The following is a 57,671-nucleotide window of genomic DNA, read 5'->3' on the forward strand; positions in this document are numbered from 1 at the left end:
AACAAGTGAAGCGGTGCTCAGAGATTACTTCGTAATAATTCAACTAAATGAATTACTGCTTGGTCACTCTAAGACTTGATATTTTTTGCCACCGAGGTGGCTGATATCGTCTTGTGAGTGCCCACACAGATTGTCTGATAAATTGTTAAAGAGCATGCCGCGGTTCGCAAGGAATCTTATGCGGCGCGGGAGGCGTATATTACGTTTTCCCGCTGAAGAGTCAAGAGATTATTCATTCGAACATTCTTCTTTTTCTCTTCCCGTCCGGGCGACTTGTCAGTCGTTGTTCCCGGTCAGTGGAGGCGCATTATAGGGAGTTCTCAGAAGGCCGCAACCCCTAATTTCACTTTTTTTACCAACCGTTCATTAATCCGTCAATTTCGTCCAAAATGGACAAATACCGGTCGTTTTTCGCTAAAAACACACCAGTTTCAAGCCAGAGGCTGGAGTAGACTCTCCGTCATAATTAAGAGAAAGACATTCAGGAATACCTTACATGCTACTTAATGCACATCAACAGGCGGCTCAACGTAACCTTTCTTACCTGCTGGCGGAGAAAATTGCACAACGCGTTTTGTCTGGGGAGTATCCGGAAGGGGCTATTCTTCCTGGCGAGAATGAGTTAGGAGAGATTTTTGGTGTCAGCCGGACGGCCGTACGTGAAGCAGTAAAAACGCTGGCGGCTAAGGGAATGCTTTTACCCCGTCCGCGTATTGGTACCCGGGTAATGCCACAATCAAGCTGGAACTTTCTCGATCAGGAATTACTGACCTGGTGGATGACCCGTGAAAACTTCGATCAGGTGATGGCGCATTTTATTGTTTTACGCAAAGCACTCGAACCTCAGGCTTGTGCGTTAGCCGCACTCGCTGCCAGTAAAGAGCAAAAGCATCAGCTCTCTCTATATATGTATGAAATGCGCCAGTTGCATAACAGCTTTGATCGGGAACACTGGATAACGGTAGATACGCAGTTTCACCAGCTAATCTATGAAGCGGGGAAAAATCCTTTTCTGACCTCTTTTGCGAATTTATTCAGTTCAGTGTATCAGAGCTATTTTCGGGCAATTACAGGCAATGAAGTGATTAAACTGGAACATCACCAGCGGCTGACGGATGCCATTCTGGCCGGTGATGCCAATGCCGCACTTCTGGAATGCCAGAGCCTGTTACTTGCTGATGAATGATCCCACAGACTGACGGACTACCAGCTCTGGGGTGAGCACTAAAATCTGAGGCTCTGAAGCCGGGTCTTGCAACCGATGCAGTAATGCATCAACCGCCAGTTCTCCCAGTGAGTCTTTAGGCTGATGGATTGTTGTCAGCGGCGGCATCATATATTGCGCCAGCTGGATATCATCGTACCCCATCACGGCTACATCATCGGGAACACGCAATCCACGCTGATAAAGTGCCTGATATACGCCAACAGCCATCGCATCGTTACTGGCGAAAACCGCATGCGGCGGTTCGGGCAGCGCCAGCAACTGCTGCATTGCGGCTAATCCGCCTTCAAATTCAAAATCACTACACACCTCATAACCAGGTAAAATCTTCAAACCGGCTTTTTCCATGGCCTGACGATATCCACTCAGCCGTTCCTGTGCGGTGTTTTTATCCAGCGGGCCGGTAATGCAGGCGATGCGATGATATCCCTGACGGATTAAAAACTCCGTCGCCATTTCGCCGCCCAGCAGTGCGTTATCCTGAATAATATCTATAGCGCCATCAAACGGTGACCAGTCCATCATCACAATCGGCAGTGACGGATAACGGCTGATAACGTCTTTCGAGGGTCGGTGGTTTTCGGTGCACATGATCAGCAGTCCGTCGACCCGCTTTTGCAACAGCGTTTCCAGGCTGCGATTCATACGTTCGGCGTCATTATCGGTATTACATAAAATGAGGCTGTAGCCGCGTTCATAACAACTACGCTCCACCCCACGCACCACTTCCGAATAGAAAGGGTTACTGCTGGCGGTCAGTAACATGCCGAGGGTGCGTGTCTGGTTCAGCTTAAGGCTGCGGGCCAAGGCGGAAGGCGCGTAATTGAGTTGTTCAACGGCAGCATTCACTTTCTCAGCGATGGATTCACTGACAAAACGATTCTTGTTGATCACATGGGAAACGGTAGAGGTTGAAACGCCCGCGAGGCGGGCGACATCTTTCATGGTGGCCAATCAGGCCTCCTGTTGTGCGAGGAAATCGTCTATTTCTTTGCGCCACGGGACGGAAGGTTGTGCGCCAGGACGCGTCACGGCAATCGCTGCGGCGGCGTGTGCGAATCGTACTGCGCTGTCCATCGGTTTGCCTTCCAGCAGGGCTGTGACTAACGCGCCGTTAAAGGTATCACCTGCTGCTATCGTATCGACGGCTTTTACACGGAACCCCGCCACTAACTTTCCTTCTCCGTTCTGGCTGAGCCAGACGCCTTTACTGCCCAGCGTAATGATGACAGTCGTGATGCCTTTGTCATGCAAAGCGTTTGCGGCGCGAGCGGCATCTTCATTACTGTCGACTTTAATTCCCGTCAGCTTTTCAGCTTCAGTTTCGTTCGGGGTGATTATATCCACCCGTGCCAGCAATTCATCGGGCAATTCACAGGCCGGAGCCGGATTAAGGATCACCTGCGTACCGTTGTCTTTAGCGATCTTCGATGCCGCGATCACCGTTTCAAGCGGAGATTCAAGTTGCATTAATAAAGCAGAAGCACCAATGACCTGCTGTTTATAGCGATCAAGATATTCAGGTGTAACAGCTTTATTTGCCCCCGCATCTATGCCAATAACATTCTCACCTTCCGCATTCACGAAAATCAGCGCTACGCCAGTGGTGGTGTCTTTAATGGCTTCGATGGGGTGCGTATCAATATGGTCACTGGCCAGCTGTTTGCGAACTCGCTCGCCAATATCGTCATCTCCCACACAGGCAATAAAAGAAATATCAGCGCCACTGCGACCGGCTGCAACAGCCTGATTCGCCCCTTTACCGCCAAAGGCTACGGTGTATTGCTTACCGATAACCGTTTCGCCCGGTTGCGGGAAGTGGTTGATATTCAGAATGTGGTCAGCGTTGATACTGCCGAGTACCACCAGTTTGCCGGTTTTCATGTGGAGATCCCTGAGTCAAATAGCGCCTCCATCAGGAGGCGCAGTTACAGCATCGATAAAAAGAGTATTACGGCTGAGCAACCAGTTTCAAATCAACAGGGATAACAGCCGGCACTTTCTCGCCTTTGAGTACTTTATCTGCAGTCTGAACGCCGATCACACCGATTTGTTCAGGACGCTGTGCCACAGTCGCGCCCATTTTGCCGCTGTTAACGGCTTTGATACCGTCGTCGGTGCCATCAAAGCCAACGACCAGCACATCCGTTTTACCGGCAGTCTGCAGGGCGCGCAATGCACCGAGCGCCATTTCGTCATTCTGAGCGAACACGGCCTGCACGTCCTGATGCGCAGTCAGCAGATTCTGCATGACGTTCAGGCCCTTGGTGCGGTCGAAGTCAGCAGGCTGGCTGGCGAGGATCTGGAAATGGTGTTTTTCAGCGGCCTGAGCGAAACCTTTACCGCGTTCACGGGCAACAGACGTCCCGGCGATACCTTCGAGTTCAATGACTTTAGCGTTTTCGCCCAGTTTTTTGGCGATGTAATCACCGGCCATTTTCCCCCCGAAGGCGTTATCAGACGCGACGTGGCTGGCGACAACACCCTTAGTAGCCTGACGGTCAAGGGTGATCACCGGAATTTTCGCCTGGTTTGCCATCGCAACGGCATTGCCTACCGCATCAGAATCCGTCGGGTTGATCAGCATCAGCTTGGTGCCACGAACCGTCAGGTCCTGTACGTTTGCCAGCTCTTTCGCCGGGTTGTTCTGAGAATCAAGAACCACCAGGTTATAACCCAGTTTGTCCGCTTCTTTTTGCGCGCCGTCTTTCATGGAGACGAAGAACGGATTGTTCAGCGTGGAAACGACCAGCGCAATGGTGTCTTTCGCCAGAACGTTAGCACTGAAAGAAGCGGTGATCGCTGCGGCGGAAACCCAGACAGCCAGTTTTTTCATATTCATGGTCATAAGTCCTGTAGGAGAGTTTATTTGTTGCTTTTGTTATCCACCAGAACCGCCAGCAGGATGACAACTGCTTTTACGATCATCTGGTAGTAGGAAGAAACACCTAATAAGTTCAAACCGTTATTCAGGAAGCCAAGGATCAATGCACCGATCAGCGTTCCAACAATGCGTCCTTTACCCCCGGACAGGCTGGTTCCCCCTAATACCACTGCGGCAATCGCATCCAGCTCATAACCCGTACCTGCGTTGGGCTGCGCAGAAGATAAGCGCGCCACTTCGATGATACTGGCCAGAGCGGCTAACAAACCACACAGGGAGTAGACGATAATTTTGACTTTATCGACGCTGATACCTGACAGACGCGTAGCGGATTCGTTACCGCCCAGCGCGTAGATATAACGCCCCAGCCGGGTGTGATGCAGCATGTACCATGCCGCAATAAACACCACAGCCATCAGCCAGACGGGTGTCGGGATACCCAGCGGGCGACCGATACCAAACCAGCCAAAAACATCAGCGACATCATTAAAGCCGGTACTGATCGGGCTGCCGTTGGTGTACACCATCGTAATACCACGCAGCAGCAACATCATGACCAGCGTAGCGATAAACGCCTGGACTTTCCCTTTGGCCACAATCATTCCGGTGACGCCACCCACAGCCGCACCTAACGCCAGCGCGGCGCCAACGGCAACAAACGCATTCACTTCCAGCCCGACAATCGAGGCGGCAACGGCGCCGGTCAGCGCCAGCAAAGAGCCGACGGATAAATCGATCCCGGACGTCAGGATCACCAGTGTCATGCCGACGGCCATAATGGCGTTAACGGACGTTTGCTGAAGGATGTTAAACAGGTTATTGACCGTAAAGAAATTCGGGCTCATGGAAGAGACCACGGCAATCAACACCAGCAGCGCAATCAGAGACTTTTGCTCCAACAACCACTCTTTACTGATCCAGCGCTTTTTGGCTGGCAATGTCTGAGAACTCATATCTGATTACTCCTGCGTCACGCCGTATTGCTTGCCGACAGCGGCAGCCATCAACACTTCCTGCGTAGCCTGTTCTATCGGGAATTCACCGCTTAAATGGCCTTCATGCATCACCAAAACCCGGTCACTCATACCGATCACTTCCGGCATTTCTGAGGAAACCAAAATGATACTCAGCCCTTCGCGCTTGAACTGGTTTATAAGCTGGTAAATCTCTTTCTTGGCACCAACGTCAACGCCGCGCGTCGGTTCATCGAGGATCAGGACTTTCGGCCGCGTCATTAATCCACGGGCAATTGCCACTTTTTGCTGATTACCGCCGGAAAGCAGGCCGATGGTCTGCATCATCGACGGCGTTTTGATATTGAAGAGGCGGATGAAATCGCCGACAGCCTGCTGTTCTTCCGCATGTTTAAGACGTCCGCCAGCGTGGCTGAAATAACGCAGCGCCGTCAGCGACATGTTTTCTTTCACTGACATGCCCAGAACTAAGCCATCGCGCTTGCGGTCTTCAGAGATATAAACAATGCCGTTTGCCAGCCCGTCCTGCGGTGAGTGTGTCACCACTTCGCGACCATCAAGCGCCACATAACCACTTTTACGCGGTAAGGCTCCGTAGAGAATTTTCATCAGTTCGGTACGGCCTGCGCCCATCAGACCGGAAATCCCCAGAATTTCGCCGCTGTACAGATCAAAGCTGACGTTATCCACGCCCGGCCCGCTGACATCGCGTACCTGCAAACGCAGCGCACCGCGTTCATGATTAATGCGCGGGTATTGCTCTTCGAGGCGACGGCCCACCATCATTTCAATCAGCGTGTCTTCTTCAAGCGAACTGACCGGCCGCTCTGCGATGAACTGCCCGTCACGGAACACCGTCACGTCGTCGCAGATTTCGAAAATTTCTTTCATGCGGTGGGAGATATACACCACACCGCAACCGGCGGCTTTCAGTTCCCGGATCACGTTAAATAAAGAAGCGGTTTCGGTATCGGTCAGGGCATCCGTCGGTTCATCCATAATGATGACTTTGGATTCAAAGCTCAGCACTTTGGCAATTTCGACCATCTGCTGGTCGCCGATGGATAAATCGCCTACCAGCCGGTCACTTTTGTAACGCAGATTCAGGCGCGCCAGCAGTTTATCGGCCTCGGCATACATCTTTTTCCAGTTGATGCGGCCAAAACCGTTCACAAACTCACGGCCCAGGAAGATATTTTCAGCAATCGTCAGTTGGGGGATCAGGTTCAATTCCTGATGAATGATACCAATCCCGGCTTCCTGAGAGGCTTTAGGGCCACTGAAAACCGCTTCCTTGCCAAGAAAATGCACTGAGCCGGCATCTTTCTGATAGATGCCGGTCAGCACTTTCATCATGGTGGACTTGCCCGCGCCGTTTTCTCCCACCAGCGCCATTACACGTCCCGGATAAACGCTGAGCGCCGCGCCGGAAAGTGCTTTTACGCCGGGAAAGGCTTTATCAATGCCTGTCAGTTGCAGCAAAGGTTGCATAAAGGCCTCAGAAGGTTACGCCAGCACACAGAATAACGTTCGCATAAGGCGAACATTCCCCGCTGCGGATCACAGCCCGACTTTTTTCGCTTTGTGCTTTGAATGACTCATGACTGACGTAATCCAAAGCAATGGTGTTTCCCTGGTGTTGTTCGAGTTGTGTCAATTGGGCGAGCAACGCTTCATGGAGTTGAGGATTTTTAGTGAGGATTTCCTCGGCGAGGATAGCCCGCTCAACCTGCATCTCATGTGTCACTACCTCTAAGACTTGTAAAAAGGTGGGAACTCCCTGGGTCAGGGCCAGATCGATGCGTTGGCAAGCTGCTGGCACAGGAAGTCCGGCATCGCCAATAACCAGCTGATCGGTGTGACCTAACCGGGCAATAACATGTGAGATTTCGGCATTTAACAGCGGTGACTTCTTCATTGTGAACTCCTACAGCGAAACGTTTCGCTCACCGATGAGTTTATAAAGATCCCCGGCCATCGCAACGGAGTTATGATGGAATTGTGATCAGCGTCGAAACGTTTCGCTGAATAATTAAGAAACCGCAGGGAAATTTGAGTTAGTCGTTTCAGAAAGGAGAACGCGAAAATAAAACAGGGCACCCGAAGGTGCCCTGCGAGCAGTAGAAATGAGGATCAGATTTCTACCTGCGTACCGAGTTCGATTACGCGGTTCGGCGGAATTTCAAACTGATCTGGCGCGCGTAAGGCGTTGCGGCTGAGCGCCATAAAGAGTTTGCCACGGAAGTAGAGATACCAGGGGCGCTTGGTCAGGATCAGTGATTCGTGCGACATAAAGAATGACGTTTCCATCATCCGGCACGGCAATCCTTCCAGACCGCAACGGTGGAACACTTCCTCCACGTTCGGCGTTTCTTTAAATCCGTAGCTGGCGACCACACGCCAGAACGTCGGCGAAAGCTGTTCGATGGTGACGCGCCGGACGTTATGTACATAAGGCGCATCTTCGGTGCGTAACGTCAGCAGTACCACACGCTCATGCAACACTTTGTTGTGTTTGAGATTGTGCAGCAACGCAAACGGAATGACGTTGATGGCGCGCGACATATACACAGCCGTACCCGGAACACGCACCGGCGGGGATTTCTCCAGAGAGGCGATCATCGCTTCCAGGGAATTCCCATGCTCGTTCATGCGGCGCATAAGGCGGAAGCGCTCGCTTTTCCAGGTCGTCATAACGATAAACATGCCCAAACCCAGCGTCAGCGGCAACCAACCGCCGGAGAACAGTTTAGTAGCGTTCGCCGCGAACAGCGGGATATCCATAAACAGCAGACCGATCAGCAAAAGCCCGACCAGGAAAGGTTTCCAGTGCCAGTTTTTGAGTGCCACCGTACAGGAAAGAATACTGGTCAGCACCATCGTACCGGTCACTGCGATACCGTATGCCGCTGCCAGATTGCTCGAATGCTCGAAGCTGGCGATAACGATAACCACCGCAAAGTACAGCAACCAGTTAATGGCCGGGATGTAAATCTGGCCTGCTTCCATTTCTGAAGTGTGGATGATGCGCATTGGCGGTAGATAGCCTAAACGCACAGCCTGACGCGTCAGGGAAAACACGCCGGAAATCACCGCCTGAGAGGCAATAATGGTCGCGAGTGTTGCCAGAACCAGTAACGGGATCAATGCCCAGTCAGGCGCCAGCAGAAAGAACGGGTTTTTAATCGACTCCGGGTCTTTCAGCAGCAATGCGCCCTGACCGAAGTAGTTCAGCACCAGAGAAGGCAGCACCACGGTGAACCAGGCCAGACGGATCGGGAATTTCCCGAAGTGGCCCATATCCGCATACAGCGCTTCCACACCGGTAATCGACAGAACGACCGCGCCAAGTGCCAGGAAGGAAAACGACTTATGCTCGATAAAGAAGTTAACCGCCCACATCGGGTTCATGGCGCGAAGTACTTCAGGGTTCTGCATGATGCTGTTCACGCCGAGAACAGCCAGCGTCAGGAACCACAACAACATCACCGGCGCAAACAGTTTGCCCACGATGCCGGTGCCGTGTTTCTGAATAATGAAAAGCAGCGTCAGGACAGTAATAGATAAGGGGACGATATAAGGATCGAGTGAAGGTGCTGCGATTTCCAAACCTTCCATCGCGGAAAGAACAGAAATAGCCGGAGTGATCACCACTTCACCATAGAAGAAACTTCCGCCGATCAGGCCGAGAATGACCAAAACGGCAGTGGTGCGTGCCGAGGTGTTTCTGCCCGCCAGAGACATCAGCGTCAGAATACCGCCTTCGCCTGCGTTGTCCGCCCGCATCACGTAAGTGAGGTACTTGAGCGAAACAATGAGGATTAACATCCAGAAAATCAGAGAGAGAAAACCAAAAACGACGCTGGGTTCAACGTTGAAACCATAGTGACCAGAAAAACACTCTCTTAAGGTGTAGAGAGGACTGGTACCAATGTCGCCATAGACCACACCAATGGCGGCCAGGGTTACTGCTGGGAGTGACCGTTTATGTTCAGTGCTCATATTTCGTTTCTTTTTTGCTCGAACATCCGTAAGCGATGAGTGCGCTCGATCTTATGATGCCCACTAAAAGGCGCACAGTATGCACGAATAAATTGGATTGCCTACCCTTAAATGTGCAGCTAAACCGGCGTTCATATGAACGGGGTCACATTTCTGATAATAGAAAATTTTTAGTAATCAACAAGCTATAACGACAAAAATAAACGTGGCATATCGCTATTAGCCAGTACACTATTCAACAACTCAATGGAAACCGGAAGAGACAGTATGGCGCAATCTCCCCTTCTGGCAGAACGGATCGCCCGTCTTGCTAACGCATTAGAACATGGCCTGTACGAGCGGCAGGATGCCATAAGACTTTGCCTGCTGGCAGCCCTGTGCGGCGAAAGCGTTTTTCTGCTCGGCCCGCCGGGTATTGCAAAAAGCCTGATTGCCCGGCGTCTGAAATTTGCGTTCCGACATGCGCGCGCTTTTGAATATCTTATGACGCGCTTTTCCACGCCGGAAGAAGTCTTTGGTCCGCTCTCGATTCAGGCCCTGAAAGATGAAGGCCGCTATCTGCGTCTGACCGAAGGTTACTTGCCGGAAGCTGAAATTGTCTTCCTTGATGAAATCTGGAAAGCAGGCCCGGCCATCCTCAATACATTGCTCACCGCCATCAACGAACGCCGCTTCCGTAATGGCGAACGAGAAGAACCTATTCCGATGCGTCTGCTGGTCAGTGCGTCCAACGAATTACCCGAAGCCGATGGTGGCCTCGAAGCGCTGTACGACCGCATGCTGATCCGTCTGTGGTTGGATAAAGTGCAGGATAAGCAAAATTTTCGCTCACTGCTGACCAGCCGGAACAATGAAAACGCCAATCCGGTGGCAGAGTCCCTGAGTATCAGCGATGAAGAATACCAACAATGGCAGCCGGAGATCGACAAAGTCAATCTTTCAGACAGCTGCTTTGAACTGATCTTCCAGCTGCGCCAGCGCCTTGATGCCCTGGATACGGCACCTTATGTCTCTGACCGTCGCTGGAAAAAAGCCCTGCGCCTGTTGCAGGCCTGCGCATTTTTCAGTGGCAGAAAAGCGATCACGCAGGTGGATCTGATCCTGCTGAAAGACTGTTTATGGCATGACCTTAATACTTATAACCTGCTGCAAACCCAGATTGAGCAACTGATCACCGAACAGGCTTATCAGCAGCAGACACTGCTGATGAAAATTCAGCAGCTGAATCAGCAATGGATGCAACATCAGCAGCAACAGAGTTCGCGTCAGTCAATCAAACTGAGTAAGAAGGCCGGCATTTTCAGCCGCAAGCCACAGTACAGCCTGCCTGAATCACTTAACACCACCAACCTGACCCTGTTATTGCAAACGCCTTTACACCTGCATGAAATAAAAGTCACACACCTGTTATTCGAACGCATCATCCTGGAAGAGTGGCTAAATAAAGGAGGCGTACTGAAAGCCAAACTCAACGGGATTGGTTTTGTACAAACCGTGGATCTGGAAATCGATGACAAACAACAACTTCTGGTGCTGGATGTCAGCCGTCAGAGCACGCCGCTGACGCTGCCGGGCCATGAGCATATTGCCGTTCCCGACGAAATGAAAAATACGCTGAGTGACCTGACCGCAAAACTGGCGCAGCAGAGACATGAATTCAGCCAGCAGCAAAACTGTCTGTTTGTTCCGGCAGAATGGATGGCAAAAATAGAAGCCAGCCTGCTTCAGGTGGCTGAACAGTTGCGTCATCAGCAACAGACATTCAGTGGTCACTGATCATGTTCAGTCTCGAGTCACTGGATCTTCTGCTGGCCATCAGCGAAGCCGAACTGATTGAAGAACTGCTCGTCGGCTTGCTGGCTGCGCCAGCGCTGACGGTGTTCTTCGAGAAATTTCCCCGTCTCAAGCGTGCCCTGACCAAAGATCTCCCAGAATGGAAATTGCGCCTTCGCCAGAGGATCCACGAAACGCCGGTTCCCCAAGAGCTGGCGAAAGAATTCTATCTTTATCAGCATTGCCAGCAGATCGACGCCACGGCTTTTCAGTCCGGACTGCCTTCCCTCATCGATGAACTGGAGCAACTCAGCTCTCCCTTTGCCACTGAAGCCCGCACCTTACAGGAGAATAATGAAACCTCACGGACGGCGAAAACCGGCAACAGCTTTCATACCTTGTTCCTCCAGCGCTGGCGCCTGAACCTGACCTTCCAAACGGTGAACGTTCATCATCAGTTACTCGAACAAGAACAGGAGCAGTTGCAGGAAGAATTGCTGCAACGACTGCAGCTCAGCAGCGAGCTCTCTCCTTTATTAGCGGAGAACGATACGGCAGCAGGCCGGTTGTGGGATATGAGTAAAGGGAAGCGTCTGCGGGGTGATATTCAGTCGCTGGCGCGTTTCGGCGCTTTTCTTCAGCAGCAGCCTGAGCTGATGCATCTGGCAGAACAACTGGGCCGCAGCCAGACGGTCAAAACCAGTCCGCATGAAGATGCAAAAATGGAAACTCACCGGCTGATGGTGCGCGAACCTGCAACGGTGCCGGAAGAAGTGAATGGCATTCATCAGAGCGATGATATTTTGCGCCTGATGCCGACGGAGCTGGTGACGCTGGGGCTGCCTGAGCTGGAATACGAATTTTACCGCCGTTTGCTGGAAAAGCGTCTGATGACATATCGCCTGCAAGGGGACGTCTGGCGCGAGAAAGTGGTCAAACGGCCTGTGGTCTATCAGCAACAGGAACCGCAACCGCGTGGACCTTTTGTCGTCTGCGTCGATACATCCGGTTCGATGGGGGGATTTAACGAACAGTGCGCCAAAGCGTTCTGTCTGGCGTTACTGAAAATCGCACTGGCTGATAACCGCCGATGTTACATCATGTTGTTTGCCAGTGAAGTGATCCATTATGAACTGACCTCCAACGGCGGCCTGGATCAGGCGCTGCGCTTTCTGGGGCAGCATTTTCGTGGTGGTACCGATCTGGCCGCCTGTCTGAATGCCACACTGGATAAACTCGCTTCTCCGCAGTGGGAGGATGCTGATGCAGTGGTGATCTCGGACTTTATCGCCCAGCGGTTGCCAGATGAAGTACAAAAGAAGGTCAGGGCGTTGCAACGGGAAAAACATCACCGCTTTCATGCCCTGGCAATGTCGCACTATGGCAAGCCCGGCATCCTGCGCATTTTCGATCATATCTGGCGCTTCGATACCGGTATGAAAAGCCGCGTACAGCGACGCTGGCAGAGAAATTAAGCCTAAAGAGAAAGATAATCATGACTGAAATTTATCAGCTCGACGAGCTGGATCGCGGGATCCTGAACGCCCTGATGGATAATGCCCGCACACCATATGCTGAACTGGCAAAAGTGTTCACCGTCAGCCCGGGGACGATCCACGTCCGCGTAGAAAAGATGAAACAAGCGGGCATCATTACCGGCGCGCATATTACCGTCAATCCTAAACAGCTGGGTTACGACGTATGCTGTTTTATTGGCATCATTTTGAAAAGTGCCAAGGATTATCCGTCGGCACTGAAAAAGCTCGAAAGTATAGAAGAAGTGGTCGAAGCCTATTACACCACCGGGCATTACAGCATTTTCATTAAGATCATGTGCCGCTCGATTGATTCCCTTCAGCACGTACTTATCAACAAGATCCAGACAATTGACGAGATCCAGTCGACCGAGACGCTGATCTCCCTGCAGAACCCCATCACACGTACCATCCAGCCCTGAACACTGATTTCTATACCCCTATTATCCACAGGTAGATCCCAGCTCATTCACAGCGTACAATAGCCTCCTTTTCCCGGGTGAGAGCATCATGTCTGACATTACCCTGATCAGTGGCAGTACGCTTGGCAGTGCCGAATATGTAGCAGAACACGTGGCTGAGAAACTGGAAGAAGCCGGTTTTTCCACTCAGATGTTCCATGGTCCGGAACTGTACGAAGTTCCGCAGGAAGGTATCTGGCTGATCGTGTGCTCGACACACGGTGCTGGTGAGCTGCCTGATAACCTGCAACCTTTTATGGAGCAGCTGGAAGATCAGCAACCCGATCTGTCAAAAGTACGCTTTGGCGCATTAGGTTTAGGCAGCAGTGAATATGACACCTTCTGTGGCGCGATCAGTTCTCTGGATCAAAAACTGACGTCATTAGGGGCAAAACGGATCGGTGATCGTCTTGAGATCGACGTGACTCAACACGAAATTCCTGAGGATCCGGCCGAGGTTTGGGTGATCAACTGGATTAATTTGATCAAATAAGTGTAAATTTCAGGCGATCAGATGTGGATAACTATGCTTAAAAGCAGGGTAAAACCCGTAGTTATCCCTCTAACAACTCCTGTACGCTTTTCATGCTGTGCATAACTCTCACTTCTGATCCCAGCTTATACTGTCCAGGATCACCGATCATTCACAGCATTCGATCCTTCTTAGCATACTGATCTTCATAAACAAAAAAGACTTATGCACAGAGGATCGCGATCCTAATAGAAGTATTAATAAGAGATCTTTAAATAAAAAAGATCTTCTTTTAATTAGTGAAGATCCCCGGGGACTTGTGGAAGCTCAAAACTTGAGTAGAATCCCTCCTCCCAACGCCATACAAAGAAAGTTCGCTTGAACGCCGAGGTGCAGTCGCATGTTTTATCCGGATCAATTTGACGTCATCATCATAGGTGGTGGTCATGCAGGTACTGAAGCCGCAATGGCTTCTGCACGCATGGGACGTCAGACCTTATTATTAACCCACAATATCGACACGCTGGGACAGATGTCGTGTAACCCGGCAATTGGCGGGATCGGGAAAGGACATCTGGTAAAAGAAGTCGACGCATTGGGCGGACTGATGGCTACGGCTATCGATCATGCGGGTATTCAGTTTAGGATACTAAACGCAAGCAAAGGCCCGGCAGTCAGGGCAACACGTGCTCAAGCTGACCGCGTTCTGTACCGTCAGGCCGTCCGTACCGCCCTGGAAAACCAGCCAAACCTGATGATCTTCCAGCAACCTGTTGAAGACCTGATCGTCGAAAACGATCGTGTGGTCGGTGCTGTGACCAAAATGGGGCTGAAATTCCGCGCTAAAGCGGTTGTACTGACTGTCGGCACCTTCCTGGACGGAAAGATCCACATAGGTCTGGAAAACTACAGCGGTGGCCGTGCAGGGGATCCTCCGGCGATCTCTTTGTCTCAACGTTTGCGTGAATTGCCTTTACGCGTTAACCGTCTTAAAACCGGTACACCTCCGCGTATTGATGCCCGGACCATTGATTTCAGTGTTCTGGCACAACAGCATGGTGATAATCCGGCACCGGTATTCTCGTTCATGGGCAATGTGTCGCAACATCCGCGCCAGATCCCGTGTTACATGACCTATACCAACGAAAAAACCCATGACGTGATCCGCAATAATCTGGATCGCAGCCCGATGTATGCCGGGATCATCGAAGGGATCGGCCCGCGTTACTGCCCGTCGATCGAAGATAAAGTCATGCGTTTTGCCGATCGCAATTCTCATCAGATCTTCCTTGAACCGGAAGGCCTGACCAGCAATGAAGTTTATCCAAACGGAATTTCCACCAGCCTGCCATTCGATGTGCAGATGCAGATCGTCCGGTCTATGCAGGGGATGGAAAATGCCGTTATTGTTCGTCCGGGTTATGCGATTGAATACGATTTCTTCGATCCGCGTGATTTGAAACCGACGCTGGAAAGTAAATTTATCGCCGGTCTGTTCTTTGCCGGACAAATCAACGGTACGACGGGTTACGAAGAAGCCGCTGCACAGGGCTTACTCGCTGGCATGAATGCTGCCCGTAGTGCCAGCGAAGAAGAGGGCTGGGCGCCACGTCGCGATCAAGCTTATCTCGGTGTGCTGGTTGATGACCTGTGTACGCTGGGCACCAAAGAACCGTACCGGATGTTTACATCACGCGCTGAATATCGACTGATGCTGCGCGAAGACAATGCCGATTTACGCCTGACAGAAAAAGGCCGTGAATTAGGTCTGGTTGACGATGCCCGCTGGGCGCGGTTCAACGAAAAACTGGAAATGATCGAACAGGAACGTCAGCGTCTGCGTGGTATCTGGGTGAACCCTCATCACGCGCAGGTTGAAGAGATTAATGCACATCTTTCTGCACCGCTTTCTAAAGAAGCCAGTGCAGAAGAACTGCTGCGTCGTCCTGAAATGACCTATGAGCTGATTACCCGTCTTTCTCCGTTCGCACCTTCTGTCCCGGATGTGCAGGCAGCAGAACAGGTTGAAATTCAGATCAAATATGAAGGCTATATCGCCCGTCAGCAGGAAGAGATCGAAAAACAGCAGCGTAACGAAAACACTGTGTTGCCTGTTGATCTTGATTACCGCCAGGTTAATGGTCTTTCCAATGAAGTGATCGCCAAGCTTAACGATCACAAGCCGACCTCCATTGGTCAGGCATCGCGGATCTCGGGTATTACGCCGGCAGCTATCTCGATCTTGCTGATCTGGCTTAAAAAACAAGGCTTACTGCGCCGTAGCGCATAACTCACCTCTCTTATGACCGCCCTTTGAAAACAAAGCGGCGGTCAGTTCTTACTTTTCCCATCTTTCTGAGTGTTTTATCATTTCTCAACCGGGCTGTTCCCGAATATCGACTCTTTCTGAGGATTCACTGTGCAAAAGAAACTGGACTCGCTGCTTGCTGCGGCAGGAATAGCGTTACCCGATCAGCAAAAACAGCAACTGATTGGCTATGTGGAACTGCTGCATAAGTGGAACAAAGCCTATAACCTGACGTCTGTCCGTGACCCGATGCAGATGCTGGTACGCCATATCATGGACAGCATCGTAGTAAATGAGCATCTGCAGGGCAGCCGTTTCATCGACGTAGGCACAGGCCCTGGTTTACCGGGAATTCCTCTTGCCATCGTTCGCCCTGATTCACACTTTACGCTGCTGGACAGCCTGGGTAAGCGCGTACGCTTCCTGCGTCAGGTTCAGCATGAACTGGGGCTGAAAAATATCGAACCGGTACAAAGTCGTGTGGAAGAGTTTGAGCCAGACCCGTTGTTTGATGGGGTGATCAGCCGTGCTTTTGCGTCCCTGCAGGATATGCTTTCCTGGTGCCATCACCTGCCACAAAAAGGGCAGGGGCGTTTTTACGCCTTAAAAGGGGTGAGCCCTGATGATGAAATGGCGCTATTGCCGGAAGGTATCACTTTGGAATCGGTCATAAAACTGCAGGTACCAGAACTTGACGGGGAACGGCATCTCGTCATTCTTAGCTCAAACTAAAGTTGCGTTTTATCAAAAAATATTTAAAAAGCGCATGTGTTATTGCAGTTAAAATGAGCAGGCTAATTATATAGCGGTGACAAACACTCAATCACCGCTTTTTTACAGACTGATAGCATTTCAGAGATGTTTTTATTTTAATCCGGACTGTAATAGTCACTTTTGAAATTGAACGGTCATCAACCGGCTGATATTGAACTTGTAATGAAAATGTTGTTATTTGTTGGGTTGTTGTGTCAATAAATCGTGGTTATTTTTAAAGAAGATTGTTTAACGAACAGTGTCTTATTAACAAATTGATTTATAAAGATTTTAAAAGGCCTGATTAGCTAAAGACATTCAAACAGTGCAGGGTATATAAAGTGTCATGAGTTAATTATGTGATCCAGTGCACGCTTCTTTGTCGGGTGATGAAATAACCGTATCAAACCAAAAAGGGCAAATTCAGCTATAGTTTGGTTGTCAAAATAGTCGTGAAGGGGAAAATTTAAATAATTGTTCACCTTTTCGCTACTTATCCATTGAATTCGTCCCTGTGCCCCGTATAATTTGCTCGGTTTTTGCTGCTTGACTCAAAACAGTAAAGGCAGTGATATACGGCATTCAGTCTACCTCCAGCTAGGTACTTGATACGGAGAGAACAAACGTCATGTCTGTATCCGGTATTTTACACAGTACAAATAGTGTGAAGGTTGCCAGAAAGCTGTTGATACTGCAGTTATTGACCTTTGTTCTGCTCAGTGCAGTATTTGGTTTTAAAAGCCTGGAATGGACCACATCGGCTCTTATGGGTGGGTTGGCCGCCTGGGTGCCAAATGTACTGTTCATGCTGTTTGCATGGCGCCATCAGGCGCAAACAACGGTCTCTGGACGGGTTGCCTGGTCCTTTGCAATCGGAGAAGCGCTGAAGGTGCTGGTTACGGTGATCTTAATGGTTATCGCACTTGGCCTGTTTAAGGCGGCTTTTGCTCCGTTGGGGTTGGCCTATTTATCGGTGTTGATGACTCAGATTTTGGCACCGGCCGTCATTAACAGTTACCGTACTTAACTACTAAAGGGTAAGAGGCATCATGTCTGCATCAGGAGAAATCTCTACTCCACAAGAGTATATCGGTCACCATCTGACTCAGCTTCAGATTGGGACGGGATTCTGGTCGATTAACATCGATTCGATGTTTTTCTCCGTGTTCCTCGGAGTACTCTTTCTGGTTATTTTCCATCGCGTAGCCAAAAACGCCACCAGCGGTGTCCCGGGTAAACTGCAAACCGCAGTTGAACTGGTCGTTGGTTTCGTCGACAGCAGCGTACGTGACATGTATCACGGCAAAAGCAAAGTGATTGCACCTCTCGCGCTGACCGTCTTCGTCTGGGTGTTTATGATGAACCTGATGGATTTGCTGCCAATCGATTTGTTGCCGACTATCGGTGAAAAATTGCTTGGTCTGCCAGCGTTGCGTGTGGTTCCTACGGCTGACGTGAACATCACGTTGTCCATGGCACTCGGCGTATTCATTCTGATTCTTTTCTATAGCATTAAGATGAAAGGCTTTGGCGGTTTCATTAAAGAACTGACAATGCAGCCATTCAATCATCCGGTTTTCATTCCGATTAACCTGATTCTTGAAGGTGTCAGCCTGCTGTCTAAACCAGTTTCACTGGGTCTGCGACTGTTTGGCAATATGTATGCGGGTGAGTTGATCTTCATCCTTATTGCTGGCCTGTTGCCGTGGTGGTCACAGTGGATTCTAAATGTGCCTTGGGCCATTTTCCACATCCTGATCATTACGCTGCAAGCCTTTATTTTCATGGTTCTGACGATTGTCTATCTCTCGATGGCATCTGAAAAACACTGATTTTCTTTCAACACTACTGCGTTTTAACTGAAACAAACTGGAGACTGTCATGGAAAACCTGAGTATGGATCTGCTGTACATGGCTGCCGCTGTGATGATGGGCCTGGCGGCAATCGGTGCTGCAATCGGTATCGGCATCTTGGGTGGTAAATTCTTGGAAGGTGCTGCACGTCAGCCTGACCTGATCCCTCTGTTGCGTACACAGTTCTTTATCGTTATGGGTCTGGTCGATGCAATCCCAATGATTGCGGTTGGTCTGGGTCTGTACGTGATGTTTGCTGTCGCCTAACACTGAGCTTGCTCACTGTTAATCGAACTACATCAAATAATTCACTTTGAAAGAGGCATTGTGCTGTGAATCTTAACGCAACAATCCTCGGCCAGGCTATCGCGTTCGTCCTGTTTGTCTGGTTCTGCATGAAGTACGTATGGCCGCCAATTATGGCTGCCATCGAAAAACGTCAGAAAGAAATTTCTGAAGGTTTATCTTCCGCAGAACGTGCCAAAAAAGAGCTGGACTTAGCGCAAGCCGATGCGACCGACCAACTGAAGAAAGCCAAAGCTGAAGCTCAGGTAATCATCGATCAGGCGAACAAGCGTAAAGCTCAAATCGTCGACGAAGCAAAAGCTGAAGCCGAGCAGGAACGTAACAAGATCGTGTCGCAAGCCAAGGCAGAGATCGACGCCGAACGCCAACGCGCCCGTGAAGAGTTGCGTAAGCAAGTCGGAATTTTGGCCATTGCTGGCGCCGAGAAGATTATCGAACGTTCCGTGGATGAAGCTGCTAACAGCGACATCGTTGATAAACTGGTCGCTGAACTGTAAGGAGGGAGGGGCTGATGTCTGAATTTGTAACTGTAGCTCGCCCCTACGCCAAAGCAGCTTTTGACTTTGCCGTTGAGCACCAAAGCTTAGACCGCTGGCAGTCCATGTTAGCGTTCACGGCTGAAGTCACGCGCAATGAACAAATTGAAGAACTGCTTTCCGGTGCTAGCGCGCCTGAAACTTTGTCTAAAACGTTTATTGCCGTATGTGGTGACGAACTCGACGACGCAGGCCAAAACCTGATTAAGGTAATGGCTGAAAATGGACGTTTACGCGTTCTTCCGCAAGTGCTGGAGCAGTTTATTGAACTGCGCGCCTCTCTCGAGGCTGTTGCTGAAGTTGAAGTGACCTCAGCAAATCCGCTTTCGGAAGAACAGCAGGCAAAAATTGCTGCTGCGATGGAAAAACGTCTGTCTCGCAAAGTTAAGCTGAATTGCAAAATTGACAAGTCTGTTCTTGCCGGTGTCGTAATCCGTGCAGGTGATATGGTGATTGATGGCAGCGTTCGCAGTCGTCTAGAACGCCTGGCAGACGTCTTGCAGTCTTAAGGGGACTGGAGCATGCAACTGAATTCCACCGAAATCAGCGAACTGATCAAGCAGCGCATTGCTCAGTTCAATGTGGTGAGCGAAGCTCACAATGAAGGTACTATCGTTTCCGTCAGTGACGGGATCATCCGTGTGCACGGCTTAGCCGATGTCATGCAAGGCGAAATGATTGCGCTGCCGGGTAACCGCTACGCTATCGCCCTGAACCTGGAGCGTGACTCTGTAGGTGCCGTTGTAATGGGCCCTTACGCTGACCTCGCCGAAGGTATGAAAGTAAAATGTACTGGCCGTATCCTGGAAGTTCCAGTTGGCCGTGGCCTGCTGGGCCGCGTGGTTAACACCCTGGGTGCGCCAATTGATGGTAAAGGTCCGGTAGAGCACGACGGCTTCTCAGCTGTTGAAGCAATCGCACCTGGCGTTATCGAACGTCAGTCGGTAGATGAACCTGTGCAGACAGGTTATAAGTCCGTTGATGCCATGATCCCAATTGGTCGTGGTCAACGTGAACTGGTCATCGGCGACCGTCAAACCGGTAAAACAGCTCTGGCGATCGATGCGATCATCAACCAGCGCGATTCCGGCATCAAATGTATCTATGTGGCTATCGGCCAGAAAGCGTCCACCATTTCTAACGTGGTTCGTAAACTGGAAGAGCACGGCGCACTGGCAAACACCATCGTTGTTGTTGCAACTGCGTCAGAATCTGCTGCACTGCAATACCTGGCACCGTATTCCGGTTGCGCAATGGGTGAATACTTCCGTGACCGCGGTGAAGACGCACTGATCGTTTATGATGACCTGTCTAAACAGGCTGTTGCTTACCGTCAGATTTCCCTGCTGCTTCGTCGTCCACCTGGTCGTGAAGCTTACCCAGGCGACGTTTTCTATCTTCACTCCCGTCTGCTGGAACGTGCTGCGCGTGTTAACGCCGAGTATGTTGAAGCATTCACCAAAGGTGAAGTGAAAGGCAAAACCGGTTCCCTGACTGCGCTTCCAATTATCGAAACGCAAGCGGGTGACGTTTCCGCGTTCGTTCCGACCAACGTAATCTCGATTACCGATGGTCAGATCTTCCTGGAATCTAACCTGTTCAACGCCGGTATTCGTCCTGCGGTTAACCCGGGTATTTCGGTATCCCGTGTTGGTGGTGCTGCTCAGACTAAGATCATGAAGAAACTGTCCGGTGGTATTCGTACCGCTCTGGCACAGTATCGTGAGCTGGCTGCGTTCTCGCAGTTCGCTTCTGATCTGGATGAGGCAACCCGTAAACAGCTGAACCACGGTCAGAAAGTGACTGAGCTGCTGAAACAGAAACAATACGCTCCGATGTCAATCGTTGCGCAGTCTCTGATCATCTTCGCAGCAGAACGTGGTTATCTGGAAGACGTTGAGTTGTCTAAAGTCGGTAGCTTCGAAGCTGCACTGTTGGCTTACGCTGACCGTGAGCACGGCGAGCTTCTGCAGCAAATCAACCAAACTGGTGCGTATAACGATGAGATCGAGGGTAAATTCAAAAATATCCTCGATACCTTCAAAGCAACCCAGTCCTGGTAACACCTCGCGGCCTTGCTGCCCTGCCTCTGGCAGATAAGCAGCAGGCCGTTTGGTAATGAGGAGAAGCAGAGATGGCCGGCGGAAAAGAGATACGTAGTAAGATCAGCAGCGTGCAAAACACGCAAAAGATCACTAAAGCGATGGAAATGGTCGCCGCCTCCAAAATGCGTAAAACGCAGGATCGCATGGCGGCCAGCCGTCCTTATGCAGAAACCATTCGTGAAGTGATTGGTCACCTTGCGCTTGGTAATCTGGAATACAAGCACCCGTACCTGGATGAGCGTGAAATTAAGCGTGTCGGGTATCTGGTGGTGTCTACCGACCGTGGTCTTTGTGGTGGTCTGAACATTAACCTGTTCAAAAAACTGCTGTCAGAGATGAAAGGCTGGTCCGAAAAAGGTGTTGAAGTTGATCTCGCACTGATCGGTTCCAAAGCAGCCTCTTTTTTCGGCTCCGTTGGGGGCAACGTTGTTGCTCAGGTGACTGGCATGGGGGATAACCCTTCCCTGTCAGAACTGATCGGGCCGGTGAAAGTGATGTTGCAGGCTTTCGACGAAGGTCGCTTAGACAAGTTATGCGTTGTTAGCAATAAATTCGTCAATACCATGTCTCAGGAACCACGTATCGTTCAGTTGTTGCCTCTGCCACCAGCAGAAGACGGCGAACTGGCGAAAAAATCCTGGGATTACCTGTATGAGCCGGACCCTAAAGCACTGTTGGATACTCTCCTGCGTCGCTATGTGGAGTCCCAGGTTTATCAGGGCGTCGTAGAAAACCTGGCCAGCGAACAGGCCGCGCGAATGGTAGCGATGAAAGCCGCAACCGATAACGGCGGCAGCCTGATCAAAGAGCTGCAGTTGGTATACAACAAAGCTCGTCAGGCCAGCATCACTCAGGAACTCACCGAGATCGTCGGGGGAGCCTCCGCGGTTTAAGCTAGGTTTACGAATTACGTAGAGGATTCAAGATGGCTACTGGAAAGATTATCCAGGTAATCGGCGCCGTGGTGGACGTCGAGTTCCCTCAGGATGCAGTACCGAACGTGTACAATGCTCTTGAGGTAGAAAACGGTACCTCCAAACTGGTGCTGGAAGTACAGCAACAGTTAGGCGGCGGCGTTGTTCGTTGTATCGCAATGGGTACCTCAGACGGCCTGCGTCGCGGTCTGAAAGTGAACAACCTGGAACACCCAATTGAAGTACCGGTGGGTAAAGCGACTCTGGGTCGTATCATGAACGTATTGGGTGAACCAATCGACATGAAAGGTGCGATCGGCGAAGAAGAACGTCGTGCGATCCACCGCGCTGCGCCTTCTTATGAAGAGCTGGCAAACTCCCAGGAACTGCTGGAAACCGGTATCAAAGTTATGGACCTGATGTGTCCGTTCGCTAAGGGCGGTAAAGTCGGTCTGTTCGGTGGTGCGGGTGTTGGTAAGACTGTAAACATGATGGAGCTGATCCGTAACATCGCGATCGAGCACTCCGGTTATTCTGTGTTTGCAGGTGTGGGTGAACGTACTCGTGAGGGTAACGACTTCTATCACGAAATGACCGACTCCAACGTTATCGACAAAGTTTCCCTGGTGTATGGTCAGATGAATGAGCCACCAGGTAACCGTCTGCGCGTTGCACTGACCGGTCTGACCATGGCGGAGAAATTCCGTGACGAAGGTCGTGACGTACTGCTGTTCGTTGACAACATTTACCGTTACACCCTGGCCGGTACCGAAGTGTCCGCACTTCTGGGCCGTATGCCATCAGCGGTAGGTTATCAGCCAACGCTGGCGGAAGAGATGGGCGCTCTGCAAGAACGTATCACCTCGACCAAAAGTGGTTCAATCACCTCCGTACAGGCCGTTTACGTTCCTGCGGATGACTTGACTGACCCATCTCCAGCTACCACCTTCGCTCACTTAGATGCGACCGTGGTTCTGAGCCGTCAGATCGCGTCACTGGGTATTTACCCGGCGGTTGACCCACTGGATTCCACCAGCCGTCAGCTGGATCCACTGGTTGTTGGTCAGGAGCACTACGATGTGGCTCGTGGCGTGCAGTCTATTCTGCAACGTTACCAGGAACTGAAAGACATCATCGCGATCCTGGGTATGGACGAGTTGTCAGAAGATGACAAACTGGTTGTATCCCGTGCGCGTAAAATTCAGCGCTTCCTGTCCCAGCCATTCTTCGTGGCCGAAGTCTTCACCGGTTCTCCGGGCAAGTTCGTATCGCTGAAAGATACCATTCGTGGTTTCAAAGGCATTATGGACGGCGACTACGATCACCTGCCGGAACAAGCGTTCTACATGGTTGGCACCATTGATGAAGCAGTGGAAAAAGCCAAGAAACTGTAACGCTAGCTTGTTGTGAGAGAGGATGACATGGCTGAAAAAGCTTACCATCTGGATGTTGTTAGTGCGGAAAAACGTATGTTTACCGGCATGGTACAAAAGATCCAGGTGACGGGTAGCGAAGGCGAACTGGGTATTTTCCCGGGGCATGCTCCGCTGCTCACCGCCATCAAGCCTGGCATGGTGCGCATTGTTAAAGAACACGGTGAAGAAGAGTATATCTATCTTTCCGGTGGCATCCTTGAGGTGCAACCGAATGCAACGACCGTGTTGGCTGATACTGCAATCCGTGGGCAAGACCTCGACGAAGCGCGCGCGCTTGAAGCTAAGCGCAAAGCGGAAGAACACATTAGTGGTTCTCACGGCGACGTTGATTACGCTCAGGCGTCAGCGGAACTGGCTAAGGCGATCGCGAAACTTCGCGTTATCGAACTGACCAGAAAAGCGATGTAACAACATCAGTTAGAAAAGCGACCTTCGGGTCGCTTTTTTTTTGCTTTTAATAAAGTGCATTTTCAGTGTTTTTCCCAAGGCTAATTTTCGCTTTTAATGGAATACTTGGGTGATTAACCGACACTTTACCCTCAGTTTTTTTGGTGTAGTCTATACAGCATACAACCCTTGCAGGCTGCGGCCTGCGGGCGGTTTTTGAAGCGAAATATGTAGTAATCCGCGCACTGAACGGGTTACTTTTGTCACTCAAATTGGATTTGTCAGGTTACCTATGTCGAACAGCGCACTGAGTGTGGTGATCCTTGCCGCGGGCAAGGGGACACGCATGTACTCCAACCTTCCGAAAGTTCTTCACCCATTGGCTGGCAAGCCAATGGTTCAGCACGTCATTGATGCGGCCACGCAAGTGGGTGCCCGGAACGTGCATCTGGTCTATGGCCACGGTGGCGATTTACTGAAGAAAAATCTGGCAGGCAGTGATCTGAACTGGGTATTGCAGGCAGAGCAACTGGGGACCGGTCATGCGATGCAGCAGGCGGCGCCGTTCTTTGCCGATGATGAAGATGTGCTGATGCTGTACGGCGATGTTCCGCTGATTTCCGTCGACACCCTGAACGAATTACTCAAAGCCAAGCCCGATGGCGGCATTGGTTTACTGACCGTCGTGCTGGATGACCCGACCGGTTATGGCCGTATCGTTCGTGAGAATGGCATTGTTACCGGCATTATTGAGCAGAAAGATGCCAGCGAAGAACAGCTGAAAATTCAGGAAATTAACACCGGTATCCTGGTCGCTAACGGCGCGTCATTCAAACGCTGGCTCGGGCAGCTGAATAACAACAATGCGCAGGGTGAATACTACATCACCGATATTATTGCGATGGCGCATGCGGAAGGACATCTGATCGCCACCGTTCATCCGGCGCGAAACAGCGAAGTGGATGGTGTGAATAACCGCCTGCAACTTTCCCGTCTTGAGCGCGTATATCAGAGTGAACAGGCAGAGCGTCTGTTGCTCGAAGGCGTGATGCTGATGGATCCAGCGCGGTTTGATCTGCGCGGTGAACTGTCTCACGGCATCGATGTACTGATCGACACCAATGTCATTATCGAAGGTCACGTGAAACTGGGTGATCGCGTCAAAATCGGTGCGGGCTGCGTGCTGAAAAATTGCGTGATTGGCGATGACTGTGAAGTCAGCCCTTACAGCGTGTTCGAAGATGCGGTGCTGGAAAGCGGTTGTACGGTCGGGCCTTTCGCCCGTCTGCGCCCCGGCGCTGAACTGGCTGAAGGCGCGCATGTCGGCAATTTCGTCGAAATCAAAAAAGCGCGTCTCGGCAAAGGCTCTAAAGCTGGTCATCTCTCCTACCTTGGTGATGCTGATATTGGGGATAACGTTAACATCGGCGCGGGTACCATCACCTGCAACTACGACGGCGTAAACAAGCATAAGACCATCATCGGTAACGATGTCTTTGTGGGGTCAGATTCTCAGCTGGTAGCGCCAGTCACTGTGGGTAATAACGTGACGATCGCCGCCGGTACAACGGTCACGCGCGACGTGCCGGACAATGGTTTACTGTTAAGCCGGGTGCCGCAGGTGCATAAACCTGACTGGCAGAAACCGGTGAAGAAAAAATAAGCTGTTCATAATAATCCCCAACTCTCTACAAGGCTCGGGGAACCGCAAGTACACCGGAAAACGGGGCTTGCGGATAAATCAGGTCAGGCATCAAAAAAGGTCCCGAAAAGACCTTCAATAGGAATAAAACTGATGTGTGGAATTGTAGGCGCAGTAGCGCAACGCGATATTGCTGAAATTCTGTTGGAAGGTTTACGCCGTCTCGAATACCGCGGTTATGACTCAGCCGGTCTGGCTGTCATTGATGCTGACGGGAAAATGGGGCGCTTGCGTCGTCTGGGTAAAGTCCAGATGCTGTCTGATGCACTCGATGAACATCCTTTGCATGGTGGCACCGGTATTGCTCACACGCGATGGGCAACCCATGGCGAACCTTCTGAAGCGAATGCTCACCCGCATGTGTCTGATTACATTGCTGTGGTGCATAACGGCATTATCGAAAACCACGAACCTCTGCGTGAATTGTTGATTGAACGCGGCTACCGTTTTGATTCTGAAACAGATACCGAAGTGATCGCGCATCTGGTGCATTGGGAACAACTCCAGGGCGGTACGCTGCTCGAAGTGGTCCAGCGCGTTATCCCGCAACTGCGTGGTGCCTACGGCACGGTGGTGATGGATCGCCGCGATCCGTCTGTTCTGGTCGCTGCCCGTTCCGGCAGCCCGCTGGTGATTGGTCGTGGTGTGGGTGAAAACTTCATTGCCTCCGATCAGCTGGCGCTGTTACCTGTGACCCGCCGCTTCCTGTTCCTGGAAGAAGGCGATGTTGCTGAAGTTAAGCGCCGTTCCGTCAGCGTATATGACAAAAATGGTCATGCCGTTGAGCGTGAAGAAATCGAATCCAAAGTGCAGTACGACGCCGGTGATAAAGGCGTTTACCGCCACTACATGCAAAAAGAAATCTACGAACAGCCGCTGGCCATTAAAAACACCCTGGAAGGCCGTTTCAGCCACGGCGAAGTGAATCTGAGCGAGCTGGGCGAAAAAGCGGACGAAATTCTGTCCCGTGTTCAGCACGTGCAGATTATCGCCTGCGGTACGTCATATAACTCCGGGATGGTGGCGCGTTACTGGTTTGAGTCACTGGCTGGCATGCCTTGTGATGTCGAGATCGCTTCGGAATTCCGCTATCGCAAATCTGCTGTTCGTCCGGGCAGCCTGATCATCACGCTGTCTCAGTCGGGTGAAACGGCTGATACGCTGGCAGCGCTGCGTCTGTCGAAAGAGCTGGGTTATCTTGGTTCGCTGGCAGTATGCAACGTGGCTGGTTCTTCTCTGGTGCGTGAATCCGATCTGGCGCTGATGACCAAAGCGGGCACCGAAATCGGTGTGGCCTCAACCAAAGCTTTCACCACGCAGCTGACCGTTCTGCTGATGCTGGTGGCGCGTATGGGCCGCCTGAAAGGGATGAGTCCGCAAGTTGAGCACGACATTGTTCACGCGCTTCAGGCGTTGCCTGCGCGCATCGAACAAATGCTGTCGCTGGATAAGACTATCGAAACACTGGCTGAAGGTTTCTCTGATAAACATCACGCCCTGTTCCTTGGCCGTGGCGATCAATATCCGATCGCGATGGAAGGTGCGCTGAAGCTGAAAGAGATTTCGTATATCCACGCTGAAGCCTATGCGGCAGGCGAGCTGAAACATGGCCCGCTGGCGCTGATTGATGCGGATATGCCGGTGATCGTGGTTGCGCCCAATAACGAATTGCTGGAAAAACTGAAGTCGAATATCGAAGAAGTGCGTGCACGTGGCGGTTTACTGTATGTCTTCGCCGATCAGGACGCGGGTTTTGTCGACAGTGACGGTATGAAGATTATTCAGCTGCCTCACGTTGAAGAAATCGTCGCTCCGATTTTCTACACCGTACCGCTCCAGTTGCTGTCCTACTACGTTGCGCTGATTAAAGGCACCGATGTTGACCAGCCACGTAATCTGGCGAAGTCTGTGACTGTCGAATAAGACTGTCCGGTTTCAGCCATGTTATCTCTAAGCGCCTCCCGGGGCGCTTTTCTCTTTCCAGAATGTTGTTCTCCGGCTCTCTCTTTGTCAGCAGCCGGTCACGATTCTCTTCTCTCAGGCTTCGTAACCCGCCCCGGATAAGGTATAGTTCGCGTTTTTCTGAAGGTACCCCGCTGAATGCTGACCAACTCCTCCATTCGTCTCAACAAATACATTAGCGAGAGCGGCATCTGCTCGCGCCGCGATGCTGATCGTTACATCGAACAGGGAAATGTTTTTATCAACGGCAGGCGTGCTGCGGTGGGTGCTCAGGTGTTTGCCGGCGATGTGGTGAAAGTGAATGGTCAGATTATTGAGCCGCGTGATGAAGAAGATCTGGTGCTTATTGCGCTGAACAAGCCCGTAGGCATTATCACCACGATGGAAGAGGGGGAGCGGGACAACATCCGCGATTTCGTTAACCACAGCAAACGCGTCTTCCCGATTGGCCGTCTGGACAAAGATTCGCAGGGCCTGATTTTACTGACCAATCACGGTGATCTGGTCAATAAAATCCTGCGTGCCGGTAACGACCACGAAAAAGAATATATCGTGACTGTCAATAAACCGATCACGGACGAGTTTATTGCCGGTATGGGCGCGGGTGTGCCGATGCTCGGCACCGTGACCAAGAAATGCAAAGTGAAGAAAGAAGCACCGATGGTGTTTCGCATTACGCTGGTGCAGGGACTTAACCGACAGATCCGCCGCATGACTAAGCATTTTGGTTTCGACGTCACTAAGCTTGAACGTGTGCGTATTATGAATATCAATCTGAAAGGATTACCGCTGGGCGAATGGCGTGATCTGACCGATGATGAACTGATCGAATTGTTTAAGCTGATTGAAAACTCTTCGTCTGAAGACAAACCGGCGAAAAAAGGGCCATCAAAACCTGCTCAGGCTAAAAAACCGGCTGTCACTAAAACGAAAAACAGCGAAAAACCTGAAGCAAATTCCGCATCCCGCAAGCGTTTTGCCCAGCCTGGCCGTAAGAAGAAGGGGCGTTAATTTACCCGCTTTTCATTATCCGCCGGTGTAATAACCGGCTTTTTCTGCTTAAAACTCCCGCATTTTGCCCGTATGGTTCGAATTGTGACCGGTGTCATAAAACTGTCATATAACGTACATTTTACTGTCACTAAACTGTCCTATTTTCCTCCTGTGCCAAACACTTTAATTAACGTCGACATCAGTCGGGAAGTTTAAAACCACCAGGAGTGGAACATGAAATTGATGCGTAACACCGTCGCCGGTCTTGTAGCAGCGACTTTCTCCCTCACAGCAATGTCTGCTTTCGCTGCCGCTAACCTGACTGGCGCTGGCGGTACCTTCCCAGCCCCTGTCTATGCTAAGTGGGCTGATGCATACCAGAAAGCAACCGGTACTCAGGTTAACTATCAGGGCATCGGTTCTTCCGGCGGCGTGAAACAAATCATCGCTAAAACCGTTGATTTCGGGGCATCTGATGCACCGATGAAAGAAGAAGATTTGAATAAAAACGGTCTGTTCCAGTTTCCTACTGTAATCGGCGGCGTGGTACTGGCTGTTAACATCCCGGGCATCAAATCCGGTCAGTTGACTCTGGATGGCGCAACGCTGGGTGATATTTACCTCGGTAAAATCAAAAAGTGGAACGATACGGCGATCACCAAGCTGAACCCGGGCGTGAAACTGCCAGACACTAACATCGCGGTGGTTCGCCGTGCTGACGGTTCCGGTACTTCCTTCGTATTCACCAGCTACCTGGCGAAAGTGAACAGCGAGTGGAAAGACAAAATCGGTGCAGGTTCTACTGTTAACTGGCCAACGGGTCTCGGCGGCAAGGGCAACGACGGCGTGGCCGCATTCGTACAGCGTCTGCCAGGTTCAATCGGTTACGTAGAATATGCTTATGCCAAGCAAAACAACCTGGCTTACACCAAGCTGGTAGATGCAGACGGCAAAGCCATCAGCCCGACAGAAGAATCCTTCAGTGCAGCCGCTAAAGGTGCAGACTGGAGCAAAACCTTCGCTCAGGACCTGACCAATCAGAAAGGTGATAATGCGTGGCCAATCAGCTCCACCACCTTCATCCTGATTTACAAAGACCAGCAAGATGCAGCGAAGGGTACCGAAGTGCTGAAGTTCTTCGACTGGGCTTACAAAAACGGTAACAAACTGACGACTGATTTGGATTACGCCGCACTGCCAGCTTCTGTTGTAGAACAGATCCGCGCAGCCTGGAAAACCAACATCAAAGACAGCAGCGGTAAAGCACTTTACTAGGATCTGACCTCGGGTCTGATATAGAGTACAAGTCTTCTGCTTCATTCCCTCTCCGGCCGGGGAGGGAATTAAATCTGAATTAAAAGAGAGTGGTATGGCTGAATACAAGCCGGCTATCAAGGCACCCAGCAAAAACGGTGACATCATCTTCGGCGCGCTGGTTAAACTGGCAGCGCTGATTGTGCTATTTATGTTGGGCGGCATTATCGTCTCGCTGTTTATTGCTTCCCTGCCGAGCATTGAAAAGTTCGGATTGTCCTTCCTGTGGACGAAAACCTGGGATGCACCGAACCAGCAATTTGGCGCACTGGTGCCGATTTACGGCACGGTCGTGACCTCCATTATTGCCCTGCTGATTGCTGTTCCCGTCAGCTTTGGTATCGCATTATTCCTTACCGAGCTGGCGCCGAACTGGATGAAACGCCCGCTGGGGATTGCTATTGAACTGCTGGCGGCGATCCCCAGTATTGTTTATGGCATGTGGGGGCTGTTCGTTTTCGCCCCGCTGTTTGCGCAGTATTTTCAGACGCCGTTGGGCGATGTACTTTCCGGTATCCCGATTGTTGGTGCCCTGTTCGCCGGTCCGGGTTTTGGTATCGGTATTCTGGCTGCAGGTGTCATCCTCGCCATTATGATCATCCCGTACATAGCTTCCGTCATGCGTGACGTGTTCGAGCAAACGCCGGTGATGATGAAAGAATCTGCTTACGGCATTGGTTGCACTACATGGGAAGTGATCTGGCGTATCGTGCTGCCGTTCACCAAAAATGGTGTGATCGGCGGCGTGATGTTAGGTCTGGGGCGCGCACTTGGCGAAACCATGGCGGTGACCTTCATTATCGGTAACACCTACCAGCTCGATAGCGCATCGCTGTACGCGCCGGGCAACAGCATTACCTCTGCACTGGCGAACGAATTCGCCGAAGCGGAAGCCGGGCTGCATACGTCTGCACTGATGGAACTGGGTCTGATCCTGTTTGTCATCACCTTTATTGTTTTGGCGCTGTCGAAAATGATGATCCTGCGTCTGGCTAAGAAAGAGGGCCGTTAAGATGACGACACTTGAAATGCAAAGTAATACTGCATTACTGGAATCGCGTCGCAAACGTCAGGCGTGGCGCCGTCAGAAGAACCGTCTGGCGCTGATGGTCTCCATGCTGACCATGGCGTTTGGTCTGTTCTGGCTGGTGTGGATCTTGTTCACCACGATCGTTAAAGGTGTTGACGGGATGTCGCTGGCGCTGTTCACAGAAAATACCCCGCCTCCGAATACGGCAGGCGGCGGTCTGGCTAACGCCATTGCAGGCAGCGGATTATTGATTTTGTGGGCAACGGTCATCGGTACGCCACTGGGCGTGATGGCGGGGATTTATCTGGCCGAATATGGACGTAAATCCTGGCTGGCTGAATTCATTCGTTTCATTAACGACATTCTGCTTTCCGCACCATCCATCGTTGTGGGCTTGTTTGTGTACACCATTATGGTGGCAAAAATGGGACACTTCTCCGGCTGGGCGGGCGTGCTTGCACTGGCATTGTTACAGATCCCGATTGTTATCCGTACCACGGAAAACATGCTGAAACTGGTGCCGGACAGCCTGCGTGAAGCGGCTTACGCACTGGGTACGCCGAAGTGGAAAATGATTTCGGCCATCACACTGAAAGCCTCAGTTTCCGGCATTATCACCGGGATCCTGCTGGCGATTGCCCGTATTGCCGGTGAAACCGCGCCGCTGTTGTTTACGTCGCTCTCCAACCAGTTCTGGAGCACCGACATGATGCAGCCGATTGCTAACCTGCCGGTCACCATCTTTAAGTTTGCGATGAGTCCGTTTGGCGAATGGCAACAACTGGCGTGGGCGGGTGTACTGCTGATTACCGTGTGTGTGCTGCTGCTGAACATTCTGGCGCGTGTGATTTTCGCCCCGAAAAAGCAATAAGCGAATTTATTATCGATGGCAGGTGATAGCGGCTGCCATCACTGTTTACCCGGCGTCGCCATGCGGCGCGCGAATAAGAGAGATGTCTGAGAATGACTGACGCATCCAACAGCAAAATTCAGGTTCGCGATCTGAACTTTTATTACGGCAAATTCCACGCGCTGAAAAATATTTCCCTGGATATTGCTAAGAACGAAGTCACGGCATTCATCGGCCCGTCAGGCTGTGGTAAATCCACGCTGCTGCGTACGTTTAACAAAATGTACCAGCTGTATCCGGAACAGCACGCTGAGGGTGAAATCCTGCTTGATGGCGAAAACATTCTGGTTGATAAGCAGGACATCGCGCTGCTGCGCGCCAAAGTCGGCATGGTCTTCCAGAAACCGACGCCATTCCCGATGTCGATTTACGACAACATCGCGTTTGGTGTCCGTCTGTTTGAAAAGCTGTCCCGCACGGATATGGACGAGCGTGTGCAATGGGCGCTGACCAAAGCTGCATTGTGGAATGAATCTAAAGACAAGTTGCACCAGAGTGGTTACAGCCTGTCCGGCGGCCAGCAACAGCGTTTGTGTATTGCACGTGGTATTGCGATCCGTCCTGACGTTCTGCTGCTCGATGAACCTTGCTCGGCGCTCGATCCGATTTCTACCGGCCGTATCGAAGAGCTGATCACCGAGTTAAAATCTGATTACACCGTGGTGATCGTGACCCACAACATGCAGCAGGCTGCGCGTTGTTCAGATCGCACTGCGTTTATGTATCTGGGCGAACTGATCGAATACAGCGACACTGACTCGCTGTTCACTTCACCAGCGCGCAAACAGACTGAAGATTACATTACTGGCCGCTACGGTTGAGGTACAAAGAATGGACAACCTGAACTTAAACAAACACATTTCTGGCCAGTTCAATGCTGAGCTTGAACATATCCGTACGCAGGTTCTGGCGATGGGCGGCCTGGTTGAGCAACAACTGACTGACGCCATCACGGCGATGCACAATCAGGATGCCGAACTGGCGCAACGCGTCATCAAAGGTGATGACAAAGTTAACCTGATGGAAGTGGCGATCGACGAAGCTTGTGTGCGCATCATTGCCAAGCGCCAGCCAACCGCCAGCGATTTACGTTTGGTGATGGCGATTATCAAAACCATTTCTGAACTCGAGCGTATCGGTGACGTGGCAGATAAAATCTGCCGCACGGCGCTGGAAAAATTCTCACATTTGCATCAGCCGTTGCTGGTCAGCCTGGAATCGCTGGGCCGCCATACCGTAGAGATGCTGCATGATGTGCTGGATGCGTTTGCGCGTATGGATCTTGACGAAGCGGTGCGTATTTACCGTGAAGATAAAAAAGTGGATCAGGAATATGAAGGCATTGTGCGCCAGCTGATGACCTACATGATGGAAGATCCACGCACGATTCCAAGCGTGCTGACCGCACTGTTCTGCGCCCGTTCTATCGAACGTATCGGTGACCGTTGCCAGAACATTTGCGAATTCATTTTCTACTTTGTGAAAGGTCAGGATTTCCGTCATGTGGGCGGCGATGCGCTGGATAAATTGCTGACAGACGGTAAAGATGTGCCGAAAGAATAAGGGTTTACTGACATCGCTCCACAAAAAAGGCCTCTGACGAGGCCTTTTTGCTTTCCGATCTATACCCGCGTCCGGTCAGCGCAATTATTTCATCACATAGCGCAGCGCGACCTGTACTGCCAACTGCCGGTAATGGGCGGTCTGTAAATCCACCTCATCCGGATTTTCAAACAAAGCGCCGAACGTATATTGGTTGGCGACCTGGTGCACACACAGGCTGCTGATGAGGCGGTGAACGTCGCGCGCCTGCGCATCTTCCTTAAACAGATGGCTTTGTTTGCCGCGTTCAAGGATATCTTCCAGCAGCGTTAATGCCGTTTTGTTGATCTCACGGATGCTGGTGGACTGGCGGATAAAGCGGCCGCGCAGCATGTTTTCTGTCGATACAATACGGATAAATTCCGGGTGTGAGACATGGAAATCGAAGCTGGCTTCTACCAGTTTGACGATCGCTTCCGCAGGTGGCAACGAAGATAAGTCCAGCTCCAGCTCGTGCTGGCGAATACCGCGATAAACGTGTTCCAGAACCAACATGTACAGGGCTTCTTTGGTCTTATAGTGGTAGACCACCATACGTTTCGTGGTGCTGGCATTGGAGGCGATATTTTCCATGCGCGCGCCCATCAGACCGGATTCAGCGAATTCAGCCAGAGCGCTGTCGAAAATGCGCTGCCTGAGTCCTATCGGATCATTTTTACGTCCCGGCGCCGGGGAACTTTGGCTGCTCAGCGTCTTATCCTCTTCATTAACCACATTCTCGCCACAGAGATTAACCATTGCTTAGCCCAGTTACAATCTGTGCGTTCATACAACTTCGCCGCACTTGACGAATGTGGCGTGAGGGTCCACTACTGTAAGTATCGAAGCCTGACTAAAAGGACACTATTTTGCCTGCAACCACCCGGTTACATTCTATTGCGACAGTTTCAGTACCAGGAACCTTGCCTGAAAAACTTACCGCCATTGCGGCTGCAGGATTTGATGGTGTGGAAATATTCGAAGACGATTTGCTTAAAAGTCCTGTCAAACCGGCGGCTATCCGTAACCTCGCCGATTCTCTCGGCCTGCGCATTTTCCTGCTGCAACCTTTCCGTGATTTCGAAGGGGTTCCGGCAGAGAAGCGGGTTGAAAAACTCGCCAGCGCACGCCGCCAGTTCGACCTGATGAGCGAGCTGGGCTGCGATCATTTACTGGTGTGCAGCAACACCGATCCGGAAAGTTCACCGGAGCGGGAGGTGCAGATTGCCGATCTCGCCGCGCTGGCGGAAATGGCGGAGCTGTATGACATCCGTATCGGCTATGAAGCGCTGGCATGGGGTAAACACGTCAACCGTTACCGCCAGGCGTGGGATCGCGTACGCGAGGTGAACAGTCCGGCGCTGGGCATTGTGCTCGACAGCTTTCATATTCTCGCCGTGGGCGACAATCTTGACCGTCTGGATGAAGTGCCGCTGGAAAAAATCAGTTTCCTGCAACTGGCCGATGTACCGTTCAAAGACATGAACGTGCAGCAGTGGAGCCGTAGTTACCGCTGTTATCCGGGGCAGGGCGATTTACCGCTGGTGGATTTTGTCAGCACGCTGAACCGTAAAGGTTTCACCGGCCCCTGGTCACTGGAAATCTTCAATGATAAAACCCTGCCGCTGGCTGATGGCCTGCGATCTCTGACGGAGCTGGAAAAGCGGATGCAGGCGTACGAAAAATCACTCAGCGAGTGATCTGATACCCCATCTGACGCCAGATCCCCGGCAGTTCGCGCATGTCGTGGAAAGTGGTCACCAGCGGGTGATCGAGCGCAGGGTTATGCGGGTCGGCGCAGTAGTAAAACACCGGGATGCCTGCGGTGATCCCGGCCTGTGCGCCTGCCACGGAATCTTCAACCAGAATGCAGTTTTCCACCGGCACGTTCATGACGTCGGCTGCTTTGTACAAGACGGCAGGATCGGGTTTCCAGCGCTGTAAATCATAGCCGCTGAATAACTTATCCCCCATAAAAGGCAGCAATCCGGTCAGGCCGAGAGAGTGCTGCATTTTGGTGACCGGGCCGTTTGAGACGACACACATCGGCACGGTGATTTGTTCCAGTAACTCGCGTGCGCCGTCAATAGGTTCAAGTTTGCTGTCGAAAAGACGGGCAACATGCTGGCGAAACACGACTTCCATTTCTTCTTTCGGCACGTCGATACCGTGCTCTTTATTGACGATCGCGACGATTTCGTAAAGTTTGACGCCTTTGTATTTCTTATACATTTCGTCGAATGAAACCGTCACACCAAAATGCGCGAACATTTCGACATAGGCTTCGCAGCACAACAATTCACTGTCCACCAGCGTACCGTCGCAATCAAAAAAGACACATTCAACCTGTGACATACTTTCTCCCTGTGAGCGTTTCATCTATTGGCGTGCATTATGGCACTGTACCCGAACGATAGATTTAATCCCATACATCCAGTGCTGGCGCTTTCGGGCTAAAATCCTTAGGATACCCCCCGATTGTTTTTCCCCCATTTTGGAACTCACCAATGAGCACACCACAGAGCAATGCGACTGCGGGTAAAGGTCTGGCTGAACGTCTGTTTAAACTGACGCAGCACGGCACCACCGTACGCACCGAAACTATCGCCGGTTTAACTACCTTCCTGACCATGGTCTATATCGTTTTCGTGAACCCGCAGATCCTGGGTGTTGCGGGGATGGATAAACAGGCCGTGTTCGTGACTACCTGTCTGATTGCCGCGTTCGGCAGCATCCTGATGGGCGTGATCGCCAACCTGCCGGTCGCTCTGGCACCGGCGATGGGCCTGAATGCGTTCTTCGCGTTTGTGGTCGTCGGCGCAATGGGCGTTTCCTGGCAGGTCGGTATGGGCGCGATATTCTGGGGTGCTGTGGGTTTGCTGCTGCTGACTATTTTCCGCATCCGTTACTGGATGATTGCCAATATTCCGGTCAGCCTGCGTGTGGGCATTACCGCCGGTATCGGGCTGTTTATCGGCATGATGGGGCTGAAAAACGCCGGCATTATTGTCCCGAACCCTGACACCATCGTGACCATCGGTAATCTGACCTCGCACAACGTGCTGCTCGGTGTGCTGGGGTTCTTCATTATTGCCGTTCTGGCGTCGCGTAACTTCCACGCCTCGGTGCTGGTGTCGATTATTGTCACGACAGTCATTGGCCTGATGATTGGTGATGTGCATTACACCGGTTTCTGGTCGATGCCGCCGAGCATCACCACGGTTGTCGGTCAGGTGGATTTGAAAGGCGCGCTGAATATCGGTCTGGCGGGCGTCATTTTCTCCTTCATGCTGGTGAACCTGTTTGACTCCTCCGGCACGCTGATTGGTGTGACCGACAAAGCCGGTCTGGCGGATGCGCAGGGCAAGTTCCCGCAGATGAAACAGGCGCTGTACGTTGACAGCGTGTCTTCCGTGGCGGGGGCATTTATCGGTACGTCTTCTGTGGGCGCTTATATTGAAAGCACCTCCGGCGTATCTGTCGGCGGCCGTACCGGTCTGACGGCGGTGGTGACCGGTTTACTGTTCCTGCTGGTGATCTTCATTTCTCCGCTGGCGGGCATGGTGCCGGAATACGCGGCAGCCGGTGCGCTGATTTATGTCGGCGTGCTGATGACCTCCAGTCTGGCGCGTGTTTCCTGGGATGACCTGACCGAAGCGGTTCCGGCGTTCGTGACCGCGGTAATGATGCCGTTCAGCTTCTCGATCACCGAAGGTATCGCGCTGGGCTTCATCTCTTACGTGGTGATGAAACTGGGCACTGGCCGCTGGAAAGAAATCAGCCCGTGTGTGGTGGTCGTAGCCCTGCTGTTTGTGCTGAAAATCGCGTTTGTCGACGGGCATTAATCCGCTGACATCTGCTTAACGCCTGTAAAAAAACAGCCCGCATTGCGGGCTGTTTGCATTTCTGATGACCGGAATTATTGGCTGACGCGGCGCGTATAGTCGGCAAATGCCGTCAGCTGGCCGCGCAGGAAATCGAGCGTCCCCTGGTCGATGACTTCGCCGATTTGCTCATCCACTTTATTCTGGATCACACCACCCATAAATTCGGGTTTATTCATCACCATCGCATCCAGGAACACCAGAATCTGACGCAGATGATACTGACAACGTGCCCCGCCGACCGGACCCATTGAACTGGTCTGGATCAGCACGGGCTTACCGGCCAGTGGCTGATTCGGCAGGCGGGAAATCCAGTCGATCGCATTTTTCAGGCCGCCCGGAACGGAGTAGTTATACTCCGGCGTGACGATAATGACGCCATCCGCCTGACGGATTTGTTCCGCAATCGCTTCAACATCCGCCGGAAAGCCTTCTTCCTGCTGAATATCTGCATCATAGAGCGGCAGTGTACCGATGGAAGGCAACGCCTCAATGCTGATGCCCTCTGGTGCCACTTTTGGCAATGTGCGGGCGACCATTCCGTTGTAAGACGCTTTACGAAGACTGCCTAACAGTGTGACAAACTTCAGTGGTTGAGCTGACATGGGTAACTCCTGTTATGGATGACTTTGCGAAAGGAACTGCCTGTAACCATAAACGAAAAACGGCACGACGGGCGTAAACAAAAGTGAAGTTTTATTTAGCGGGTGGCAGGCTGATGAATTTCATGAAGTGTGGTGATTCAGATTGCTGGTCTGTGGCCAGGGTTTGTGTGCGGGTGAAGCCGTTTTCAGGTTCGTAACGCCAGCACTGCAAACGGATAATCGAGGGTGACTGCGCACATGACCAGATAATGGAACCTTCAATGTCGCTCATCACCTGCGCCTCGGGCGTTACGGTAGACCGTAAACGACCAGAAGCGGGATTCAGGCTGAGCGTAAGCGGACTCTGATCGTTCAGGCCGGACATTTTCAGCATGCTCTGGCGGATACACCACAGTTGCAGAGAGGATTCCACCGGATCGGATTGCATAGCAATCCAGGTTTTCTCCACCGCAGAAAGCTGTAATTGCTGTTGCTGATTCACCAGCGCACTGCGGGCATGAATGATTTCGAGATCGAGGCCGACTTTCCCTTCGCTGCTGATTAAAACACCGACGGTACTTCCTGCATACGCCAGACTGAAATCAGGCAAATCAGGGGATTCAAAACTCGGACGACCGCTGGGTAACGTGATGACGCTGGGAAGTTCCGCGATTCCATAGAGATAGAAAATCATTTCTGCCAGCAGAACGCGGCCGTTTAAGAAACGCTTGCGCTGTTTTTCGGAAAGGTGTTTTGCAAATAATACGATCTCTTGCGGCAACCGGTGTGTATCCGGTTCTGCATCCGTCATTGCCCATCTTGCAAAATGGCACGCCATTGTTCACTCCATGATTAATGGTTCGACCGCAGTTTCTCAATTGTTCTAAAGAATAACATTAAGAGAAATCATTAAAAACCGCTTAAACCCCGCAGTGCCACACACATTCTTCCCTTTTCATACAGTTTTTCATAAACATAAAGTGAAAGTAATCACAGTCTTAATCTCTTATTGGGAAAGAATCTCACTGGAATGATGTTCTGGATTTTTACTCATAAGATTCTTACACCAGATATATCTACTACAGCCACATAAAGAAACGCCAGAAAATGCCGTTACTAATTAAGCAGCGATCTCGCTGCTTTGCCTGCGAGTACCCAAAAATGTTAAAAACGACGCAATCCCGCTTTATCGCATTGATCAGCTTGTTTTTTATTGTGCTGATCATCGTTACGCTTATCGTGATCCAGGTGTATATCGCTCCCCAGCTGAAACAGACAGAAAGTAATCTGGTTGCTAATCAGGTGGATGATGTCGCGGTGGCAATTAATGACCGCCTGAATAAAGTTGAGTCACAGGTTCGCACCATTACCCAGACTGTTGCACAAATGGACAGCGACAGTATCGATCGTTTACTTCCGGCACTGGTTGATCAGTACGGTGACTCTGCCGTGTTTGGTGGCGGGATCTGGCCTCTGCCGAACCAACGCGATCCGGCCAAAATCAAATTCAGCACCTTCTTTGCCCGTAATAATAATAATCAACTGACGGTCAATACTTTCTGGAACAGCGCCGAATCCCCAAACTATTTCGATCAGTCGTGGTATCTGGCGGCATCAAAAGGTGAAAAGGGTCAGTGTGTCTGGGCGCCTGCTTATTTCGATGACGCCAGCACCCAGCCGCGGACTAACTGTGCGATGCCGATTTACAAAGATGATAAGCAATGGGGCGTCGCCACCATTGACGTCACACTGGGGTTCTTTAACCAGCTGGTGACAGAGATGGAGAAAAAGGTTCACGCCAGGATTTATATCGTGGAAAAAGACGGCACCATCGTCGGTACCAGTCATTCCACGGATGAAAAACTGCCGAAACTGGCCTCACTGGGCGAAACTTCTCCGCTGGCGATGCAGATCCGCAAAAGTCTGGATCAGATCAACGGGCAGGCGAGTCTGGTGGCTGACTACGATAATGACGGCACGTCGCATACCATGTTTATGAGCAACATTCAGGGGCCGTGGTTTATCGCCACCGACATGCCGACCAGTCAGTTACTGGCGCGCAGCCACAGCATTCTGACGAGTCTCGGACTGGTTCAAATCCCGATGGTCTTGCTGTTGCTGATCGTTCTGATCGCCGCGATTAAAATTTTCATGCGCCAGCTGGCGGCACTGAATAAAAATATCGCCCAGCTTTCTGCGGGCGGTGCCGACTTAACCCGGCGCTTACCGGAAAGCCGCAGCCCTGAGTTCAATCAGATCAACCAGAACTTCAACGGTTTCCTGTCTTTCCTGCAATCCATTCTGCGTCAGGTTGGCGACAGCAGTCTGGCTATCACCTCGGCTTCGCGCCAGATTGCCAGCGGTAACCTGGACCTGTCAGCACGAACCGAAGAACAGGCCAGCTCGATTGTCGAAACGGCAGCCTCAATGGAACAGCTGACCAGCACCGTGAAACAGAACGCTGCCAATGCGGAAGGGGCTAACCAGTTGGCCCGTGATGCCTCGGCTGTTGCCGGGAGGGGCTCGGACGTGGTGAAACAGGTGGTTGAGACCATGGGCTCGATCACCCGCTCTTCACATAAAATCGTCGATATCATCAGCGTGATCGACGGCATCGCTTTCCAGACCAACATTCTGGCGCTGAATGCGGCGGTTGAAGCGGCGCGTGCCGGTGAACAGGGACGCGGTTTCGCCGTTGTGGCATCCGAAGTGCGCAGTCTGGCACAGCGCTCAGCCACTTCCGCGCGTGAAATCAAAAAGCTGATCGAGGATTCTGTGGCGGATATCGCCACCGGCAGCGAACTGGTGGCGACCGCCGGAACGACGATGGATGAAGTCATGGGTGGCGTGAACAACGTGGCGACGCTGATGAACGAAATCATGTCTTCCAGTCAGGAGCAAAGTCTGGGCATCGAGCAGGTAAATGTGGCTATCACGCAGCTGGATAACGCCACGCAGCAGAACGCCGCGCTGGTGGAACAGGTTTCTGCCGCTGCGCAGGCGATGCAGGATCAGACCGTTCAGCTGGAAACCGTGGTAGCAGGCTTTAAGCTCTGATTTCGTCTGATTAAAAGTGTTCAAAACTGAGCGGTAAGTGAGCGATCACTTACCGTTTTGTATTTTGCGTAAGGCTCAGTAAAAGGCGTGTTCAGTCATGAAGTTAATCAGGCTGGTCAGTTTGGCGCGCGGCCTGAAATCGGGCAGATAAACCAGATGCACTGCCCGGGGTTTCGGGATAAAAGACTCAAGTACCGGGATCAGTTGTCCGCTGGCGATATCTTCGGCCAGTAACACTTTGGGTTGCAGCAACAAACCGGCGCCTTCCAGTGCGGCAGCGCGCAGCGCATGACCGTCGTTGGATACATAGCGGCTGTTAACCGGCCACGCTGACGTGGTGCGCTCTGCATTCGCCAGATGCCAGCCTTCACTCTGATTCCAGACGGTATGCACCAGGCACGGGTGCGTTTTCAGATCTTCCGGCGTCGCGGGCGTGCCGAAACGCTGTAAATAATCTGCAGAAGCGCAGATCACCATTTCATAAGGGTTCAGCGGCTTGGCGACCAGCCGGTCATCGCCAATTTCGCCAATACGGATCGCCGCGTCAAAACCCTCTGCGATCAAATCTACCCTGGCGTTGCTCAGTATCAGTTCCACGTTTACTTTCGGGTGTTTTTGCAGATAACGGGCCAGCATCGGCGCCACCACGCTGGAGCCGAGTGATACGGGGGCGCTGACCCGCAGCAGTCCGGTCGGCACGCTTTGCAGGCTTTCCATCGCGCTTTCGGTGAATTTCATCTGCTCCAGCACCCGTTTTCCGTTCTCGTAAAACACTTCACCGGCATCCGTCAGGCTTTGCTTGCGTGTGGTGCGTTGCAACAGGCGGGCATTCAAATACTTTTCCAGTTGCTGAATATGCTTGCCGACCATCACTGCTGAAATCCCCAGCGTTTCCGCTGCTGTACTGAAATTCCCGGTTTCTACCACGCTGATAAAGACCTCGATATTCCGCAACTTATCCACATTACAAACCCTGAGTTAGAACAGAATGAATAATACGATTCTATATCTAACCCGTAGTTTGGTGAAAGATGGTCCTGCAAACAACGTTGAGGAATATCTGATGAAAATTTTAGTGATTGGCGGGACAGGTACATTGGGTAAAGCCGTGATTCAGGAGCTTAGCGCAGACCATGAAATTGTCACCGCAGGCAAAACCCGCGGCGATTTTCAGGTCGATATTACCGATGAAAACAGCGTAAAAGCGCTTTTCCAGAGTACGGGAAAAGTTGATGCGATTATTGCTACTACCGGCAGCCTGCACTTTGGCCCGCTGGTGGAGATGACCGCAGCACAGTTCAATATTGGTTTGCAGAATAAACTGCTTGGCCAGGTGCGCCTTGCGCTGATCGGTCAGTCATTCCTTAACGATGGCGGTTCCATCACGCTGACCAGCGGGATCATTGCTGATGAACCTATTCGTCAGGGGGCAAACGCCACCACGGTAAATGCCGCCGTCGAAGGCTTTGTCCGGGGCGCGGCGATTGAACTGTCACGGGGTATTCGCATCAATGTGGTCAGCCCGACCGTAGTAGAAGAGTCGCTGAAAGCTTACGGCCCGTTCTTCCCGGGCTTTGAGGCTGCACCGGCAGCGCGCGTGGCGAAAGCGTATCGTCGCAGCGTGGAAGGGGCGCAGACCGGACGCGTTTATAAAGTCTGGTAAGGCGTAATTCTTTGAATAAAATAAAAAACCCACATTTTCCAATGTGGGTTTTGTTTGCTGCGAAGAGCGGCTTATTTACCGATACAGAAACTCGAGAAGATACGCCCCAGTAAATCATCCGAGGTAAATTCACCGGTGATTTCGCTCAGCGATTGCTGGGCCAGACGCAGTTCTTCCGCCAGCAGTTCACCCGCCCATGCGCCAAGCAGTTGATCTTTACCCTGAACCAGATGCTGTGCGGCCTGTTCCAGCGCCTGCAGGTGACGGCGACGGGCAAGGAATCCGCCTTCCATATTGTGATTGAAGCCCATCACCTGTTTCAGATGATCGCGCAGCAGATCAACGCCATCGCCGGTGCGGGCAGAAAGGCGAATAAGTGAGTGACCATTCACTTCCGTTTGTCCCAGCGCTTCGCCGGTGATATCCGCTTTGTTGCGTACAACGACAATAGGTAAACTCGCGGGCAGGCGGGCCATAAATTCGGGCCAGATGTCCGCAGGCTCGGTTGCTTCCGTTGTTGTACCGTCGACCATAAACAGCACTAAGTCCGCCTGTTCAATCTCATTCCATGCACGTTCGATACCAATGCGCTCAACTTCGTCGCTGGCTTCACGTAACCCGGCGGTGTCAATGATGTGCAACGGCATGCCATCAAGGTGGATATGTTCGCGTAAAACGTCACGCGTAGTGCCCGCGATATCGGTAACGATCGCCGCTTCACGACCGGCCAGCGCGTTCAGCAGGCTGGATTTACCGGCGTTCGGACGCCCGGCAATCACCACTTTCATCCCTTCACGCAGCAGGCTGCCCTGACGTGCTTCGGCCCGCACGGCATCGAGATCACCCATCACCGTATTGAGTTTGGCTTCGATTTTACCGTCGGACAGGAAGTCGATTTCCTCATCGGGGAAGTCGATAGCCGCTTCGACAAAGATCCGCAGGTGAGTGAGTGCTTCCACCAGATGATGAATACGGTTCGAGAAAGCGCCCTGTAAGGAGTTAACCGCTGAACGTGCGGCCTGCTCGGAGCTGGCGTCGATAAGATCAGCAATCGCTTCAGCCTGCGCCAGGTCGAGTTTATCGTTGAGGAAAGCCCGTTCAGAGAATTCGCCAGGACGCGCAATTCGCACGTTTTCCAGCGCGATAATGCGTTTAAGCAGCAAATCCAGGATCACCGGCCCGCCGTGGCCTTGCAGCTCAAGCACGTCTTCGCCGGTAAAGGAGTTCGGGCCGGGGAACCACAACGCGATGCCCTGATCCAGCGTGCTGCCATCAGCATCCTGAAACGGCAGATAATCGGCATAACGCGGCTTGGGCAGTTTACCTAAGACAGCCTGTGCCACATCACGCGCCGCACGGCCGGAAATGCGCAAAATGCCCACACCACCGCGGCCGGGTGGGGTTGCCTGGGCAATAATGGTATCTGAGGTGCTCATAGCAATGATCTCTGTTGGTCTTTTTACGGATATGCAAAAGGCGATCAAATGATCGCCTTTCTTTTTTATCATCAAGTTTAGCGGTCAGGACGAAAGCCGTCCTGACATTCACTTATGACTTTTTCTTGTCGCGGCTGTGCAGGCCACGTTTTTCCAGCCCGCGATAAATCAGCTGCTGCTGGAGAATGGTGACCAGGTTACTGACGATGTAGTACACCACCAGGCCAGACGGGAACCACAGGAAGAACACGGTGAAGATGACCGGCATGAAGGTCATGATCTTCTGCTGCATCGGGTCAGTGACGGTGGTCGGCGACATCTTCTGGATGAAGAACATCGTGATACCCATCAGAACCGGCAGAATGTAGTACGGGTCTTGTGCTGACAAGTCATGGATCCACAGGATGAATGGCGCGTGGCGCAGTTCAATGGAACCAGACAGCATGTAATACAGTGCCAGGAAGATTGGCATCTGAATAACCAGCGGCAGACAGCCACCCAGCGGGTTCACTTTCTCAGACTTATACAGCGCCATCATTTCCTGACTCATGCGCTGTTTGTCATCACCGATACGTTCACGCATGGCGGCCAGTTTCGGCTGCAACATACGCATTTTCGCCATCGACGTGTACTGTGCGCGGGTCAGTGGATACATGATACCGCGAACAATAAAGGTGATAACGATGATCGAGAAGCCCCAGTTACCGACAAACCCTTGAATGAATTTCAACAGTTTGAACAGTGGCTGAGAGATGAACCATAACCAACCGTAGTCAACCGTCAGGTCAAGGTGTGGCGCGATAGCGGCCATCTTGTCCTGAATTTCCGGACCAACCCACAGGATAGAAGCAACTTGTTGCTGTGCACCTGGTGCAACGGTAAACGGTGTGCCTTTAAAGCCAATCGTTGAAATACCGTTATTGGTGGTGGTGAAGAAGGTATTGGTGTCTTTCGCTGATGGGATCCACGCCGTTGCAAAGTACTGCTGCAACATCGCAACCCAACCACCCTGAGTCGTGACATTCAGTGCTTCGCTCTTATCGAACGCATACTTCTGATATTTGTCATCACTTGAGGAATATGCCGCGCCGCGGAACGTGTGCAGAGCAAAGTTATTGCTGCCGGTATCACGGTGCTTAGGTAATTCGGTGGTTTGTTTCAGCTGACCGAACATGGTCAGTTCAAGCGGGGCAGCCGTGGTGTTGTTGATGTTGTATTCAACGTTTACCGCGTAAGAACCACGTTTGATCACGAAGGTTTTGGTGTAAATCGCACCGTTCGCCGCCGTGTAAGTCATCGGAATGCGCAGTTCAGACTGGCCTTCAGCCATTGTGAAGGTATCGGAGCTCGCCTTGAACAGAGGGCGTTCACCGTTAGCCGGATTGTCTGGACCGTTTTTACCTGTCAGACCACTTTGTGCCTGATAGAGGAAATTAGGAGTAGTTTCCAGTAACTGGAAAGGCTGGTCAGAGCCCAAAGTCGTTGGGTAAGCCTTCAGCAGAGCCTGCTCAATGTCGCCACCACGGGTGTTGATCGTTAATGACAGCACATCACTGTTAACTGTAATTAATTTGCCCTGTCCGCTATCAGGAACAGCCTGATTAGTAGCATCACCGTTTGCAGTGTTCGCAGTCTGTTGCGTGGTCTGGTTGGCCGGTTGCGGAGCGTGGTCCGTTTGCCATGCCTGCCAGATCATGAAAGACACGAACAGCAGAGCGATGAGGAAAAGATTGCGTTGCGAATCCATCGTTAGTGTTCTCTGTTATTGTCGGTTTTCGGCGGTACGGGGTCATCACCACCTGGGTTCAAAGGATGGCATTTTAATACGCGTTTCAAAGTCAACCAACTGCCTTTTAACATGCCAAAACGACCAATTGCTTCAATACTGTATTGAGAGCAGGTTGGTCGAAAGCGGCAATGCGGCCCGAGCAACGGACTGATGAATAGCTGATAACCACGTATCAGCTTTATCAGGATGCGGGAGCCTGTCGGCAATGTCGACGCCATAATTTCTCCAACGCTTCCGTCAGCGCGCGATTATCTAAATCGGCGACACCCTTTTTGGCTACTACCACAAAATCCATCGACGGCAGCGTATGCTGATTCAACCGGAAACTTTCGCGGGTAAGGCGTTTGATCCGATTGCGTTCATGTGCGCGTTTGACGTGTTTTTTTGCGACGGTGAGACCGATGCGGGGATGCCCCAGCTCGTTCAGGCGGCCGAGTATAGTGATTTGCGGCGTGCCAGCCCGTTGTGGCTGCTGGAAGACGAAAGTGAAATGACGGGGAGTTAACAAACGTAACTCCCTGGGAAAAGCGAGCTTAACCACTAAATAGGTTAGCTTTTATTACTTAGAAGCTGACAGACGGGTACGGCCTTTCGCACGACGGCGAGCCAGAACCTGACGACCATTTTTGGTGGCCATACGAGCACGGAAGCCGTGGCTACGGTTGCGCTTCAATACGGACGGTTGGAAAGTGCGTTTCATGGCGATTTCTACCTAAACTTAAATTATTACTGATCAGTAAACGCGAAGACATTTCGGCGAAAAAACGACCGGTGCCTTTGTCGCAACATATAAAGAAGCGGGATTGTAATAACTGTACAGTCCTGAGTCAATTTACATTGCCAGAAATGGTTCAAGTGTTTACCAGAATTGCCCGTGGTCACACCGCAATATCCATCTGGTTATGACCATCAGGAACACAGGCTTCACACGTAGGGCTGAAGATTATACGGACTCTGCTGCAAATCGCAAGGATCCTCACCTGATCCTTATCCACAGGCGTGCGATCTTTCTCGCAGTATGATGAAATTTAACTCAGCGGACTCCTATTTTTTCACCAGAGTGATGATTACATCGCCTAATTTTAAAAGGATCGGCTAAGCTTACCCACTTGCCGATTGCTGCCTGTGGATAAAAAGGATCTAATCTGTCAGGAAGGGGAGGATCTCTGGGCCGGATTGCGTTATGATCCGCCATTCCGATCGCGATCCCGGCTGGGATGCTGTCGACAAAAACCGCAAAAAGCGGTTCGCACGTGACTTTACGCCACTGACAGGGTGGTGAGAGAAATTTTCCCCCATTAGCGGGCGGAACGTGTGCCAAAAATCATGATTTAAAAAATATCCTGATCCTTTTCTTTTTTGATACTTGTTCGAGTGGAGTCCGCCGTGTCACTTTCGCTTTGGCAGCAATGTCTTGCCCGTTTGCAGGATGAACTACCTGCCACAGAATTCAGTATGTGGATACGCCCCCTGCAGGCGGAACTCAACGACAATACGCTGGCGCTGTATGCCCCGAATCGTTTTGTTCTGGATTGGGTTCGTGACAAATACCTAAATAATATTAACGGCTTGCTTAACGATTTCTGTGGCACGGATGCACCGTTGCTGCGTTTTGAAGTCGGCAGCAAGCCGGTGATCCAACGCGTCAGCCAGCCTGTTGCGGCCAGCGTCAGTTCACAGGCTGCGCCTGCCATTCCGCGTCTGGCGCCTTCCCGTCCAAGCTGGGACAGCTCACCGGCTCAGCCTGAGCTGTCTTATCGCTCTAACGTCAACCCGAAACATACCTTTGATAACTTCGTAGAAGGTAAATCTAACCAACTGGCTCGCGCGGCGGCGCGTCAGGTGGCGGATAATCCGGGTGGCGCGTACAACCCGCTTTTCCTTTATGGTGGCACCGGTCTGGGTAAAACCCACTTATTGCACGCCGTCGGTAACGGCATCATGGCGCGTAAAGCCAATGCCAAAGTGGTGTACATGCACTCCGAGCGTTTTGTACAGGACATGGTCAAAGCCCTGCAAAACAACGCCATCGAAGAATTCAAACGTTACTACCGTTCTGTTGATGCGTTGCTCATCGATGACATTCAATTTTTTGCTAATAAAGAACGTTCGCAGGAAGAGTTCTTCCACACCTTTAATGCCCTGCTGGAAGGTAATCAGCAGATCATCCTGACCTCGGATCGTTATCCAAAAGAGATCAACGGTGTTGAAGATCGTCTGAAATCGCGTTTCGGCTGGGGTCTGACGGTGGCTATCGAGCCGCCTGAATTAGAAACCCGCGTGGCGATCCTGATGAAAAAGGCGGACGAAAACGATATTCGTCTGCCGGGCGAAGTTGCCTTCTTTATTGCTAAACGTCTGCGATCGAATGTGCGTGAGCTTGAAGGCGCACTGAACCGTGTGATTGCCAACGCCAACTTTACCGGCCGTGCGATCACTATCGACTTCGTTCGTGAAGCGTTGCGCGATTTGTTAGCGCTTCAGGAGAAGCTGGTCACTATCGATAATATTCAGAAAACAGTGGCCGAATATTATAAAATCAAGGTCGCTGACCTGCTTTCCAAACGGCGCTCCCGTTCGGTAGCCCGCCCACGCCAGATGGCGATGGCGCTGGCGAAAGAGCTGACCAACCACAGCCTGCCAGAAATCGGCGATGCGTTCGGTGGTCGGGACCATACCACGGTGTTGCACGCCTGCCGTAAAATCGAGCAGTTGCGTGAAGAAAGTCACGACATCAAAGAAGATTTCTCCAACTTAATCAGAACATTATCTTCCTAGCGCTATGAAATTTATTGTTGAACGTGAGCATTTGCTGAAACCACTGCAACAGGTCAGTAGTCCGCTGGGTGGACGACCAACGTTGCCTATTCTGGGTAACCTGTTATTACAGGTGACGGATGGCGCGCTGTCGCTGACCGGGACGGATTTGGAAATGGAGATGGTGGCGAAAGTCGCGCTGTCTCAGCCACATGAAGCGGGTGCCACCACGGTGCCGGCGCGTAAATTCTTTGATATCTGCCGTGGATTGCCGGAAGGCGCGGAAATTTCCGTCGCGCTCGACGGCGACCGCATGCTGGTAAAATCAGGCCGCAGCCGTTTCTCGCTGTCGACCTTACCGGCGACAGATTTCCCTAATCTCGACGACTGGCAAAGCGAAGTAGAATTCACCCTGCCGCAGGCCACGTTGAAACGTCTGATCGAAGCCACGCAGTTTTCTATGGCCCATCAGGACGTTCGTTATTATTTAAACGGTATGCTGTTCGAAACCGAAGGTGAAGAACTGCGTACTGTCGCGACCGACGGTCACCGTCTGGCCGTATGTTCTATGCCAATCGGCCAGTCTCTGCCGTCGCATTCGGTGATCGTGCCGCGTAAAGGCGTGATGGAACTGGTGCGTCTGCTTGATGGCGGTGACACCACATTGCAGCTGCAAATCGGCAGCAACAATATCCGTGCTCACGTCGGCGACTTCATCTTTACCTCTAAACTGGTTGACGGTCGTTTCCCTGACTATCGCCGCGTATTGCCGAAAAATCCGGACAAAACGCTGCAGGCAGGCTGCGATTTGCTCAAGCAGGCGTTTGCCCGTGCCGCGATCCTGTCCAATGAAAAATTCCGTGGCGTACGTTTGTATGTCAGCCATAACCAGCTGAAAATCACCGCGAATAACCCGGAACAGGAAGAGGCAGAAGAAATTCTGGATGTCGGTTACGAAGGCACTGAAATGGAAATCGGTTTCAACGTCAGTTACGTACTGGATGTGCTCAATGCACTCAAGTGCGAAGACGTTAATCTGTTGCTGACGGACTCTGTTTCCAGCGTGCAGATTGAAGACGCAGCCAGTCAGTCGGCAGCGTATGTCGTTATGCCAATGCGGCTGTAATCGGGCTATCTGACTTGTCATTTTGCGATCGGGCAGTGTTCGCAATGCCCACGCACCTGAGTATGCTCCGCTTACTGTAGCTGCACGCAAACTGACTGCGACGATGATGCCCTGGAATGGATAGTAGATGGCCTTAACGCGCTTACTGATAAAAGATTTCCGCAACATCGAGGCGGCAGATTTAGATCCGTCGCCCGGTTTTAACTTTCTGGTCGGTCCCAATGGTAGCGGTAAAACCAGTGTGCTCGAAGCGGTCTATACGCTGGGGCATGGCCGCGCTTTTCGCAGTTTGCAGGCCGGACGCGTGATTCGTCACGATCAGCCGGAGTTTGTTCTCCATGCGCGTGTGGATGACGGCGGTGATCGTGAATTGTCGATTGGTCTGAGCAAAAGCCGTCAGGGCGACAGTAAAGTACGCATTGATGGCAGTGATGGCCACAAAGTGTCTGAACTGGCACAGATGCTGCCGATGCAACTGATCACACCCGAAGGCTTCACCCTGCTCAACGGCGGGCCGAAGTACCGGCGGGCATTTATTGACTGGGGTTGTTTTCATCACGACCCCGGTTTTTTTATCGCCTGGAGCAACCTGCGACGGTTACTCAAGCAGCGCAACGCCGCGCTGCGACAGGTGAGTCGTTATGCGCAAATTCGTGCCTGGGATCAGGAACTGATCCCGTTAGCCGGGCGTATTAGCGAATGGCGGGCAGCTTACAGCGACGCGATCGCGGCTGATATCAGCGCGACCTGCGCGCAATTCCTGCCCGAATTCGCCCTCAGTTTTTCTTTCCAGCGTGGATGGGATAAGGAGACGGAGTACGGCGAGTTGCTGGAGCGTAATTTTGAACGCGACAGAGCCTTAACCTATACCGCATCAGGCCCGCATAAAGCGGATTTCCGCATTCGTGCCGACGGCACGCCGGTGGAAGATTTACTGTCCCGTGGGCAGTTGAAGTTACTGATGTGTGCGCTGAGACTGGCGCAGGGTGAGTTTCTCACCCGACAGAGCGGGCGGCGTTGCCTGTATCTTCTTGACGATTTTGCCTCTGAGCTGGACACCGACCGACGTCGGTTGCTGGCTGATCGCCTGAAAGCCACCCAGGCACAGGTTTTTGTCAGTGCGATAAGCGCTGAGCAAGTGACCGACATGATGGGTGAAAAGGGCAAGATGTTCCGCGTGGAACAAGGTAAAATAGCCGTTCTATCACAGGACTAAAAATGAGCGAGAAACGTTGATGTCGAATTCTTATGACTCCTCAAGTATCAAGGTATTAAAAGGGCTGGACGCGGTGCGTAAGCGCCCCGGCATGTATATCGGCGATACCGATGACGGCACTGGTCTGCACCACATGGTATTCGAGGTTGTGGACAACGCTATCGACGAAGCCCTCGCGGGCCACTGTAAAGAGATTCAGGTCACGATCCATGCGGATAACTCTGTTTCCGTACAGGATGATGGCCGTGGTATTCCGACCGGCATTCATGAAGAAGAGGGCGTTTCTGCTGCTCAGGTCATTATGACCGTTCTTCATGCTGGTGGTAAATTCGACGATAACTCGTATAAAGTCTCCGGCGGTCTGCATGGCGTAGGTGTTTCCGTCGTTAATGCCTTGTCGGAAAAACTGGAACTGGTTATCCGCCGTGAAGGCAAAGTGCACACTCAGACTTACGTGCACGGCGAGCCGCAGGATCCGCTGAAAGTGATTGGCGATACTGACGTAACCGGTACCACGGTACGTTTCTGGCCGAGCTTCAACACCTTCACCAATCACACAGAATTCGAGTATGAGATTCTGGCGAAACGCCTGCGTGAACTGTCATTCCTGAACTCCGGCGTGGCAATCCGTCTGCTGGATAAACGTGATGGTAAGAATGATCACTTCCATTATGAAGGCGGTATCAAAGCCTTCGTGGAATACCTGAACAAAAACAAAACCCCAATCCATCCGACCGTATTCTATTTCTCTACGATGAAGGACGATATTGGTGTTGAGGTTGCGTTGCAGTGGAATGATGGTTTCCAGGAAAACATTTACTGCTTCACCAACAATATTCCACAGCGCGATGGCGGGACTCACTTAGCCGGTTTCCGTTCGGCGATGACCCGTACCCTGAACGCTTACATGGATAAAGAAGGTTACAGCAAGAAATCCAAAATCAGCGCCACCGGTGACGATGCCCGTGAAGGTTTGATTGCTGTGGTGTCTGTGAAGGTACCGGATCCTAAGTTCTCTTCACAAACCAAAGACAAACTGGTTTCTTCTGAAGTGAAAACGGCCGTTGAAACGCTGATGAACGAGAAGCTGGTGGATTACCTGATGGAAAATCCGTCAGACGCCAAAATCGTTGTGGGGAAAATCATCGACGCTGCGCGCGCCCGTGAAGCAGCCCGTAAAGCCCGTGAAATGACCCGCCGTAAAGGTGCGCTGGACCTGGCTGGCTTGCCAGGCAAACTGGCGGACTGTCAGGAACGTGACCCGGCTCATTCCGAACTGTACTTAGTGGAAGGGGACTCAGCGGGCGGCTCAGCAAAACAAGGCCGTAACCGTAAGAACCAGGCGATTCTGCCGTTGAAAGGTAAAATCCTCAACGTAGAAAAAGCGCGCTTCGACAAAATGCTTTCTTCTCAGGAAGTGGCAACACTGATTACTGCGCTCGGTTGCGGCATTGGCCGTGACGAGTACAACCCGGACAAACTGCGCTATCACAGCATCATCATCATGACCGATGCCGACGTCGATGGTTCACACATCCGTACCCTGTTGCTGACGTTCTTCTACCGTCAGATGCCTGAAATTGTCGAGCGTGGCCACGTGTTTATCGCACAGCCGCCGTTGTACAAAGTGAAAAAAGGTAAGCAGGAACAGTACATTAAAGATGATGAAGCGATGGATCAGTATCAGATTTCCATTGCGATGGACGGGGCAACGTTACACGCCAACGCCCATGCACCAGCCCTGGCGGGTGAACCGCTGGAGAAACTGGTGGCTGAACATCACAGCGTGCAGAAAATGATTGGCCGCATGGAGCGTCGTTATCCGCGTGCGCTGCTGAATAACCTGATCTATCAGCCGACCCTGCCGGGGTCAGATCTGACCGATCAGGCGAAAGTTCAGACCTGGATAGAATCGCTGGTTGCGCGTCTCAATGAGAAAGAGCAGCACGGCAGTTCTTACAGCGCGATCGTGCGTGAAAACCGTGAACATCAGCTTTTCGAACCGGTTCTGCGTATCCGTACACACGGTGTTGATACGGATTACGATCTCGATGCAGACTTCATTCAGGGTGGCGAATACCGCAAAATCTGTGCGCTGGGCGAACAGCTGCGCGGCCTGATCGAAGAAGATGCCTTCATCGAACGTGGCGAACGCCGTCAGCCAGTGACCAGCTTCGAGCAGGCGCTGGAATGGCTGGTGAAAGAGTCCCGTCGTGGTCTGTCGATTCAGCGATACAAAGGTCTGGGTGAAATGAACCCTGATCAGCTGTGGGAAACCACCATGGATCCTGAACAACGTCGCATGTTACGTGTGACCGTGAAAGATGCCATCGCTGCTGACCAGTTGTTCACTACGCTGATGGGCGATGCGGTTGAACCGCGTCGCGCCTTCATCGAAGAGAATGCCCTGAAAGCGGCCAATATCGATATCTGATAATGGCGTGAGCTGATAAAGAGTCCGAAACGGGAAACCGCTTCGGACTTTTTTTTTCGTCTGACGCGACCCGCATTGCGGCTGGCTTTACAGCGGGTAATCGCGTTAGCATTGCGCAAGATTTCTTAAACTCTGAGGATGCTATGGCTATTGAATTAATTGCAATTGATATGGACGGGACATTGCTCAATCCGCAGCATGAAGTGACCCCTGCCGTTAAAAAAGCGTTGTCAGAAGCACGGGCGAAAGGTGTGCAAATCGTTCTGGCGACCGGCCGTCCGTTCGTCGGTGTGCAGCGTTATCTGATGGAACTGGATTTACAGCAGGACGGTTGTTACTGCATCACCAACAACGGCGCGCTTGTGCACAATGCGAAAGATGGCAGCGTAATTGCCGAAGTAGCCCTCAAAATTGAAGATTATCACTACTTTGAACAGCTGGCGCGTGACCTTGGTGTGCATTTCCATGCACTGACCAAAACCGATCTGTTTACCGCCAACCGCCATATCAGCAAATACAGCGTACATGAATCCTTCACCACCGGCATTCCGTTGCAATTCTGCCCGGCAGAGGAAATGGATCCGGCACTGACCTTCCCGAAAGTCATGATGATTGACGATCCGGACTTGCTGGATCGCGCCATCAGTCAGCTTCCTGCTGAAGCAAAAGAACGCTACACCATCATGAAAAGCTCACCGTATTTCCTCGAGATCCTCGATAAGCGCGTGAATAAAGGTGAAGGCGTGAAAGTACTGGCGGAAAAACTGGGTATCGCGCGGGAGAGCGTGATGACGCTCGGTGATCAGGAGAACGACATTGCGATGCTGGAATACGCCGGAATTGGTGTCGCGATGGGGAATGCGCTGGACAGCGTAAAAGCCGTCAGCCAGTTCGTTACCAAAACAAACACGGAAGACGGCGTGGCGTTTGCGGTCGAGAAATTTGTTCTGAACGTCTGAGCTTGTACCGAAGGAACCTTGCAGCCATGGAAAAACAATTAACTTCTGATGCCCGCGGGCATCAGCTCACCAACATTAATGTCTGGACGCCGGACAGCCAGTGGCTGGTGTATGACGTCCGTCCGCATGGCGGTTCTTTTAGCGGTTCAACCATTGAGCGCGTGAATGTCGAAACCGGTGAGACGGAAGTCCTTTATCAGGCAAAAGACGGCGCGCATGTGGGAGTGGTGACCGTCAGCCCGGATCTTCCTGTCCGTTATGCGTTTATTCATGGCCCTGAAAATCCTGATGCCAGCTGGCAGTATGATTTTCATCACCGTCGCGGAGTTATTGTCACTGAGCCCGCGCGCGAAAAGGCCATCACGCTGGATGCGATGGACATTACCGCCCCCTTTACCGCCGGAGCCCTGCGCGGTGGCACACATGTTCACGTCTTCAGCCCGGATGGTTCGCGTCTGAGCTTTACCTATAACGACCATGTGTTGCATGAACGCGATCCGGCGCTCGATCTGCGCAACGTCGGCGTGGCGATTTCAGGATATCCCGTTATTCCGCCAAAGCATCATCCCCGTGAATACGATGGAAGCCATTTCAGCATGCTGGTCAGCGAAACCACGCCCTGTCCTCACCCCGACAGCGATGAAATCAACCGGGCTTACGAAGAAGGCTGGATTGGCCGTGAAGGCTATCTGAAACCGGATGGCAGCCGTCAGCGGTGGGCGCTGGCTTTTATCGGCGACACGCTTTCCGCTCGTGGTGAAAAGCACCCGGAAATCTTTGTGGTGGATTTGCCGCGCAATGATGAGGATTACCGTCAGGCGGGTGATAAACCTTTGCAGGGCACGCCGGAAATGCTGCCTGCGTCACCCGCGGGCGTGAAACAGAGACGGATTACTTTTACTGAAAATGGTATTGCCCTGCAACCGCGTCACTGGTTGCGCGTATCGCCGGATGGCGCAAAGATTGCGTTTCTGATGCAAGATGAAACCGGAGTGGTTCAGGTCTGGACGGTGTCACCTAACGGCGGCGCGCCGGCGCAAATCAGCCATTCTGAAAGCGGAATTCAATCAGCCTTCAGCTGGAGCCAGGACGGAAAATCTCTGGCGCTGGTATGCGATAACAGCGTGATGCGGCTGGACATGGAAAGCGGAAAGATGCAGCGGTTAACGCAACGATCAGAAAACGCACCCTGTGCCGATGCCGTAGTGTATTCTCCCGATGGCAGCAAAGTGGCGTTTATGCGTCAGTGTAACGGCTATGCGCAGATTTGCGTGGCCGATAGCGATTAGCGAACGATGTAAACCGGTCGGAACAGGCCGGTTTTATTGTGACTACTTCTTATGTGTCGACGATTTTTGCTGACGCGGCGTGGTCGTCATGGGCGGGATGTGATCGATATCCACACCGTTACTCAGCGCAATATTGTGTTCTTCACTGGCTTTGACGCGATCGCGCGTCGTCACTTTTCCGCTGCGAAAATAATCATAAGGCAGCAATACCGTATCCAGCACGGCGCTGAACGGCAAATCAATCAACAGCAGCGGCGTCATCGCCCAACTGGTGTCATCGCTTTTTATCATATTCACATCAGCACGTGCGCCTGAATAATATCCGGTGTCACCACCTGTATGGCTCATTACGCTGGAGCAACCGCTCGTCGCTAAAAAAACACATCCTGTCATCAGCGGCGTTAATGCAAATTTCGTCATGTTAGAACTCATCTTATGCTGTCAGGCTGAGCTTATACGTCAATGTGACTTATACCACTCAGCCCAAAAAATTAACAAAGCAAGCTGTAGCTCTGTGGCTGCGATCCCATTAAGTGTAATTACTATTTGAAATCTTGCAGGAATTCGCCTGCTCTCCCTGGATTTTAGCCCTGTCCCGCCATGTATTTTGGCTGTCATCATATAAACAACAGCCAAATTTTTTGTTTTTTCAGGCTTGAAATATGCCCTTTTGTCTCCATTTTAACTGTACGACGCAGGAGGAGAAACGCCGGAAGGGTTCTTCTGTCATCACTGTGACGCTGGTCTGTCCGCCTGGAAGGCTATTTAAAAAACTCGCTGAATATCAGGAGAAGTAGCAATGCGTAATTTTGATTTATCCCCGCTATACCGTTCTGCCATTGGTTTTGACCGTTTATTTAATCTTATCGAATCGGGTCAGAATCAGGGCGGCGGCTACCCCCCTTATAATGTCGAGTTGGTTGACGAAAATCATTACCGGATTGCTATCGCGGTCGCAGGTTTTGCCGAATCTGAGCTGGACATCACTGCGCATGACAACATGCTGCTGGTCAAAGGCGCGCATGCACCTGGCGATACTGAGCGAACCTATTTATATCAGGGCATCGCGGAACGTAATTTCGAGCGCAAATTCCAGCTGGCTGAACATATTCAGATAAAAGCGGCCAATTTGTCGAACGGTTTGCTGTATATCGATCTGGAACGCGTCGTTCCTGAGTCGTCCAAACCACGGCGTATCGAGATCCGTTAATTCAGCGACCATCATCGTTGTTGACCGCCACGAAATGAAAAAGTTTAGGCTCGCCGTCAGGGAGCTGTACTGTCACATCCAAAAAGGGTGACGACATTAATCATCTCGCTTCAAAGAAGGAGTTACATTATGCGTAATTATGATATTTCCCCATTACTGCGTCAGTGGATTGGTTTCGATAAATTAGCCAGTTCAATGCAAGGCGCCGATCAGGCTTTTCCTCCTTACAATATTGAAAAGTCTGATGACAACCATTACCGCATTTCACTGGCGCTGGCCGGTTTCCAGCAAAGCGAACTGAATATTGAAGTCGAAGGGCCGCGATTAACGGTCAGCGGCACACCGGCTCAGCCGGAAACTAAAGTGGAATATTTGCATCAGGGGCTGGTGATTAAGCCTTTCACCCTGAGCTTCACGCTGGCAGAGCATATGCACGTCTCGGCGGCTGAATTTACGCATGGCTTGCTGCATATCAATCTGGTTCGTGATGTACCGGAAGCATTGCAACCGCAAAAAATTGCGATTGGTACTGAAAAACCGGCGCTGGAAAATCAGTCCGAATAAACGTGATCTGTTTATGTTCCCCCGATGCGGGGGAACATAAAGCAGGATGTGATGAGGTATATATTATCTTAATCAGTAAGTAAAACGAGGTGTATTTATTTTGTTCAAGTCTTTCAAAGCGTTTTCCGTAATTGAAGCTCTTAGTGATGAGGTAAGCATGTATTTAGAGTGATGTAACTTAACGATAATATTCGTCTACTGTGATTCGGTTGTAGTTCTTGTAACACCCATCAAATACTATACAAAGTGCTTCCACAAAATGCATGATCTGTTTTGTGTTGTAGTC

Annotated in this window: 54 protein-coding genes and 1 pseudogene (1 of these 55 running past the window's edge); 36 read left to right on the forward strand and 19 right to left on the reverse strand. The window is 51.6% G+C overall.

Going from position 1 to position 57,671, the window contains the following annotated elements; all coding sequences use genetic code 11:
- The first annotated feature begins 496 nt into the window (after positions 1-496).
- Entirely contained in the window at positions 497-1,186 is a 690-nt protein-coding gene (locus ABIC79_RS16100) for a FadR/GntR family transcriptional regulator (protein ID WP_013577664.1), read from the forward strand.
- Here the strand turns inward: ABIC79_RS16100 and rbsR are convergent.
- From rbsR to kup, 7 genes are all read right to left on the reverse strand, one after another.
- The gene (gene rbsR / locus ABIC79_RS16105) at positions 1,169-2,179 is read right to left on the reverse strand and encodes a ribose operon transcriptional repressor RbsR (protein ID WP_119262210.1); all 1,011 of its coding nucleotides are present in this window, start codon (positions 2,177-2,179) and stop codon (positions 1,169-1,171) included. The genes ABIC79_RS16100 and rbsR overlap by 18 nt on opposite strands.
- Positions 2,180-3,109 carry a ribokinase gene (gene rbsK / locus ABIC79_RS16110; protein ID WP_013577666.1) on the reverse strand — a complete coding sequence of 310 codons (930 nt, stop codon included), beginning with the start codon at positions 3,107-3,109 and terminating at the stop codon, positions 2,180-2,182.
- A gap of 67 nt (positions 3,110-3,176) precedes the next feature.
- The gene (rbsB, locus tag ABIC79_RS16115) at positions 3,177-4,067 is read right to left on the reverse strand and encodes a ribose ABC transporter substrate-binding protein RbsB (protein WP_013577667.1); all 891 of its coding nucleotides are present in this window, start codon (positions 4,065-4,067) and stop codon (positions 3,177-3,179) included.
- 23 nt (positions 4,068-4,090) lie between these two features.
- Positions 4,091-5,062, reverse strand: coding sequence for a ribose ABC transporter permease (rbsC, locus tag ABIC79_RS16120; RefSeq protein WP_013577668.1), 972 nt, complete (start codon positions 5,060-5,062; stop codon positions 4,091-4,093).
- Between the two features lie 6 nt (positions 5,063-5,068).
- The gene (gene rbsA, locus ABIC79_RS16125) at positions 5,069-6,574 is read right to left on the reverse strand and encodes a ribose ABC transporter ATP-binding protein RbsA (RefSeq protein WP_013577669.1); all 1,506 of its coding nucleotides are present in this window, start codon (positions 6,572-6,574) and stop codon (positions 5,069-5,071) included.
- A 7-nt stretch (positions 6,575-6,581) separates the two neighbouring features.
- Complete coding sequence (gene rbsD, locus ABIC79_RS16130; RefSeq protein WP_013577670.1) at positions 6,582-7,001, reverse strand: D-ribose pyranase; 420 nt, start codon at positions 6,999-7,001, stop codon at positions 6,582-6,584.
- A 215-nt stretch (positions 7,002-7,216) separates the two neighbouring features.
- On the reverse strand, positions 7,217-9,085 hold the full coding sequence (gene kup / locus ABIC79_RS16135) for a low affinity potassium transporter Kup (protein WP_013577671.1): 1,869 nt from the start codon (positions 9,083-9,085) through the stop codon (positions 7,217-7,219).
- Between the two features lie 267 nt (positions 9,086-9,352).
- On the opposite strand from kup, the gene ravA reads away from it, so the two are divergent.
- From ravA to phoU, 23 genes are all read left to right on the forward strand, one after another.
- Positions 9,353-10,861, forward strand: coding sequence for an ATPase RavA (ravA, locus tag ABIC79_RS16140; protein ID WP_037033892.1), 1,509 nt, complete (start codon positions 9,353-9,355; stop codon positions 10,859-10,861).
- A 2-nt stretch (positions 10,862-10,863) separates the two neighbouring features.
- Positions 10,864-12,333, forward strand: coding sequence for an ATPase RavA stimulator ViaA (viaA, locus tag ABIC79_RS16145; RefSeq protein ID WP_112197581.1), 1,470 nt, complete (start codon positions 10,864-10,866; stop codon positions 12,331-12,333).
- A 20-nt stretch (positions 12,334-12,353) separates the two neighbouring features.
- On the forward strand, positions 12,354-12,815 hold the full coding sequence (gene asnC / locus ABIC79_RS16150; protein WP_013577674.1) for a transcriptional regulator AsnC: 462 nt from the start codon (positions 12,354-12,356) through the stop codon (positions 12,813-12,815).
- An 88-nt stretch (positions 12,816-12,903) separates the two neighbouring features.
- Complete coding sequence (mioC, locus tag ABIC79_RS16155) at positions 12,904-13,347, forward strand: FMN-binding protein MioC (protein ID WP_013577675.1); 444 nt, start codon at positions 12,904-12,906, stop codon at positions 13,345-13,347.
- A 379-nt stretch (positions 13,348-13,726) separates the two neighbouring features.
- The gene (gene mnmG / locus ABIC79_RS16160; protein ID WP_112152011.1) at positions 13,727-15,616 is read left to right on the forward strand and encodes a tRNA uridine-5-carboxymethylaminomethyl(34) synthesis enzyme MnmG; all 1,890 of its coding nucleotides are present in this window, start codon (positions 13,727-13,729) and stop codon (positions 15,614-15,616) included.
- 129 nt (positions 15,617-15,745) lie between these two features.
- Entirely contained in the window at positions 15,746-16,366 is a 621-nt protein-coding gene (gene rsmG, locus ABIC79_RS16165) for a 16S rRNA (guanine(527)-N(7))-methyltransferase RsmG (RefSeq protein WP_013577677.1), read from the forward strand.
- Positions 16,367-17,015: 649 nt separating this feature from the next.
- Complete coding sequence (atpI, locus tag ABIC79_RS16170; RefSeq protein ID WP_013577678.1) at positions 17,016-17,414, forward strand: F0F1 ATP synthase subunit I; 399 nt, start codon at positions 17,016-17,018, stop codon at positions 17,412-17,414.
- Positions 17,415-17,436: 22 nt separating this feature from the next.
- Entirely contained in the window at positions 17,437-18,219 is a 783-nt protein-coding gene (atpB, locus tag ABIC79_RS16175; RefSeq protein ID WP_013577679.1) for a F0F1 ATP synthase subunit A, read from the forward strand.
- Positions 18,220-18,268: 49 nt separating this feature from the next.
- Positions 18,269-18,508, forward strand: coding sequence for a F0F1 ATP synthase subunit C (gene atpE, locus ABIC79_RS16180; RefSeq protein WP_004093904.1), 240 nt, complete (start codon positions 18,269-18,271; stop codon positions 18,506-18,508).
- A gap of 65 nt (positions 18,509-18,573) precedes the next feature.
- Entirely contained in the window at positions 18,574-19,044 is a 471-nt protein-coding gene (gene atpF, locus ABIC79_RS16185; RefSeq protein ID WP_013577680.1) for a F0F1 ATP synthase subunit B, read from the forward strand.
- 14 nt (positions 19,045-19,058) lie between these two features.
- A complete protein-coding gene (atpH, locus tag ABIC79_RS16190; protein WP_013577681.1) occupies positions 19,059-19,592 on the forward strand; it encodes a F0F1 ATP synthase subunit delta in 534 nt (177 codons plus the stop codon).
- Positions 19,593-19,604: 12 nt separating this feature from the next.
- The gene (atpA, locus tag ABIC79_RS16195; RefSeq protein ID WP_013577682.1) at positions 19,605-21,146 is read left to right on the forward strand and encodes a F0F1 ATP synthase subunit alpha; all 1,542 of its coding nucleotides are present in this window, start codon (positions 19,605-19,607) and stop codon (positions 21,144-21,146) included.
- Between the two features lie 71 nt (positions 21,147-21,217).
- A complete protein-coding gene (atpG, locus tag ABIC79_RS16200; RefSeq protein WP_013577683.1) occupies positions 21,218-22,081 on the forward strand; it encodes a F0F1 ATP synthase subunit gamma in 864 nt (287 codons plus the stop codon).
- A gap of 32 nt (positions 22,082-22,113) precedes the next feature.
- Positions 22,114-23,496 carry a F0F1 ATP synthase subunit beta gene (gene atpD, locus ABIC79_RS16205; protein ID WP_013577684.1) on the forward strand — a complete coding sequence of 461 codons (1,383 nt, stop codon included), beginning with the start codon at positions 22,114-22,116 and terminating at the stop codon, positions 23,494-23,496.
- Between the two features lie 27 nt (positions 23,497-23,523).
- Complete coding sequence (locus ABIC79_RS16210; protein WP_013577685.1) at positions 23,524-23,946, forward strand: F0F1 ATP synthase subunit epsilon; 423 nt, start codon at positions 23,524-23,526, stop codon at positions 23,944-23,946.
- A 271-nt stretch (positions 23,947-24,217) separates the two neighbouring features.
- Positions 24,218-25,588, forward strand: coding sequence for a bifunctional UDP-N-acetylglucosamine diphosphorylase/glucosamine-1-phosphate N-acetyltransferase GlmU (gene glmU / locus ABIC79_RS16215; RefSeq protein WP_013577686.1), 1,371 nt, complete (start codon positions 24,218-24,220; stop codon positions 25,586-25,588).
- A 132-nt stretch (positions 25,589-25,720) separates the two neighbouring features.
- The gene (glmS, locus tag ABIC79_RS16220; protein WP_112152010.1) at positions 25,721-27,550 is read left to right on the forward strand and encodes a glutamine--fructose-6-phosphate transaminase (isomerizing); all 1,830 of its coding nucleotides are present in this window, start codon (positions 25,721-25,723) and stop codon (positions 27,548-27,550) included.
- Positions 27,551-27,727: 177 nt separating this feature from the next.
- Positions 27,728-28,600 (forward strand): 23S rRNA pseudouridine(2604) synthase RluF, encoded by an 873-nt coding sequence (gene rluF, locus ABIC79_RS16225; protein WP_013577688.1) that lies wholly within the window; start codon positions 27,728-27,730, stop codon positions 28,598-28,600.
- Between the two features lie 216 nt (positions 28,601-28,816).
- A complete protein-coding gene (gene pstS / locus ABIC79_RS16230; protein ID WP_013577689.1) occupies positions 28,817-29,857 on the forward strand; it encodes a phosphate ABC transporter substrate-binding protein PstS in 1,041 nt (346 codons plus the stop codon).
- Between the two features lie 94 nt (positions 29,858-29,951).
- Positions 29,952-30,908, forward strand: a complete 957-nt coding sequence (pstC, locus tag ABIC79_RS16235) for a phosphate ABC transporter permease PstC (protein WP_013577690.1) — start codon at positions 29,952-29,954, stop codon at positions 30,906-30,908.
- A 1-nt stretch (position 30,909) separates the two neighbouring features.
- A complete protein-coding gene (pstA, locus tag ABIC79_RS16240) occupies positions 30,910-31,797 on the forward strand; it encodes a phosphate ABC transporter permease PstA (protein WP_013577691.1) in 888 nt (295 codons plus the stop codon).
- Between the two features lie 92 nt (positions 31,798-31,889).
- A complete protein-coding gene (gene pstB / locus ABIC79_RS16245) occupies positions 31,890-32,657 on the forward strand; it encodes a phosphate ABC transporter ATP-binding protein PstB (protein WP_013577692.1) in 768 nt (255 codons plus the stop codon).
- 10 nt (positions 32,658-32,667) lie between these two features.
- Positions 32,668-33,399 (forward strand): phosphate signaling complex protein PhoU, encoded by a 732-nt coding sequence (gene phoU, locus ABIC79_RS16250; protein WP_013577693.1) that lies wholly within the window; start codon positions 32,668-32,670, stop codon positions 33,397-33,399.
- 84 nt (positions 33,400-33,483) lie between these two features.
- Here the strand turns inward: phoU and ABIC79_RS16255 are convergent, their stop codons facing one another.
- Entirely contained in the window at positions 33,484-34,176 is a 693-nt protein-coding gene (locus ABIC79_RS16255) for a TetR/AcrR family transcriptional regulator (protein WP_013577694.1), read from the reverse strand.
- Positions 34,177-34,286: 110 nt separating this feature from the next.
- Between ABIC79_RS16255 and ABIC79_RS16260 the strand changes: the two are divergent.
- Positions 34,287-35,090: pseudogene (locus tag ABIC79_RS16260) on the forward strand (sugar phosphate isomerase/epimerase family protein); the annotation flags it as partial.
- A gap of 16 nt (positions 35,091-35,106) precedes the next feature.
- Here ABIC79_RS16260 and yieH read toward each other — a convergent pair.
- Entirely contained in the window at positions 35,107-35,772 is a 666-nt protein-coding gene (gene yieH / locus ABIC79_RS16265; RefSeq protein ID WP_037033882.1) for a 6-phosphogluconate phosphatase, read from the reverse strand.
- Between the two features lie 152 nt (positions 35,773-35,924).
- Between yieH and ABIC79_RS16270 the strand changes: the two genes are divergently transcribed.
- Complete coding sequence (locus ABIC79_RS16270; RefSeq protein ID WP_013577697.1) at positions 35,925-37,262, forward strand: NCS2 family permease; 1,338 nt, start codon at positions 35,925-35,927, stop codon at positions 37,260-37,262.
- A gap of 74 nt (positions 37,263-37,336) precedes the next feature.
- On the opposite strand, the gene ABIC79_RS16275 is transcribed toward ABIC79_RS16270, so the two are convergent.
- Entirely contained in the window at positions 37,337-37,906 is a 570-nt protein-coding gene (locus tag ABIC79_RS16275; protein WP_013577698.1) for an NADPH-dependent FMN reductase, read from the reverse strand.
- A 91-nt stretch (positions 37,907-37,997) separates the two neighbouring features.
- Complete coding sequence (locus ABIC79_RS16280; protein ID WP_013577699.1) at positions 37,998-38,723, reverse strand: 4'-phosphopantetheinyl transferase family protein; 726 nt, start codon at positions 38,721-38,723, stop codon at positions 37,998-38,000.
- Positions 38,724-39,046: 323 nt separating this feature from the next.
- Here ABIC79_RS16280 and ABIC79_RS16285 point away from each other — a divergent pair, with 323 nt between their 5' ends.
- Positions 39,047-40,942 (forward strand): methyl-accepting chemotaxis protein, encoded by a 1,896-nt coding sequence (locus tag ABIC79_RS16285; RefSeq protein WP_013577700.1) that lies wholly within the window; start codon positions 39,047-39,049, stop codon positions 40,940-40,942.
- 75 nt (positions 40,943-41,017) lie between these two features.
- Here ABIC79_RS16285 and ABIC79_RS16290 read toward each other — a convergent pair whose 3' ends face one another.
- The gene (locus tag ABIC79_RS16290; protein ID WP_354567828.1) at positions 41,018-41,905 is read right to left on the reverse strand and encodes a LysR substrate-binding domain-containing protein; all 888 of its coding nucleotides are present in this window, start codon (positions 41,903-41,905) and stop codon (positions 41,018-41,020) included.
- A gap of 100 nt (positions 41,906-42,005) precedes the next feature.
- Between ABIC79_RS16290 and ABIC79_RS16295 the strand changes: the two genes are divergently transcribed.
- Positions 42,006-42,605: a short chain dehydrogenase gene (locus ABIC79_RS16295; protein WP_126125283.1), complete on the forward strand. Its 600-nt coding sequence runs from the start codon at positions 42,006-42,008 to the stop codon at positions 42,603-42,605.
- Positions 42,606-42,676: 71 nt separating this feature from the next.
- Here ABIC79_RS16295 and mnmE read toward each other — a convergent pair whose 3' ends face one another.
- From mnmE to rpmH, 5 genes are all read right to left on the reverse strand, one after another.
- Positions 42,677-44,041, reverse strand: coding sequence for a tRNA uridine-5-carboxymethylaminomethyl(34) synthesis GTPase MnmE (gene mnmE / locus ABIC79_RS16300; protein WP_013577703.1), 1,365 nt, complete (start codon positions 44,039-44,041; stop codon positions 42,677-42,679).
- A 112-nt stretch (positions 44,042-44,153) separates the two neighbouring features.
- Positions 44,154-45,788: a membrane protein insertase YidC gene (gene yidC / locus ABIC79_RS16305; RefSeq protein WP_013577704.1), complete on the reverse strand. Its 1,635-nt coding sequence runs from the start codon at positions 45,786-45,788 to the stop codon at positions 44,154-44,156.
- A gap of 2 nt (positions 45,789-45,790) precedes the next feature.
- On the reverse strand, positions 45,791-46,048 hold the full coding sequence (yidD, locus tag ABIC79_RS16310; RefSeq protein ID WP_013577705.1) for a membrane protein insertion efficiency factor YidD: 258 nt from the start codon (positions 46,046-46,048) through the stop codon (positions 45,791-45,793).
- Positions 46,012-46,371: a ribonuclease P protein component gene (gene rnpA / locus ABIC79_RS16315; RefSeq protein ID WP_071823635.1), complete on the reverse strand. Its 360-nt coding sequence runs from the start codon at positions 46,369-46,371 to the stop codon at positions 46,012-46,014. The genes yidD and rnpA overlap by 37 nt, the downstream gene beginning before the upstream one ends.
- Before the next feature lie 18 nt (positions 46,372-46,389).
- On the reverse strand, positions 46,390-46,530 hold the full coding sequence (gene rpmH, locus ABIC79_RS16320; RefSeq protein ID WP_009637487.1) for a 50S ribosomal protein L34: 141 nt from the start codon (positions 46,528-46,530) through the stop codon (positions 46,390-46,392).
- Positions 46,531-47,216: 686 nt separating this feature from the next.
- Here rpmH and dnaA point away from each other — a divergent pair.
- From dnaA to ABIC79_RS16350, 6 genes are all read left to right on the forward strand, one after another.
- Positions 47,217-48,608: a chromosomal replication initiator protein DnaA gene (dnaA, locus tag ABIC79_RS16325; protein ID WP_014333276.1), complete on the forward strand. Its 1,392-nt coding sequence runs from the start codon at positions 47,217-47,219 to the stop codon at positions 48,606-48,608.
- 4 nt (positions 48,609-48,612) lie between these two features.
- Positions 48,613-49,713, forward strand: coding sequence for a DNA polymerase III subunit beta (dnaN, locus tag ABIC79_RS16330; RefSeq protein ID WP_013573353.1), 1,101 nt, complete (start codon positions 48,613-48,615; stop codon positions 49,711-49,713).
- A gap of 127 nt (positions 49,714-49,840) precedes the next feature.
- A complete protein-coding gene (gene recF, locus ABIC79_RS16335) occupies positions 49,841-50,929 on the forward strand; it encodes a DNA replication/repair protein RecF (protein ID WP_037033875.1) in 1,089 nt (362 codons plus the stop codon).
- Between the two features lie 19 nt (positions 50,930-50,948).
- Positions 50,949-53,363: a DNA topoisomerase (ATP-hydrolyzing) subunit B gene (gyrB, locus tag ABIC79_RS16340; RefSeq protein WP_013573355.1), complete on the forward strand. Its 2,415-nt coding sequence runs from the start codon at positions 50,949-50,951 to the stop codon at positions 53,361-53,363.
- A 143-nt stretch (positions 53,364-53,506) separates the two neighbouring features.
- Positions 53,507-54,322 carry a sugar-phosphatase gene (gene yidA / locus ABIC79_RS16345; RefSeq protein WP_013573356.1) on the forward strand — a complete coding sequence of 272 codons (816 nt, stop codon included), beginning with the start codon at positions 53,507-53,509 and terminating at the stop codon, positions 54,320-54,322.
- 26 nt (positions 54,323-54,348) lie between these two features.
- Entirely contained in the window at positions 54,349-55,611 is a 1,263-nt protein-coding gene (locus ABIC79_RS16350; RefSeq protein ID WP_314523659.1) for a YidR family protein, read from the forward strand.
- Positions 55,612-55,653: 42 nt separating this feature from the next.
- On the opposite strand, the gene ABIC79_RS16355 is transcribed toward ABIC79_RS16350, so the two are convergent.
- Positions 55,654-56,031, reverse strand: coding sequence for a YceK/YidQ family lipoprotein (locus ABIC79_RS16355; protein ID WP_013573358.1), 378 nt, complete (start codon positions 56,029-56,031; stop codon positions 55,654-55,656).
- A gap of 379 nt (positions 56,032-56,410) precedes the next feature.
- Here ABIC79_RS16355 and ibpA point away from each other — a divergent pair, with 379 nt between their 5' ends.
- Positions 56,411-56,821, forward strand: a complete 411-nt coding sequence (ibpA, locus tag ABIC79_RS16360; protein WP_013573359.1) for a small heat shock chaperone IbpA — start codon at positions 56,411-56,413, stop codon at positions 56,819-56,821.
- Between the two features lie 129 nt (positions 56,822-56,950).
- Positions 56,951-57,385: a small heat shock chaperone IbpB gene (gene ibpB / locus ABIC79_RS16365; protein WP_112152005.1), complete on the forward strand. Its 435-nt coding sequence runs from the start codon at positions 56,951-56,953 to the stop codon at positions 57,383-57,385.
- Between the two features lie 178 nt (positions 57,386-57,563).
- Here the strand turns inward: ibpB and ABIC79_RS16370 are convergent, their stop codons facing one another.
- Positions 57,564-57,671: the 3' portion of a YopT-type cysteine protease domain-containing protein gene (locus ABIC79_RS16370; protein ID WP_121020035.1), read on the reverse strand. Its footprint extends 648 nt past the window's final position; 108 of the gene's 756 nt are visible here — the last part of the coding sequence; its start codon lies off the right edge, out of view; it ends in the stop codon at positions 57,564-57,566.

The sequence above is a fragment of the Rahnella sp. 2050 genome (assembly GCF_040544515.1).
In the GTDB taxonomy this organism is placed as follows: Bacteria; Pseudomonadota; Gammaproteobacteria; order Enterobacterales; family Enterobacteriaceae; genus Rahnella; species Rahnella aceris.

Coding starts and splice junctions, on each gene's coding strand:
- rbsD (WP_013577670.1), bottom strand. CDS start 7,001: ATGAAGAAGTCACCGCTGTTAAATGCCGAAATCTCACATGTTATTGCC.
- atpA (WP_013577682.1), top strand. CDS start 19,605: ATGCAACTGAATTCCACCGAAATCAGCGAACTGATCAAGCAGCGCATT.
- atpI (WP_013577678.1), top strand. CDS start 17,016: ATGTCTGTATCCGGTATTTTACACAGTACAAATAGTGTGAAGGTTGCC.
- gyrB (WP_013573355.1), top strand. CDS start 50,949: ATGTCGAATTCTTATGACTCCTCAAGTATCAAGGTATTAAAAGGGCTG.
- pstC (WP_013577690.1), top strand. CDS start 29,952: ATGGCTGAATACAAGCCGGCTATCAAGGCACCCAGCAAAAACGGTGAC.
- yidA (WP_013573356.1), top strand. CDS start 53,507: ATGGCTATTGAATTAATTGCAATTGATATGGACGGGACATTGCTCAAT.
- mnmE (WP_013577703.1), bottom strand. CDS start 44,041: ATGAGCACCTCAGATACCATTATTGCCCAGGCAACCCCACCCGGCCGC.
- atpD (WP_013577684.1), top strand. CDS start 22,114: ATGGCTACTGGAAAGATTATCCAGGTAATCGGCGCCGTGGTGGACGTC.
- kup (WP_013577671.1), bottom strand. CDS start 9,085: ATGAGCACTGAACATAAACGGTCACTCCCAGCAGTAACCCTGGCCGCC.
- dnaN (WP_013573353.1), top strand. CDS start 48,613: ATGAAATTTATTGTTGAACGTGAGCATTTGCTGAAACCACTGCAACAG.
- pstB (WP_013577692.1), top strand. CDS start 31,890: ATGACTGACGCATCCAACAGCAAAATTCAGGTTCGCGATCTGAACTTT.
- ABIC79_RS16350 (WP_314523659.1), top strand. CDS start 54,349: ATGGAAAAACAATTAACTTCTGATGCCCGCGGGCATCAGCTCACCAAC.
- atpE (WP_004093904.1), top strand. CDS start 18,269: ATGGAAAACCTGAGTATGGATCTGCTGTACATGGCTGCCGCTGTGATG.
- rbsB (WP_013577667.1), bottom strand. CDS start 4,067: ATGAATATGAAAAAACTGGCTGTCTGGGTTTCCGCCGCAGCGATCACC.
- ABIC79_RS16255 (WP_013577694.1), bottom strand. CDS start 34,176: ATGGTTAATCTCTGTGGCGAGAATGTGGTTAATGAAGAGGATAAGACG.
- pstA (WP_013577691.1), top strand. CDS start 30,910: ATGACGACACTTGAAATGCAAAGTAATACTGCATTACTGGAATCGCGT.
- ibpA (WP_013573359.1), top strand. CDS start 56,411: ATGCGTAATTTTGATTTATCCCCGCTATACCGTTCTGCCATTGGTTTT.
- recF (WP_037033875.1), top strand. CDS start 49,841: ATGGCCTTAACGCGCTTACTGATAAAAGATTTCCGCAACATCGAGGCG.
- rpmH (WP_009637487.1), bottom strand. CDS start 46,530: ATGAAACGCACTTTCCAACCGTCCGTATTGAAGCGCAACCGTAGCCAC.
- viaA (WP_112197581.1), top strand. CDS start 10,864: ATGTTCAGTCTCGAGTCACTGGATCTTCTGCTGGCCATCAGCGAAGCC.
- mioC (WP_013577675.1), top strand. CDS start 12,904: ATGTCTGACATTACCCTGATCAGTGGCAGTACGCTTGGCAGTGCCGAA.
- rbsC (WP_013577668.1), bottom strand. CDS start 5,062: ATGAGTTCTCAGACATTGCCAGCCAAAAAGCGCTGGATCAGTAAAGAG.
- ABIC79_RS16355 (WP_013573358.1), bottom strand. CDS start 56,031: ATGACGAAATTTGCATTAACGCCGCTGATGACAGGATGTGTTTTTTTA.
- yidD (WP_013577705.1), bottom strand. CDS start 46,048: ATGGCGTCGACATTGCCGACAGGCTCCCGCATCCTGATAAAGCTGATA.
- atpH (WP_013577681.1), top strand. CDS start 19,059: ATGTCTGAATTTGTAACTGTAGCTCGCCCCTACGCCAAAGCAGCTTTT.
- mnmG (WP_112152011.1), top strand. CDS start 13,727: ATGTTTTATCCGGATCAATTTGACGTCATCATCATAGGTGGTGGTCAT.
- ABIC79_RS16270 (WP_013577697.1), top strand. CDS start 35,925: ATGAGCACACCACAGAGCAATGCGACTGCGGGTAAAGGTCTGGCTGAA.
- ABIC79_RS16280 (WP_013577699.1), bottom strand. CDS start 38,723: ATGGCGTGCCATTTTGCAAGATGGGCAATGACGGATGCAGAACCGGAT.
- ABIC79_RS16210 (WP_013577685.1), top strand. CDS start 23,524: ATGGCTGAAAAAGCTTACCATCTGGATGTTGTTAGTGCGGAAAAACGT.
- glmU (WP_013577686.1), top strand. CDS start 24,218: ATGTCGAACAGCGCACTGAGTGTGGTGATCCTTGCCGCGGGCAAGGGG.
- yieH (WP_037033882.1), bottom strand. CDS start 35,772: ATGTCACAGGTTGAATGTGTCTTTTTTGATTGCGACGGTACGCTGGTG.
- ABIC79_RS16285 (WP_013577700.1), top strand. CDS start 39,047: ATGTTAAAAACGACGCAATCCCGCTTTATCGCATTGATCAGCTTGTTT.
- ABIC79_RS16295 (WP_126125283.1), top strand. CDS start 42,006: ATGAAAATTTTAGTGATTGGCGGGACAGGTACATTGGGTAAAGCCGTG.
- ABIC79_RS16275 (WP_013577698.1), bottom strand. CDS start 37,906: ATGTCAGCTCAACCACTGAAGTTTGTCACACTGTTAGGCAGTCTTCGT.
- glmS (WP_112152010.1), top strand. CDS start 25,721: ATGTGTGGAATTGTAGGCGCAGTAGCGCAACGCGATATTGCTGAAATT.
- ravA (WP_037033892.1), top strand. CDS start 9,353: ATGGCGCAATCTCCCCTTCTGGCAGAACGGATCGCCCGTCTTGCTAAC.
- ABIC79_RS16100 (WP_013577664.1), top strand. CDS start 497: ATGCTACTTAATGCACATCAACAGGCGGCTCAACGTAACCTTTCTTAC.
- rbsA (WP_013577669.1), bottom strand. CDS start 6,574: ATGCAACCTTTGCTGCAACTGACAGGCATTGATAAAGCCTTTCCCGGC.
- rluF (WP_013577688.1), top strand. CDS start 27,728: ATGCTGACCAACTCCTCCATTCGTCTCAACAAATACATTAGCGAGAGC.
- pstS (WP_013577689.1), top strand. CDS start 28,817: ATGAAATTGATGCGTAACACCGTCGCCGGTCTTGTAGCAGCGACTTTC.
- rbsK (WP_013577666.1), bottom strand. CDS start 3,109: ATGAAAACCGGCAAACTGGTGGTACTCGGCAGTATCAACGCTGACCAC.
- asnC (WP_013577674.1), top strand. CDS start 12,354: ATGACTGAAATTTATCAGCTCGACGAGCTGGATCGCGGGATCCTGAAC.
- ibpB (WP_112152005.1), top strand. CDS start 56,951: ATGCGTAATTATGATATTTCCCCATTACTGCGTCAGTGGATTGGTTTC.
- phoU (WP_013577693.1), top strand. CDS start 32,668: ATGGACAACCTGAACTTAAACAAACACATTTCTGGCCAGTTCAATGCT.
- atpB (WP_013577679.1), top strand. CDS start 17,437: ATGTCTGCATCAGGAGAAATCTCTACTCCACAAGAGTATATCGGTCAC.
- atpG (WP_013577683.1), top strand. CDS start 21,218: ATGGCCGGCGGAAAAGAGATACGTAGTAAGATCAGCAGCGTGCAAAAC.
- yidC (WP_013577704.1), bottom strand. CDS start 45,788: ATGGATTCGCAACGCAATCTTTTCCTCATCGCTCTGCTGTTCGTGTCT.